This window comes from Mesorhizobium sp. M7A.F.Ca.US.006.01.1.1, assembly GCF_003997935.1.
Classification (GTDB): Bacteria; Pseudomonadota; Alphaproteobacteria; order Rhizobiales; family Rhizobiaceae; genus Mesorhizobium.
The window spans coordinates 56579-103065 of record NZ_RZQL01000001.1; the positions used below are offsets into that span (position 1 = coordinate 56579).

The following is a 46487-nucleotide window of genomic DNA, read 5'->3' on the forward strand; positions in this document are numbered from 1 at the left end:
CAAAGGCTATCAATTCCGATCAGCCCTCACCCGGAGGAAGACCACATGCGTTTGCCGTCATTCAGGACCATCGCCCTTTCCGCGCTCGTCGCCGGCGTGGCGATTGCCGCGCCCGCCTATGCCAAGAACCCGAATGTCGGCGGCGCGCCGATGTACACAACCAAGAACATCGTTGAGAACGCCGTCAACTCGAAGGACCACACGACGCTGGTCGCCGCGGTCAAGGCCGCCGGCCTGGTCGACACGCTGCAGGGCTCTGGCCCGTTCACCGTCTTTGCGCCGACCAACGCAGCGTTTGCGAAATTGCCCAAGGGCGCCGTCGACACGCTGCTGAAGCCGGAGAACAAGGGCAAGCTCACCAAGGTGCTGACCGCGCATGTCGTGGCCGGCAAGATTTCGGGCGCCGAGATGATGAAGAAGGCCAAGGCGATGGGCGGCAAGTACGAGATGAAGACCGTCTCCGGTGACACGCTGACCGCCGAAGTCAAGAAGGGCAAGCTCTACATCATGGATGAGTCAGGCGGCGAGGCGCGAGTGACGATCGCCGACGTCAACCAGTCGAACGGCGTCATCCACGTCGTCAACAAGGTGTTGTTGCCGAAGTAACGGCTTTCGGCAAAGGGGATCAAGGCAGGTCCGTTGGGGCTTTCTCGGGCCTGCCGCCCCGCCTCACATGAGGTGCCATGTTTCCTGGGAAGTCGTATCGGCATCGGCCGGGGTCCTGTAGTCCCTCACAGGGCCCCGGTTTCTTTTTGGCTGTTGCCTGTGCAGCCAGATGAGCTTCGAGCGTCGTCACTCCATGACGGCGCTGTGGTCGATCTTGGCCGGCGTCGCCGGCTTGCGCAGCAACAGAACCAGCGGAATGGCGGCAAGCGACAGGATCATCATCAGCTTGAAGTCGTTCATGTAGCTGATGATCGTCGCCTGCAGCGTCACCACGCCGTCGAGCGCGGCGCGGCCCGCCGCGCTGTAAGGGTCCATTGCCTGGAAGATCGCCGGATTGCTGAACGCCTGGTTGTAGGGCGTCACATAGGTGGCGATGTTGGCGTGGTTGATCTGCACGTTCTGCGTCAACAGCGCGGTGACCACCGATATGCCGACGCTGGAGCCGATGTTTCGCGACAGATTGTAAAGGCCTGTACCTTCCGCGCGCCGCTCCGGCGCCAGCGTGGCGAAGGTGATGGTGGTCAGCGGCACGAACAGGAAGCCCAGGCCCGCGCCCTGGATGAAGCCGGTGCTGATGATCGTCCATTGCGAGACATCAGGGGTCCAGCCGGTCATGTCGTACATAGCCCAGGCGGTGACCAGCAGGCCGGCTAGAAGCAGCCAGCGTGTGTCCACCTTGCCGATCAGCCTGCCGACCAGGAACATGCAGGCCATGGTCCCAAGTCCACGCGGCCCCATGACGATGCCGGCCGTTACCACCGGATAGCCCATCAGCGTCTGCAGATAGGGCGTCATCAGGGCCAGCGAGGCCAGATAGGTGATGCCGATGATGAAGATGAAGATCATGCCGACGGCGAAGTTGCGGTCGAGGAACAGCCGCGGGTTCACGAAGGTGTTTTTGGCGGTGAAGGTGTGGACGAGGAAGATGTAGAAGGCCGACGCGCAGATCAGCGCCTCGACGATGATCTCGGACGACGAGAACCAGTTGAGCTGCTCGCCGCGATCGAGGAACATCTGCAGCGATGCGATGGTGACGCTGAGCATGCCGAAGCCCAGCCAGTCCAGCCTCGCCTTGAGGTCCGTCTTGGTTTCCTGGACGAACATCGAGACGCCGGCGAAGGCCAGGGCCCCGATCGGGACGTTGATGTAAAACACCCAGCGCCAGCTGACATTCTCGGTCAGCCAGCCGCCGATGACCGGCCCGAGCACCGGCCCGACCATCACCGAAACGCCGAACAGCGCCATCGCCGAGCCGCGCTCCTCGACGCTGTAGATGTCGAGCAGGATGCTCTGCGCCAGCGGCACCAAGGCCGCGCCGAACAGGCCTTGCAGCAGGCGGAAGCCGACGATCTGCGGCAGCGACTGCGCGAAGCCGCACAGCACCGAGGCGACGACGAAGCCGGTGATGGAGATCAAAAGGATGCGCTTGCGGCCGAAACGATTGGCAAGGTAGCCCGAAGGCGGCGTCATGACGGCCGCCGCTACGATGTAGGACGTCAGCACCCAGTTTATCTGGTCGGCGCTCGCCGAAACGCTGCCCTGGATATAGGGCAGCGCCACATTGGCGATGGTCGTGTCCAGTGCCTGCATGATCACGGCCAGGATCACGCAGGCGGTGATGGCGCCGCGATTGGCGATCACGCCACCTGTCGCGGACGCGCCGGTCATGACTTTTGTCCGAACCGGCCGAGGAGGTCCGTCACGAAGTCCGGCAGGCCGCGCGCATGGCCGGTATCGATGCCGACCACGACGCTCATCCCGCCACGCAACGGCGGCTTGCCCTGGAGGTCGTCCAACGTCACGCGCATCGGAATGCGTTGCACGACCTTGACCCAGTTGCCGGTGGTGTTCTGCGCCGGAAGCAAGGAGAAGCTCGACGACGACGCCGGGCTGATCGAGGCGACCGTGCCGTGCCAGACGGCACCGGGGTAGCTGTCGACGCTGATCGTCGCCGTCTGTCCCGGCCGCACATAGGTCAGTTCGGTTTCCTTCGGCTCCGCCGCGATCCACAGATCGGTCGCCGAAATCAGGCTGAACGCCGGCTGCGAAGCTGGCAGGTACTTGCCGACCTGAAGCGCGTCGACATTGGTGACAATGCCGTCGAACGGCGCCTTGACGATGGAATCGGCAAGGTTGCGCTGGGCGTCGTCCACAGCCGACTGGGCCTGGAGATAGAAGGGGTTCTTCTCCACCGGCTGGCTGGCGTCGCCGCCGAGCTGGGCAAGCGTCGCCTGTGCCTGCGCCTGGGCAACGGACACTTTCTGGCGGGCGGCGATGAGGTCGTGCTGGGCGCTGTCGAAGGTCGCCTTGGAGGAGGTGGAGGTCTTGAGCAGATCCTGCTGGCGCTGGAAAGCGGCCTCGTAATAGGGGATGTCGGCCTGCGCCTGCTCGATCAGCGCCTGCGACTGCTGATAACTCGCCTGCAGGGTCAGCACCTGGTTGCGCACCGTGCCGAGCTGCGCCTGGGCGGCGGCAAGAGCGGTTTCGAAAGAGGCCGGCCGCAGCCGGAAAAGCACCTGGTCCTTCTTCACCGCCTGGTTCTCGTGCACGTCGATCTCGGACACAGTGCCGGAGACATCGGTGGAAACGCCGAGCGACTGCGCCTGGATGTAGGCATTGTCGGTCGTCATGACCTGGCCGCCGATGACGTAGTAATAGCCGCCGACGACCAGCGCGACCGGAAGCAGGGCAAAAAGGATCGGCCGTGCTCGGCCGCGCTTGGGCTTGACCGGCGCCGGAGGCGCCACCGCAACCCCGGCCTGGCGTGGCTCCTTGGACGGAGCCTCGAGCGCCGCCGGCTCCAGGGCGACCGGTGCTTCGAGCTCGTCATTGTCGATGACGGTGCTGGCTCGCCTTTGCTCGCGTTCGCTGTCCAGTCGGATGACCTGGTCGCGCGCCCAGTCGGCGGCGGATCCTTCTTCTTCGACAGGCTTCTTTGGTGAGGTTGATTCAGCCATGTGTTTTCTCCCGGTCGGCGGCAGGCTGGGCGCAAGCCGCGAGCAGATTGGATTTGATGAGGGATAGGGTTTGCAGCAGATGCAGTTGCGCATCCGCGGAAAGGCCGACAAAGGCCTCGTCACGCGTCTTCTGCCCATTGCCGCGCATGATCTCGATGAGCGGATGGGCTTGCGGCGTCAGGTAAAGCAGCCATGCCCGGCGGTCGGTGGGATTGGGCCGGCGCTCGATGAAGCCGCTTGCTTCCATCTTGTCGAGCAGCCGGGCGAGCGTGATCGGCGTGATCTCGATAAGGTCCGCCAATTTGTTCTGGTGGATGCCTTCATGCAGGCTGAGATAGGCCAGCACCTGCCATTGGGCGCGGGTCAGCCCCGATGCCCGCGACCTCTGCTCGAACCGCTTTCGAAGCAGGCGCGCGACATCGTGCAGCACGAAGCTGATGTTGGGTGACGATGGCATGGGAGGTACTGAGGTTCTACGGCGCGACTTTTAGTGAGCATGCTTATTATCATCATGCACATAATCCCGCTGGACGCGGTGCGCAAGACGGACTAAGCCCGCCTGGAAAAAATGACGCATGGGCTGTGACCCACAAAAAGGCTCAGGTGGCAGGCCGTTGCCGGGCGAGGATACGACGATGAATTGGCTGAAGATTGCGACCGTGGCGGCCATTGCGGGATGGCCCGGCATTGCGCTCGCAAAGGACGCCGTCAGCTGCGGCGGCGCCGCCATGCTGGGTGGCGCGCAATTGAACTGCAGCCACGTCGAACCCCAGGCGCCGCCTCAGTTTTGCACCTATAGCTGGGCTCTCCACATACCGGCCGGCGACCAGAAAATCGTCGAAGGAACCTTTATGCTGCCGCCCGGTGCTGCGAATGTTACCGTCTATCAGGGCAGCGGTTTCGACAGTGCGCTGTCCGATCCGATCGTGATTTGCCGCGGCAGCAAATGAGCAAGGCCGTCAAGGAAAGCTCGCTCGTCGCCCGATTGGTGCTATAGGGCGGATCACGCTATTTTGAACGAGCGCATTCGAGTTTCGGATGCACCTGACGGCCATTTCTCTGACGGATTTCGACATGGACGGACCCAACCCAGACATCAAGCACCCGATCCCGATGCATACCCGCGTCGGCTTCCTCAAGGGGCTGGTGAACGCGCTGAACATCGAGATCGGCGACTTCACCTACTATGACGACCCGGACGGGCCGGACAAATTCGCCGAAAAATGCGTCCTGCATCATTATCCGTTCATAGGCGACAAGCTGATCATCGGCAGGTTCTGCGCCATCGCCGAGGGCGCGCGCTTCATCATGAACGGCGCCAACCACGCCATGTCCGGCTTTTCGACCTATCCGTTCAATATTTTCGGCCATGGCTGGGAAAAGGGCTTTGACCCGGCGACCTGGTCCAGGGAAGTGCGCGGCGACACGGTGGTCGGCAACGACGTCTGGATCGGCATGGAGGCGGTGATCCTGCCCGGGGTGGAAATCGGCCATGGCGCCATCATTGCCGCGAAGTCGGTGGTGACGCACGACGTGCCACCCTATGCAATCGTCGCCGGCAACGCGGCCAAGGTGGTGAAGATGCGTTTCGACGACCGGACAATCAGGCGGCTGCTGGCGGTGGCGTGGTGGGACTGGCCGGTGGACAAGGTCAGCCGCAACCTCGATGCTATCCGGGGTGCCAATATCTCTCTTCTGGAGGCAGCAGCTTGAACGCTCTGAACAGCAGCATAATCGGCACCGAACTGTTTACGCGAGGGTGGATCTTCATCCGCGGCGTGCCGGCCATGAAGTTCCTGCCGCCTGAAGGGCCGCCGGAAATCGCCTTTGCCGGCCGCTCGAATGTCGGCAAGTCGTCGCTGATCAACGCGCTGGTCAACCAGAAGGGGCTGGCGCGCACCTCCAACACGCCGGGGCGCACGCAGGAGCTCAACTATTTCGTGCCGGACGGATTTTCGGGTGAGGGCGCCGACCTGCCGCCCTTGGCGCTGGTCGACATGCCCGGCTATGGCTATGCCACCGCGCCGAAGGAAAAGGTCGACGAGTGGACCAAGCTGGTCTTCGACTATCTCAAGGGCCGCGTCACGCTGAAGCGCGTCTATGTGCTGATCGACGCCCGTCATGGCATCAAGGCCAAGGACGACGAAGTGCTGTCGCTGCTCGACAAGGCGGCGGTGTCCTACCAGATCGTGCTGACCAAGACCGACAAGATCAAGACTGCCGGTGTGCCGAGGCTGATCGAGGAGACGCTGGCAAAGATCAAGAAGCGGCCGGCGGCGTTCCCGTTCGTGCTGGCCACCTCTTCTGAAAAGGCCGAGGGCCTTCAGGAATTGCAGGCAGCCATCGTGCTTGCCGCCAATGGCGGCTAATGCATCTACCGCTTAGGGCGTGGCCTAGGGCTTGGCCTCGATAGCAATCGTCTGATGGCCTTCTTCCGCCACAAGCCTTTCGGTGCCGTAAGCCTTCAGGAACATGCTGACGCCTGACCTGACGATGCGGTCGATCTCGTCCTGGGTCGGGGCTTTGGTACGGTAGGCGAAGATGCACTGGCGGAACAGACCAGCCAGGCACAGTTCAGTGAACTGATAGGCGGCAAGATCGACATCGTCGATGCGCAGCAAGTCGCGCTCGATGGCGGCATTGAGAAAGGCCGCGACCTTGTCGTGGCCACGCTTGGGGCCGCGCTCGTAAAAACGCGCGCCCATATCGGGTATCCGGTCTGATGCCCCGATCACCGTGCGCTGCGCCTGGATGACCTTGGCCGACGTGATCTTGAGGGCCAGCACCTTGCCGAACTTCACCAGCGTCTCGCGCAGGTTGTCGGCGTTGTCCAGCACGTCATACATGTTCTTGAAGATGGTGCCGCGCTCTTCCTCGATCAGCGCCTCGAACAACTCTTCCTTGTTGGCGAAGTAGACGTAGATCGTACCCTTGGAGACACCGGCCTCGCGGGTGATGTCGTTCATCGAGGCGGCTTCGAAGCCCTTGTCGATGAAGACACGGCGGGCGCCGTCGATGATCTGGCTGCGCTTGACCGGATCCTGCCCCGCGGCCGGGCGGCCACGGCGCAAGCTTTCCAACAGGTCGTCGCACGACTCGTTTTCGACATTGGACGGGGTCTCGGCCATGAAAGTCACACCTCGAAAATAATTCGAACCAAGCGGTTCGATTGCCCTTGATATGGTCCTCTTTACGCGCTATGTCAACGGCCGGATCGAACCGAACGGTTCAGTATCATATTATAACTTTAGAGAGATGTCATGTCCTCGAACGCGCCGACCACTGCCGAAGTCCGTCCCTTCCCCAACGCCAAGGTTGCGCCGGCGACGGAAGCCCCGGAAGTGCCTGTCCAGCCTGTCTCGTCGCCACCGGCAGAGGCACCGGCCAAGAAGAAGCGTTCGGTGCGTTCCTTCCTGCTGCCGGTCATCGGCGTCGCCTTGCTGGGCGCCGGCGCTTGGTACGGTTACGACTACTGGACAACGGGCCGCTTCATGATCTCGACGGACGATGCCTATGTCCAGGCGGACATGGCGTTCATCTCGCCCAAGATTTCCGGCTATGTCGATCAGGTCAAGGTCAGCGAGAACCAGCTGGTCAAAGCCGGCGATCCGCTGCTCGTCGTCGATGACGGCGATTACAAGATTGCCGTCGCCCAGGCCGAGGCGCAGATCGCCACCTTGAGCAAGACGCTCGACCGTATCGACGCCCAGACCGACGCGGCCCGCGCCTCGCTGCAGCAGGCGAAGGCGCAGAAGGTCGCCGACCAGGCCGCGGCCGACAACGCAGCCAAGGTCGCGGCGCGCGCCTCGCAGCTGCTCAAGACCCATGTCGGCACGCAGGCGCAGCTGGACGACGCCCAGACCGCGGTCCAGCAGGCCGATGCCGCCCTTGTCGGCGCCGACGCACAGATCGCCGCCGCGCAAGCCAATATCGGCGTGCTGCAGGCGCAACGCGCGGAATCGGCGAGCACGCTGGCGTCCCTGCAGCTCAGCCATGACAAGGCGCTGCGCGATCTTTCCTTCACCGTGCTCAAGGCGCCTTATGACGGCATCGTCGGCAACCGCTCGGTCGAACAGGGCGACCTTGTCAGTCCCGGCCAGAAGCTCGCCGTCATCGTGCCGATGGACAAGCTCTACATCGTCGCCAACTTCAAGGAGACGCAGCTTGCCCGGCTGGTTCCTGGCGAGAAGGTCAAGATCTCGGTCGATGCGACCGACGGCCAGGACTTCGAGGGAACCGTCTCGTCGCTGGCGCCGGCTTCGGGTGCTGTGTTCTCGCTGCTGCCGCCCGAAAACGCCACCGGCAACTTCACCAAGGTCGTGCAGCGCGTTCCGGTCCGCATCGATGTGCCGGCAGATGTCCTGAAGAGCGGCAAACTGCGCGCCGGCCTGAGCGTCATCGTCGCCGTCGACAGCCGCACCGCCCCATCCGGGTCGGGCCCAGTGGCCGCGAACTGAGCGGCGGCCGGGGAGCAATGCCATGGCAACCGCAACCCTGACAGCAGGAGCACCGCCGGCGGGGCCGGCTGTGCCTGACACCATCTCGACGCGGCGCGTCATCGCCTTCCTGGCGATGGTGTTCGGCATGTTCATGGCCATCCTCGACATCCAGATCGTCTCCGCCTCCCTGTCGGAGATCCAGGCCGGCCTGAGCGCCAGCTCCGACGAAATCCCGTGGGTGCAGACCGCCTATCTGATCGCCGAAGTGGTGATGATCCCGCTGTCGGGCTTCCTCAGCCGGATGCTGTCGACACGCGTGCTGTTCACCATCTCGGCGGCGGGCTTCACCGCAGCCAGTGCGCTGGCGGCGACCGCCACCAACATCGACCAGATGATCGTCTACCGCGCCGTGCAGGGCTTCATCGGCGGCGGCATGATCCCGAGCGTCTTCGCCGCCGCCTTTACCATCTTCCCGCCCTCCCGCCGCGCCGTCGTCTCGCCGATGATCGGCCTCGTGGCGACGCTGGCGCCGACCATCGGCCCGACCGTCGGCGGCTATATCAGTCATGCCATGTCCTGGCATTGGCTGTTCCTGGTCAATGTCGTGCCCGGCATCCTGGTGACGACGGCGGCCTGGACGCTGATCGACTTCGACAAGCCCAACCTCAAGCTGTTCAGCAAGTTCGACTGGTGGGGTCTCGCCGGCATGGCGGCGTTCCTGGGCTGCATGGAATATGTGCTCGAGGAAGGCCCCAACAATGACTGGCTGCAGGACCAGGGCGTTTTCATCTGCGCCATCGTCATGACCATCGGCGCGGTGCTGTTCTTCTGGCGCGTGTTCACCGCCGAGGAGCCGATCGTCGATCTGAAGGCCTTCACCAACATCAACTTCGCCTTCGGTTCGCTGTTTTCCTTCGTCATCGGCATCGGCCTCTACGGCCTGACCTATCTCTATCCGGTGTTCCTCGGGCGCATCCGCGGCTACGATTCGATGATGATCGGCGAGGCTCTGTTCGTCAGCGGCCTGGCGATGTTCTTCACCGCGCCGATCTCGGGCATCCTGTCGAACAAGATGGACCCGCGCCTGATGATGATGGTCGGCTTCTTCGGCTTCGCCACCGGCACCTGGTGGATGACGCATCTGACCGCCGACTGGGATTTCTATGAGCTGCTCATCCCGCAGATCCTGCGCGGCTGTTCGATGATGCTGTGCATGGTGCCGATCAACAACATCGCGCTCGGCACGCTGCCGCCCGAGCGGCTGAAGAATGCGTCGGGCCTGTTCAACCTCACCCGCAACCTTGGCGGTGCTGTTGGCCTTGCCCTGATCAACACCGTGCTGATCGACCGCAACGCCTTCCACTACGCAAGGCTCTCCGAGCATGTGCAATGGGGCAGTGAAGCAGCACAGACCAAGCTGCAGAACATGACGCTCAATTTCGAGCAGACCCCTGGCCTCGACGCGACAAGTGCCGCGATCTCCAAGCTGTCGGGCATGGTCCAGCAGCAGGCGGCGCTGCTGTCCTTCATGGACGTGTTCTTCATGCTGACGGTGCTGTTTGCGACGCTTGGCCTGTTCACCATGCTGATCCGCAAGCCGGCCGCAGCGGGTGGAGGAGGTGGTGGCGGCCACTGATACCGGAGCAATTCCAGGAAAAGCGCGTAGCGCTTTCCCTTGGAGGTTGCGACAAAACAAAGATACGTGGGCAGCCGTTTCGGGAAGCTCCTCCAGTCCACGCCCGAAGCTCTGACCGCGCAAAAAACTCCGGGCCGCAAGCCCGGGGTTTTTTGCATTCCAGTTTATGGTCTCAGGCCGTGGCGGGCTTGAAGGTCAGCGCGACACCGTTGATGCAGTGGCGCAGGCCGGTCGGCGCCGGGCCGTCGTCGAAGACGTGGCCGAGATGGCCGCCGCAGCGGCGGCAATGCGCCTCGGTACGCGTCATGCCGAGCGAGCGGTCCACGGTCGTGCCGATCGCCTTGGGTATCTCTTGCCAGAAGCTCGGCCAGCCGGTGCCGGAATCGAATTTCGTCTCCGACGAATAGACCGGCAGGTCGCAGCCGGCACAAGCGAAAATGCCCTTGCGGTGTTCGTTGAGCAGGGGGCTGGTGCCGGGGTACTCCGTGCCTTCCTTGCGCAGCACGTCGAAGGCGGCCGGCGACAGGATGGCTTTCCACTCGGCGTCGGTCTTGGTGATCTCGAACGTCTCGGCCGCTTGCGCTGCCTGCGGATCGCTCATGCGAAGCATCGTTGCCGCGGCCCCGATCACGCCGATGGCGGCGGCACCGCTCAAAAGAAAGTCGCGACGGTTCATGACCAGTTCCTCCTGTTGTCTCTTTGCCAAACTATACCGCCGCGCGGAAATCAAAAGCCGGTGACGGCGGCCCTCGAACGAACACTCCGCGCCGTCCCACGTCTGCACGTGGACGACGCGGAGTGCGCGGGTCAATTGCGGATCACGGGAGCGGGATCGTGCAATCGACGGAGGGCCCTTGCTGCCAGTTCGACGGCAGCAAGCCCCTTGTTACATCTTCGGCAAAAGAACCTTGTCGATGACGTGGATGACGCCATTGGACTGTTCGACATCGGCGATCGTCACATTGGCGACATTGCCGTTCTCGTCGGTGACCGTGACCTTGCCGCCGTCGGCCTTGAGCGACAGCTCGCAGCCGCCGACCGTCTTGACCTTGTGGGTGCCGCCGTCAGCCTTGGCCATCGCGGCGACATCCGCCCCCATCGCCTTGGCGCCGATGACATGGCAGGTCAGGATCTTGGTGAGCTTGTCCTTGTTTTCGGGCTTGAGCAGCGTCTCGACCGTGCCGGCCGGAAGGGCTGCGAAGGCTTCGTTGGTCGGCGCGAACACGGTGAACGGACCGGCGCCCTGCAGTGTCTCGACGAGGCCGGCGGCCTTCACGGCGGCGACCAGCGTGGTGTGGTCCTTCGAGTTCACGGCGTTCTCGACGATGTTTTTGTTGGCATACATCGCGGCGCCGCCAACCATCGGGTTTTCGGCATGGGCGGCGGTGGCAAGGGCCGAAACGGCGATCGTACCGGCGAGCAAAAGGGTGGCGTATCTACGCATGATGTCAAACTCCTCGGGTTTTTCTCTTCCCACTTTTGGGGACGCGAGGAGATACGGAACAAAATCGCCCGAGTTTCAGAAATATCGTGATTTTTGATTTTATCTCCGGCGCCAGAGGGATTTTCTCGAGCAATCGGTCACCGGCCGACATGCTGTCTATGAGCATGGTCAGTGAAGGATAGACTTATGATAGTCTGTTGTGATTTTTCAGGCGCGTAGAGCCGGTCAGATGCTCTTCAGATCGCCGGCGGCGACCACCGGTCCGGTCGGCTGTCCGGTCGGCGAACCGCCTGACGGCTCGAGGCTGACGGCAAGCACCGCGCCCTGGGCAAGTTTCTGCTGGGCCGCCGGCGAGACGACGATGTGCGCCGTTGCACCTGCCGGAATGACGCCCATCGAGACCGGCGGGCTCTTGCCCTCGATCATCCACAGCTCGAAGTCCTTGCCGGAAGCACGCTCACCGGAGACATGCGACAGGCCGACTTCGTGATGCGCGGCGTCGTAGACCGCAAGATATCTGACGTCGCTGCCTTCGGCGGCCAGCGAAGCGACGAGGCGCGCCTGCGGCTGCTCGACCGGCGGGTTGAGGACTGGCACGGCGATGTAAATCGCCAGTGCCGCAACCGCGGCCGCGGCAAGACCGCGCCAGAAGGCGAGGCTGGACCACAGGCCGCCACGCGATTCGGCGGGCGTGGTCACGGCGGCAGCGTTCGCGAACAGGCGGCGGTCGACTGCGGTCTTCACCGAAACCGGCGGCTCGACTTCCCGATAGGCGGCGGCAAGCGGTGAGAGACTGACCTCCCAGCCCTCGACAAGACGAGCGAAAACCGTATCCGCATCGATGCGGCGGGAGACGATCTGGCGTTCGTCGGCATCGAGCACGCCGAGAACGTATTCGGCGGCGAGCAGGTCGTCGCCTCCACGTTCCGGTCCTGTGTCTTCTGCTAGCGTCATCTTTCCAGACATTCTCTGAGTTTCAACAGGCTGCGGCGCAGCCATGTACGCATCGTGTTCAGCGGCACGCCATGGCGCTCCGCCAGTTCGGCATAGCTCTCGCCCTTGAGATAGGCGCCCCGGACGGCGGCTGCCCGGTCCTTCTCCAACTCATCGAGACAATGGTGGATACGTTCGGATTCGTCGCCCGCCACCGCCATCGCTTCAGGCCCCGGCGCCGGATCGGCCACGTCGAGCGCGGCATCGATGTCTGCGGCAGGCTTGCGCCGCGCCCTGATGCGATCGATCGCATGGTTGCGCGCTATCGCCACCAGCCAGGAGATCGGGCTTAGATCGGAGACCGCAAAACGATCCGCCTTCGTCCATATCTTGACGAAGACTTCCTGTAGCGCTTCTTCCGCATCTCCCCGGTCGTTCAATACACGAAGACAGACGCCAAAAAGTTTCGCGCTGGTCTGCCGGTAAAGCAGATCGAACGCGGCCCGATCCTTCATCGAAGTCCGGACGATCAGCTTGGTGATGTCCTGCGGCGTCATCTGCGGCAAGTTAGGCGATTGCAATGTATTTGCAACGGCGGAAATAACCTTGTGCACGCCCAAGCCTTGCGTGTCGCCAACCCGGATCTATCCCTCGATTGCCAATGAAGTCGCCACTGGCTAGCTTGCTGGCGGTGATGGGGGCGGGCATGTCGGTTGAACATACACTGTGGGCGCAAGACGCGACCGGTCTCGCCGATCTGGTCCACAAGGGCGAGGTTTCGGCCGTCGAGCTGACCGACGCCGCGATTGCCCGCGCCGAGGCCACCCGTCCCGACATCAATGCCACGGCCGAACCGCTCTACGATGCCGCGCGGGCCCGCGCCAAGACCGTCGACCCTTCGCTGCCGCTGGCCGGTGTTCCCTTCGCCATCAAGGATCTCGGCATCGCCATCAGGGGCGTGCCGACGCATGGCGGCAGCCGCATTCCGGCATGGCTGGCCGATGTCAATTCGGTGCTGACCGACCGCTACATCGCTGCCGGACTTATCCCGATCGTCACCTCGACATCGCCGGAGCACGGGCTTCGATTGATGACCGAATCCAGGGCCTTCGGCATCACCCGCAATCCGTGGAACACCGGTCACACCAGCGGCGGCTCGTCGGGTGGTGCGGCTGCACTGGTCGCAGCCGGCGTAGTGCCGGTGGCACATGCCTCCGATGGCGGCGGCTCGATCCGCGTGCCTGCCGCCTGCACCGGGCTTGTCGGCCTGAAGACGTCGCGCGGCCGCACACCGCTGACGCCGCTGGTGAGCGAAAGCTGGTACGGCATGGTCGTCGACCATGCGCTCACCCGTTCGGTGCGTGATTGCGCGCTGCTGCTCGACCTCACCCATGGGTCCGATCCTCTGTCGCCCTATGCCGCGCCGCCGCCGAAGGGCACGTTCGCGGCCGCTGCCGCGCGCGATCCCGGCAAGCTCAGCCTGGCCGTGTACCGCAAATCCCCGCTTGGCCTGCCGATCTCGGACGAGACGCTCAAGGCGCTCGACACGGCGATGGCGCTTGCCCGCGAGGGCGGCCACACGGTCGAGGAGATCGACCTGCCCTTTATCGGCCGCGATTTCTTCGCCGATTTCTGCAGGACGGTTGCCTCCGCCGTCGCCGGCACGATGCGCGCGGAAGCGCTGCGCGTCGGCCGTTCCGTTACGGGTGACATCGAGCGGGCGACGCGGGTGCTCGCCCGCTTCGGCGAAATAGTGTCGGCCGGCGAGACCTATGCCGACCTGCAGCGGCTGCATGCCGCCTCGCGGCAGCTGATTTCGGAGACCGCGCAGTATGATGCCGTGCTGATGCCGGTCATTGCCCACCCGCCGCTCGCCTGCGGCGCCATGGATCCGAAAGGCGCCGACGAGCTCATCGAGAACCTGCTCGACAAGCTTCACCTGACACCCTTGCTGAAGCTGAAGCCGTTCTTCGGCCAGCTGATGGACAAGAGCCTCTGGTTCACCCATTGGCCGGCGATCCAGAATGTCAGCGGCCAGCCGTCGATCGCGCTGCCGGTCCATGTCACCGACGCCGGCCTGCCGATCGGCATCCAGGCGGCCGGCCGTCCGGGCGACGAGGAGACGCTTTTGTCGCTCGCCGCGCAGATGGAGAAGATCTCGGGTTGGCTGGACCGCAGGGCGCCGCTGATGGTGCCGACACGATGACGAGGTCGTGAAGCGCTTGAATATGACAGCAAAGCCATTTGCGGGCGGCGCCAATTCCCGCTAAGACGCCGCCGTCCTTACCTGATGCATGTCGCCCAAAAGGGTCCAGGGGTTTTGGGACAACGACGTGCTTAAAATAAAAAGCCGGGAACCAAGCCGATGACGGAAATAACCGCCACCGCCGAAATGCAGGCAGCCCTGTTGTCGCGGGCGCTGCCCTACATGCAGCGCTACGAGCACAAGACGGTCGTGGTGAAATATGGCGGCCATGCCATGGGCGACATCGAGCTCGGCAAGGCCTTCGCGCGCGACATCGCGCTGCTCAAGCAGTCCGGCGTCAACCCGATCGTCGTCCATGGCGGCGGCCCGCAGATCGGCGCCATGCTGGCCAAGATGGGCATCGAATCGAAGTTCGAGGGCGGCCTGCGCGTCACCGACCAGAAGACGGTCGAGATCGTCGAAATGGTGCTGGCCGGTTCGATCAACAAGGAGATCGTCGCGCTGATCAACGCCGAGGGCGAATGGGCGATCGGTCTCTGCGGCAAGGACGGCAACATGGTTTTCGCCGAAAAGGCTCGCAAGACCATGATCGACCCGGACTCCAACATCGAGCGCGTGCTCGATCTCGGCTTCGTCGGCGAGCCGGTCGAGGTCGACCGCACCTTGCTCGATCTTCTGGCACGCTCCGAAATGATTCCGGTGCTGGCGCCGGTGGCGCCAGGCCGCGACGGCCACACCTACAACATCAATGCCGACACCTTCGCCGGCGCCATTGCCGGCGCCTGCCAGGCGACGCGCCTGCTGTTCCTCACCGACGTGCCGGGTGTGCTCGACAAGAACAAGAAGCTGATCGACGAACTGACCGTGGCCGAGGCCAAGGCGCTGATCAAGGACGGCACGGTCTCGGGCGGCATGATCCCCAAGGTCGAGACCTGCATCGAAGCGATCGAACGCGGTGTCGAAGGCGTCGTCATCCTCAACGGCAAGACGCCGCATGCCGTGCTGTTGGAACTGTTCACCGAGCACGGTGCCGGCACGCTGATCGTGCCTTGATGGGCTCGTCAGCCGGCTAACTTTTTCGCCTCGGAATCTTCAATATTGCCGATGATGGGAATGGCGGGCTTTCTGGCGGGGCGTCGAACGGACATCGATTCCTCCTCGGCGTCCTGCGGCGCGCCCCAGAATTCGGCCAGCGTCGGGCCGTCCTTCACCCTGATGTCGCGGACCAGAAAGCCCCAGACCTCGCGGAACCAGACCCGGCGGCCCATCTGCGTGTACCAGCGCATCGAATGGCGCTGCTCGGGATCCTTGTGGAACAGGATGCGGGCCAGCGCCTTCGGCCGTGATTGCACCGCCAGCTCGATCAGTTTGACGCTGAAGAACAGCATCCAGGGTTTTAGCCGGGTCATTTGCAGCACCTGGTGCTTGTAGTCCCACAGGCGCGCATCCTGCTGGATCACCTTGCGATCCCGCGCGATGCGGAAGAACGGCGTCCAGCGATGCGGCGTCACATAAAGCGCCTGGATCTGGTCCGGGTCGTAGGCGATGAGCTGGCGAAAGCCGCGCCACAGGTCGCGAAACCCTTCGTCCTCGAAGCCGGCCACCCAGGTCGCCATCGACAGGATGCCGTTGAGGCGCAGCAGCCTTATCGCCTCGCGGTCGGATGAGATGCTGCCGCCCTTGCGGATCAATTGCAGCGTCTGCTCGTCGGTGTTTTCCATGCCGAGCAGCCAGCGGATGACACCGGCCTTGCGGTAGAGATGCAGGATGTCGGCATCGCGCACGATGTCGTCGGCACGGGTCGAACCGACGATCAGCACCGGCACGTTCTCGGCGATAAGGGCGTCGAGGAAGGCACGCCAGGCCTTCTTCGAGACCGTCGGATTCTCGTCGGCGAGATTGATCAGCTCGATGCCGTGCTCGCGGTGCAGCCAGGCGATCTCCCTGGCGAATTTCACCGGATCGCGATGCCGCCAGCGGGTCCAGAAGCCGCGCTGGCCGCAATAGTTGCACAGATGCGGGCAGCCGCGCGAAAACTGCATGACCACGGCGCGCTTGCCGCCCCAGTAGCTGTAACTGGTATGGTCGATCAGCTCCCAGCCGACGCGGTAGGCGTCGAGCTCGGCAATGGTCATGGCCGCCTGTGTGGCGACGGGACGGCTGAGATCGTCGCGATAGGCAATGCCGGCCACGCTCGCCGGCGGCTGGCGCATTTCCACCGCCTCGACCAGCGCCACGACGGTCGCTTCTCCCTCGCCGCGCACGATGAAGTCGAAGGCATCGGTGGCGGCCAGGATGTCGCGCCAATGATAGGTCGGGAAAACGCCGCCATAGACGATGATGGTCGCCGGCTCCCGCTGCTTGATCTGCTCAGCGATCAGCAAGGCGGTCGGGTGCGCCGAGGTCGAGCCGGAATGGCCGATCAGGACGAAGTCGGGGTGGTCCTCCAGTGCGTTGCGTACGACGTCATCGAGCGGCATCGGCCCAAACTCGGCGTCGACGAGCCGCACCTGATGGCCGGCATCGATCAGCGGTCCGCCGATCGCCAGCAGACCGAGCGGCGGCAGGTGATCGTCGGGCACGCGGCTGCCGATGGCGGTGTGCGGCGGATTGATCAGGACGATTTTCATGGCGGACCTCTGGGCGGTTGGTCCGCGCAAGCTGGCCGGCGATGTGGACACGCGCTTGGCCCGTTTCAGCAGTTTGCGTGCAGCTTTTCCCCAAGGAGTGCGAAGAGAGGCATTGTCATCGCCTGAGATGCCCGAGCGGCACATGGCCCGGCCCCTTGATGTTCTGCAGCACCAACTGCGTGTGGACGTCGCGCACGCCGTCGAGCCGCATCAGCCGGTGCATGACGAAGGCGTTGAGTTCGTCGACCGACGGCACCATGACATGCAGCAGAAAGTCATGGTCGCCAGTCATCGTCCAGCACGAGGACACCTCGTCCATGCGCTGCACGGCGGCGATGAAGCTTTCGGGCGAGCCGTCGCTGTGGCTGACCAGGCGCACCTGGATGAACACCTCGACCATCAGGCCGACCGCGCGGCGGCTGATCACCGCGGCAAATCCCTTGATGATGCCGGCCTCCTGCAGCGCCTCGAAGCGCCGCGCGCACGGCGTCGTCGACAGGCCGATCTCTTGCGCCAGTTCGGAAACCGGCTTGCGCCCGTCGCGCTGCAGGACTTCGAGCATCTTGATCTCGAAATCGTCGAATTGAGGCATTTTCACTCCGATAGAGGGTTTTGTGAGTGGATGTTATCCCAAATATTCCGTTCGAGCCATCATCAAAACCGATTTGCCTCGGCAAATCCGGTTAGCCTTTCGGCACGTCAGCCATTCATGATTTGCGAGGAGGAAAACCATGACGACGATGAGCGTTGCCGAATATGCCCGCGACTGCGCGGCGCAAGGATTGCGCGGTGACTATTCGGTCTGCCGCGCCGATTTCACCGTGTCCCAGGGTTACGATTACAGCGAAGAAGAGCAGGCGGTGTGGCGCACGCTGTGCGACCGCCAGACCAAATTGACGCGCAGGCTCGCCCACCATTCCTATCTCGACGGCGTCGAAAAACTTGGCCTGCTCGACCGTATTCCCGATTTCGACGAGGTCAGCGCCAAGCTGCGCAAATTGACCGGCTGGGAGATCGTCGCGGTGCCCGGTCTCATTCCCGCGGCCCCGTTTTTCGATCATCTCGCCGATCGCCGCTTCCCGGTCACCAACTGGCTGCGGACGAGGCAGGAGCTCGACTACATTGTCGAGCCCGACATGTTCCATGACTTCTTCGGCCACGTGCCGGCGCTGTCGCAACCGGTGTTCGCCGATTTCATGCAGATGTATGGCGAGAAGGCCGGCGACATCATCGCGCTGGGCGGCGACGAGATGATTTCCCGGCTCTACTGGTACACGGCCGAATACGGCCTGATGCAGGAGGCCGGCCAGCCGCTAAAGGCCTTTGGCGCCGGCCTGATGTCGTCGTTTACCGAGCTGCAGTTCGCGGTCGAAGGCAATGACGCCCACCACGTGCCCTTCGACCTGGAAACGGTGATGCGCACCGGCTACGAGATCGACAAGTTCCAGCGCGCCTATTTCGTGCTGCCGTCCTTCGACGCCTTGCGCGATGCCTTCCAGAGCGCCGATTTCGCGGCAATCGTCGCCCGCCGCAAGGACCAGCCGGCCCTCGATCCGGCGACGCTCTAGGCAGCAGTTGCCCTGCAGCCGTCAGGCGGTGACCACCTTGCTCAGATGGTCGCCCAGCCGGCAGGCCAGCGCGGTGATCGTCGTCGTCGGGTTGCATTGGCCCGACGTGCAGAACACCGAGGAGCCGCCGACATAGAGATTGTCCATGCCGTGCACCTTGCAGTTGGCGTCGACCACGCTCTTGCTGACGTCGGTGCCCATGCGCGTGCCGCCCATGTGATGATGGCCCGCCGTCTCGTCGTTGGTCGGATAATCCTGACCATTGCTGATCCAGTCGGCAATACGCACGCGGCCGAGATTCTTCTCGATCAGCGTCTTGCCGAACAGTCTGAGCCCTTCGAGCAGGGTGCGGCGCTCCATTTCCGATTTCTTCCAGTGCAATTCGATGCGTGGCACGCCGGCATGGTCGACATCGGTCTTCGACAACTCGATCTGGTTGGAGGCCAGCGGCGCCTGTTCCCAGGCGACGTAGAGCTGGGCGGCGCAGCGCAGTCTCTGACTGAGCTTGGAGGACATCCACTCGGCCATGTCGGGTGCCGTGCAGGCGAGGTCGGCGATAAGGCTCTTGACGCCGGGATACGGCGTCTCGATCAGCCGGATGCCGAAATTCATGATCTGCAGCCGCTCCATGGCGGCAAGGGTCGGCGAGAAGAAGGCCTCATTGACGGCGTCGATCTCGAACGCGTTGTAGTCGGCCAGGATCGCGTTGCCGCCCTCGAAGGTCGGATGCTCCATCCAGTAGCGGCCAAGCGCCGTCGCATTCGGCACGACGCCGCCTTTCGAACGCTGGTTCGACCACAGAAGCAGCCGCGAATTCTCCAGCCCGCCGGTGCAGACGATGAAATAGTCGGCACTGAAGGAGCCGGCATCCTGCCCGTTCGACCACAGTCTGGCGCCCGTCACACGTTTGCCGTCGCCGGAAAGTTCGGTGGCACAAGTGTTGAGCACCACCGCGATGTTCTTGGCCTTGTCGAGTTCATCGCCGAACTTCTCGGCGAAGCGCACGGCCGGGCTCTTGATCAGCTGCACCCAGTGAATGTCGTCCGAGATCGGCACATCTGGCCGGAGGGCCGGAAGGTCGAGAATGTCGCGCACTTCCGGCAGATAGGGTTCGATGTCGGTGCGGCGGATCGGCCAGCCCGTATCGGGTACCCAGGCCTTCGGCTCGAAATCCTGCTTGTCGAGCACGCGGCACCAGCCGGCCCAGTGGTTGGAACTGCCGCCCATCAACCGCAGCCGGGTTATGTCGAGATCGAAATAAAAATCCCCGACCGTGCTGCCACGGTAAAAGTCCTGCGACTCGTCGCTGAATTCGCGCGGACCGGCCTCCATCACCACCACCGGAATGCCGGCCGCGCCAAGCTTGCGGGCAATGGTCGTGCCGGCCGGACCGGAGCCTAGGATGCACACTTTTGGGGTGAAGTTCGCGGCGCGATACGCCTCGTAGCTGTCGAAGATCATGCCAGGTCGCCCCGCCTCAGAATCCAGCCATTGACCTCCACGATCTCGTTCGGGTCGGGCTCTGGACCGGCGGCATCGGCATCAGGCAGCTTGCGGAACAAAGACAGGGCAGGCAGTGCGATCAACGCCTGCACGAGCGCTCGGCGTGACATTTTCTTGATGAGGAAACTCATGGCTGGTCTCTCGGCTGGGCTTCGGCACTGCATGGCGTTCCCAGAACGGCAATTCCCGGAACGACACATGCATCACCGCGGAAGCCAGTATCGTGCCAAGTCTGGCCGCAAAGCAGTGAAAACCCGGCTAAGCGGTACAACCGAGTGCAAACAGCGTTAGAATTTCGTTAACGAGTTGGTTGTGGCGGATCGGATCACGCCGCCTCGGAAATGCCGGTGTCGATGATCGTCAGGTTACGGCCCTGGTGCTTGGCCTGGTAGAGGCGCCGGTCGGCGGCGCGCATCAGCTCCGACACACTGGCTTCCTCGCCGCAGATGGTGCCGCCGATGCTGACCGTGAGCGGGATGGTCCGCTCGTCGACGGGCCGGAAGCGGATCAGCTCCACTTCGCGGCGAATGCGCTCGGCGACACGCTTGGCCTCCTGCTCGGTGGCGCCAACCAAAAAGGCGCCGAACTCCTCGCCGCCGATGCGGCCGAGCACATCGCCGCTGCGCACGCCGCGCTGGATCGCGCTGGCGATCAAAAGCAGCGCGTCATCGCCTGTCAGGTGGCCAAAATTATCGTTGATGGTCTTGAAGTGATCGGCATCGATGATCAGCAGCGCGCCGCGATCGGACTTGCGGCGCGAACCGTCGAGCGCGGCAAAGAAGCTTTCCCGGTTGAGCATGCCGGTCATGTCGTCGCGGCTCGCCTTTTCCGCCAGGCGGCGATGCGCGGCGGCGAGCTGGGCATGGGCTCGGGCGAGATCGCGATGCGCGTTTTTCAGCCTGTCGCTTTGCCAGAAAGTGCTTGCGCTAGCGGCCCACGCCAGCACCAGCGGACAGAGGGTGGAGGTCAGCCAGATCGTGCGGTTGACCGGAAATCCCATGGCCGGAACGATGATCAGGGTCAGCAGGAGAGAGGCCGCGACTGAGGCGAAAGCAACGGCGGCGGATCTCAGAATTATGCTGTTCATCGCTTGCTCCCACAGGACTGCCTCTCTGCCAGCAAGCCCTGAAGGCCACCTTTCCCAGATGCCTAAAATTTGAATCGTGAGGCGATTTACGCAACCTCAACGAGCAGAAGTTGTGGATAAAGTCGCTTTCGGAATGCGCGTTTCATGCCATAAGGAGCCCATGACCACGCTCCCTGACCCCGCCCGCTTCGCCCATGTCACCGACTGGATCTTCGATCTCGACAACACGCTCTATCCGCATCATTCGAATCTGTTCTCGCAGATCGATGTCAAGATGACCGCCTATGTCGGCGAACTGCTGGCATTGCCGCGCGACGAAGCGCGCAAGTTGCAGAAGGAGCTCTACCGCGAATATGGCACGACGCTGAACGGGCTGATGACACGTCACGGCATCGACCCCGACGATTTCCTCGAGAAGGTCCACGACATCGACTATTCATGGCTGGTGCCCGATCCGGTTCTCGGCACCGCCATCCGCCAGCTGCCGGGCCGCAAGTTCATCTTCACCAATGGCGACCGCAGGCACGCCGAGCGCACCGCGCGCCAACTCGGCATCCTCGACCATTTCGACGACATCTTCGACATCGTCGCTGCGGGGCTCAATCCCAAGCCGGCGCGCCAGACCTACGAGAAGTTCGCCGAACTCCACGCCGTCACCGGCCACAATGCGGTGATGTTCGAAGACCTTGCCCGTAACCTTTCGGTGCCGAAGTCGCTCGGCATGACCACGGTGCTTATCGTGCCGCGCAATTTCGAGCCGACCTTTTCCGAGATCTGGGAGCGCGACCCGGCCAATGAGGACGATGTCGATTTCGTCACCGACGATCTGGCGGGGTTTCTGACGGCGATTGTGGAGGGGGATGGAAGAGGGGAATTGAAGAATTGAAGAATGAAGGACGGTCTCTACGGATCAATTCCCCCAGTCCCCCAGTTCTTCAATTCGTCACTTTCCTACTCCCCTAGCTTGTAGAACCGGCTGATGATCCCCCAGGCTTCATCGGCGGTGTCGACGAAGTCGATGATGTCCTGGTCGCCGGGGCTGATCGTGCCCTGCTCGGCGAGGAAATCGAGATCGATCGCCCGCTTCCAGAAGGATTTGCCGAACAGGATCACCGGCACGCGCTCCATGCGCCCTGTCTGGATCAGGGTCAGCGTCTCGAAGAATTCGTCCATCGTGCCGAAGCCGCCCGGAAACACCGCGACCGCCTTGGCGCGCATGACGAAATGCATCTTGCGGATAGCGAAATAATGGAAGTTGAAGCAGAGCTCCGGCGTCACATAGATGTTCGGCGCCTGCTCGTGCGGCAGGACAATGTTGAGGCCGATCGACGGCGCGCCGACATCGTCGGCACCGCGGTTTCCCGCTTCCATCACGCCGGGCCCGCCGCCGGTCACCACGACATATTCGCGGTAATAGGAGGTAGCCGACTGCTGCGAGCAGAGGCGGGCGAATTTGCGCGCTTCCTCGTAGTATTTGCTGTTCTCCTCGAGGTTCTTCTTCTGCGTCTCGTTCTTGGCCGCCCAGGCCTCGCCGCCGGGTTCCGGCAGCCGCGCGCCGCCGAACAGGATCACCGTCGAGCGGATGCCGCGTTCGGCCAGGATCATTTCCGGTTTCAGGAGTTCGAGCTGCAGCCTGACCGCGCGCAACTCGCGCCGCGTCATGAAGTCGGGATCGTTCCAGGCGAGCCGGTAGGTTTCGGCACGCGTCTGCGGCGTGTCCGGCACGCTCTTCGACCGCTCCAGATCCTCGTCCGAATGCGGCAGCGGAGTCCACCCCGCCTTTTCCATAGGAGTCATAACTACCCGTCCAATTCCCTTAACTGCGCCGTCCCGTGACGCACACGCGATTGACCCCCATTAAGCCTTAACATAGGGTCCGCGCGACTTTCAAAACAGGTTAAGGCGCAGCCCCTTAACAGCTTGGTAATGGAGCGAATTCATGTCGAAGCCCGATCTGGCGAGCCTCGAAAAGACCATCGAGAAGGCCTTCGAGGAACGCGACGCGATTTCGACTGCGACGCGCGGCGAAACGCGCGATGCCATCCAGTCGGCGCTCGACCTGCTTGACCGCGGCGCCGTCCGCGTCGCCGAGCGGCAGGCCGACGGCAAGTGGCATGTCAACCAGTGGCTGAAGAAGGCCGTGCTGTTGTCCTTCCGGCTCAACCCGATGGAGATCATCAAGGGTGGTCCCGGCGAAGCGATGTGGTGGGACAAGGTGCCGTCGAAGTTCGATGGCTGGGGCGCTGTCGACTTCGAAAAGGCGGGCTTTCGTGCCGTGCCGGGGTCGATCGTGCGTCGCTCGGCCTATATCGCGCCGGGCGCCGTGCTGATGCCGTCCTTCGTCAATGTCGGCGCCTATGTCGATACAGGCACCATGATCGACACCTGGGTCGGGGTAGGCTCCTGTGCCCAGATCGGCAAGAACGTGCATCTTTCCGGCGGCGTCGGCATCGGCGGCGTGCTGGAGCCGATGCAGGCCGGCCCGACCATCATAGAGGACAATTGCTTCATCGGCGCGCGCTCAGAAGTGGTCGAGGGCTGCATCGTGCGCGAAGGCTCGGTGCTCGGCATGGGCGTCTTCATCGGCCAGTCTACCAAGATCGTCGACCGCGCCACCGGCGAGATTTTCTATGGCGAAGTGCCGCCGAATTCCGTCGTCGTCGCCGGAACGATGCCGGGCAAGCCCTTTCCGAACGGCGAGCCGGGTCCGAGCCTCTACTGCGCCGTCATCGTCAAGCGCGTCGATGCCAAGACGCGCTCCAAGACCTCGATCAACGAATTGCTGCGCGATTGATCTTTGCGCGAAGCGAGCGCACCTTCCGCCGGCGCGACAATCGGTCGCGCTGGTTCAATATGGAGGGGTGACATGGACTGGAAGTATCTGCTCACAAGCTTTGATGGTCGCATCAATCGGGGCAAGTTCTGGGCCGCGATCGGCGTTTTCATCGTCATTGGCATCGTTGCCTTCATTCTCGATGCGATCCTCGGTACACGCATCACCACCGCCAGTGGCGCCCAGATCGGCATCATCGGCATTCTCATCGCTCTTGCCTCGATCTATTTCGCACTCGCAGTCTACGCCAAGCGCTGGCATGATCGCGGCAAGTCGGGTTGGTGGAGCCTGATCATGCTGGTGCCATTGATTGGCCCGATCTGGTTTCTGGTGGAATGCGGCATTCTCGAAGGCGCCAGGGGCGCCAATCAATATGGACCGGACCCGCTTGCCTGACAGATCAGATCTCACCTGGCTTTTCTTCAAAACCTCGGGCCGCGTCAGTCGCGCGGCCTATTTTCTTGGCGGGTTGCTCGTCGCCATCATCCAGGCCTTCCCGCTCTACCGCTTCACGCTGGTGCCGGAAGGTTCGGCCGAGAGCAACATGTGGTCGTTCATCTTCTTCGTCGCCTTCATCGCCTCGCTGTGGTCGAACATCGCCCTGGCGGTGAAGCGGCTGCACGATTTGGACAAGCCGGGCATTGCGGCGCTGATCCTGTTCGTGCCGGTGGTCTCGATCGTCGCCTTCCTTGTGTTGTGCCTGTTTCCGGGGCAGCCTGGACCCAACCGCTATGGCCGGCGCACCAACGAGCCGGCACAACCCTGAGGTTCGATCGGACATGCGCTACCGTACGCTTGATCCGAAGCTGATCATCGAGACCGCGGAACGGCTGGAGACGCGCGTTGCGGAGCGCTTCCCCGATGCCGGGCTGCGCGGCGTTGCCGCCGAACTGGTCTCGCTGTCGCGCGATCTGGCACAGGGCGCCAAGGCCCTGGAAGCGCCGATCTGGTGGCTGCGTAGCCTCATCGTCGCCGCTGTCGTTGCCGGCGCGTTGATGTTCATCTTCGTCGGCACCGTCCTGCCATTCGACCGCATTTCCAAACCCGGTGATGCCGTCCAGTCGGTGCAAGGCATCGAAGCTTCGCTCAACATGTTCATCCTCGCCATTGTCGGATTTCTCGCCTTGATCCGCTCCGAGGAGCGCATCAAGCGCAAGCAGGTCTTTCGCCAGCTGCATAGCCTGCGCTCGCTGATCCACGTCATCGACATGCACCAGCTGACCAAGGATCCAGCGGCGCTGTCGGCCGATTTCAAGCCGACGTCGCATTCGCCCGCCCGCATCACCAATGCCGCCGACCTGGCGCGTTACCTCGACTATTGCTCCGAAATGCTGTCGATCACCGGCAAGATCGCCGCATTGTTCGCGCAGTCGGTCAATGACGACGTGGTCATCGACGGCGTCAACGACATCGAGAACCTGGCGTCCAACCTGTCGCGGAAAATCTGGCAGAAGATCACGTTGATCGACGGCCGGCCGGTGCAACAATCTGCTCCGGCGCCAGGCCCGGCGAGCCAAGCCGCTCCGCTTCCGCCGCACGCACCAAGGCGGTGATCCGCTGAACTGTGGGCACCGGCGTGCCGGCTTTTTCCGCCAGCCGCAGGACGGCGCCCTGCAAATCATCGATCTCCGTCGGCCGGCCGCGCTGCAAATCGTCCCACATCGACGAGCGCGCCTGCGGGTCGATCGCCAGCATGCGCCGTGCCAGCAGCTTGAACAGCCAGTCCGGCAGCCTGAGCACTTTCGGCAGCAGCGCCGGCCGCAGGCCGGCGATCCGCGCCGGCTCGATGCCGGACCCTTTCATCGCCGTCAGCGCCTCGTCGATCTGGCTGGCCAGGATCAGCCGCCAGCGCCGATCGGCCAGTTCGGTCGCCAGCGGCAGGCCGGAAAGCGCCACCAGCGCGTTGTTCAAATTCATCAGCAGCTTGCCCCACAGCACGGCTTTCATGTCGCCATGGGCTTCGACCGCAAACCCTTCGACGCCAAGCAGGCCGACCAGGCCGGCGGCGCCATCCTCGACCATTACCGTGCCGTCGCTGGCGCGGCGCACGCGCAGCGGCAGCTCGCCATCCGGGGACTGCACCACATTGAACGGCACCATGCCGGCCAGCACCGTACGTCCGGAAAGTCCAGCGCGCAGCCTGTCGGCATTATCGACACCGTTCTGCAGGCTGATCACCATGGCGTCGGGCCGGGCATGGGCTTTGATAAGATCCGCCATGTCCTGCGTCGCGCCGCTCTTGACCGTGACCAGGATCACGTCCGCCAGCGGCAAAGCGGCGGCCGGATCGGCGGTGACGGAAAGCGCCTCCGGCCTGATCGAGCGATCGCGGCCCTCGAGGTCGCTGACCCGCAATCCGTCCTGCCGCAACGCTGCCTCGATGCGCGGCCGCGCCAGCAGAATGACCTCTCGGCCGGCCAGCGCCAGGCAGCCGCCGGCGTAGCAGCCGATGCTGCCGGCACCGGCTATGACGATCCGTTTGTCCTTGTCTGCCATCCTGTCGCCCGCGCCGGGTCGCAACTATACGACATGAAAACCATAATATCGGCGGTATCGCCAGCCATGAGGCTGGCCTCTATGTCTGGCCGTGACAGGCCCTGCGCTTTCGACTATCGCTTTTGCCATGACGCTGCCGACCGATCCCGTTGAAAACCTTGCCGCCCTTATCCGTTGCGCTTCGGTGACGCCTGCTGAGGGCGGTGCGCTGACCGCGCTGGAGACGATGCTCAAACCGCTCGGCTTCCTGGTCGATCGGCCGGTGTTTTCCGAAGACGGCACGCCAGATATCGAAAACCTCTATGCAAGGCGTTCCGGCAATGGTCCGCATCTGATGTTCGCCGGCCACACCGACGTGGTGCCGGTCGGCGACGAAGCCGCCTGGACGCATCCGCCCTTCGCCGCCGAGATCGCCAATGGCGAGATGTATGGCCGCGGCGCCGTCGACATGAAGGGCGGCATTGCCTGTTTCATCGCCGCCGTGGCGCGCCATGTCGAGGCCAATGGCGGTCCGAAAGGCTCGGTCTCGCTGCTGATCACCGGCGACGAGGAAGGCCCCGCGATCAACGGCACGGTCAAGCTGCTCGAATGGGCGGCTTCCAGGGGCGAGAAATGGGATGCATCTGTCGTCGGCGAGCCGACCAATCCGGATGCGCTGGGCGACATGATCAAGATCGGCCGCCGCGGCTCGATGTCCGGCGCCGTCACCGTCAATGGCCGCCAGGGCCATGTCGCCTATCCCTTGCTTGCCGACAATCCGGTGCGCGGGCTGATGAGCCTGGTCGATGCCTTGCTGCATCCTGTTTTCGACAAGGGAACCAGGGATTTCCAGCCGACCAATCTGGAGATCACCTCCATCGATGTCGGCAACCCGGCCACCAATGTCATCCCGGCCAAAGCGACCGCGACCTTCAACATCCGCTTCAACGACACCTGGACGGACGAGACCCTGCAGGCCGAAATCCACAACCGGCTCGACCAGGCAGCCAGGCGCAAGAAGTACCGGCAGGGCAAGAAGGCGCCGGTCGACTACGAGCTCGTCTGGCGTGACCGGCCGAGCCATGTCTTCCTGACCCGTGACGACAGGCTGATCGAAACGCTGCGCGGCTCGATCAAGTCGGCGGTCGGCAAGGAGCCGACGCTGTCGACTTCCGGTGGAACGTCCGACGCGCGTTTCATCAAGGACTATTGTCCGGTGGTCGAGTTCGGGCTGGTCGGCAAGACCATGCACATGGTCGACGAGCGCGTCACCATTGCCGACCTCGAGACGCTGACTCAAATCTACCAGCGCTTCATAGAAGACTGGTTCGGACAGGGCTGAACAGCATGCTTTCGGCGGACGAAACCCAAGCTTCGCTGACGGGCGCCTGGCGATTGATGCTCGGCAAGGCCGACGGCCTGCGCCTGCTCGACCTGTCGGCCGACGGCTTCTGGAATTCCTTTTTCGCCATTGTCGTTGCAGCACCGGCGCTGATCGTCGGCTGGGTCGGCATCGCCAACGAAATCGGCGATCCCGACGCCTTCGCGGGGCGCTTCAGCATGCTGGTGCGCTTGGCGATGGTCGACATCGGCTCCTGGGTGCTGCCGCTGGTTGCGCTCGCTTTGATCGCGCCGCGCGCCGGCATAGGCGGCCGCTTCGTCCACTACGTCGTTGCCAGCAATTGGGCTTCGGCCATCACCGCCTGGCTGATGCTGCCCTCGGCGCTGATCCGGCTTTTCCTGTCGTCCGCAAGCCAGGTTTCGAGCCTTGTGTCGCTGTTCCTGTTTGCCCTTTCTATGGTGCTGACCTGGCGCATGACAAATGCCACCATAGGCAAGGGCGCAGCAGTAGGCTCCGCCGTTTTCGTCGGCATGTTCATCGCGTCGCTGCTGGTGCTGTTCGGCCTGCAGACGCTGCTCGGCATCACGGTGCCGGACGATGTCGGAGTTCAGAGCCTTTCCGGGCTCGTCTCGACTGGATAATCGACACCAGTGAGAAACAGCCCGTCGGGCGGCGCCACCTGGCCGCAGGCGGCTCGGTCATGCGCCTCGAGTGCTGTTTTCAGGTCGGCCGCGCTCCAGCCGCCGTCGCCGACCCGCTTGAGCGAGCCAACCATCGAACGCACCTGGTTGTGCAGGAACGAGCGCGCCGAAGCCCTGACCTCGATCATGTCGCCTTGTCGGCTCACATCGAGCCGTTCCAGCGTCCTGATCGGGCTGTTGGCCTGGCACTGGGTCGAGCGGAAGGTGGTGAAGTCGTGCCGTCCGAGCAGGACCTTCGCCGCTTCATGCATGGCGCCGGCGTCGAGCCGTTTCGGCACCCACCACACCTTGCCCTTGTCTAGCGCGGCCGGCGCACGGCGGTTGAGGATGCGGTAGAGATAGTGGCGGCCGATGGCCGAGAAGCGGGCGTCGAAGCTGTCGGAGACGACCGTCGCTTTTAAGATGGCGATGCGCGCGCCTGCCGCCTGCAGATGGGCATTGATGGCATCGCGCACCTTGTCGTCAGGCCACGCCTTGGCGAGGTCGGCATGCGCCACCTGCGCGGTCGCATGCACGCCGGCATCGGTGCGGCCGGCGGCGCGCAGCCTGATCGCTTCGCCGCAGAAGTTTTCGATCGCCTGCTCGATCGTCTGCTGCACCGAAGGCTGGTCCGCCTGGTGCTGCCAGCCGGCAAACAGGCTGCCGTCATACTCGATGTCGAGGCGAAAACGCGGCATTTGCGACCAGAGCTCTCGCCTCGGGCAATCCAGGAAAAGTGTGAAACGGTTTTCCGTTCGGAATTGCGTTAAAACAAAGAGGTAGAGCAGTTCGCCGTTTCCGTGAAACGGTGGACTGTTCTACGCGGCGAGAGCGGTGAAGGCGGAGGCATAGACCAGCGTGCCCGCCTCTGGGGCGTCACCCCAGGCCAGCGCTTGCAGCGCTTCGCCCTGGTACTCGCTTTCGAAGTTCTCGGCACGCGTGTGGCTATAGCCGAAACGCCCGTAATAGGTGGGGTCGCCCAGCACCACGGCCAGCGTCTCACCACCATCCTTGAGGCGGATATGCGCCTCTCGGATCAGCGCGCCGCCGATGCCGCTGCCATGGAACGAGGGCTCCACCGCCAGCGGCGCGAGCGCCACGGCCGCGAAGGTCTTGCCGCCATTCTGGACGAACAGCCGCGAAAACAGGATGTGGCCGACCACCTGGCCATCTTCTTCCGCCACCAGTTCTGCAACCGCGTCGCCGCCGGTCACCAGCGCGTCGACCAGACCGGCCTCCGCCTGCTGGCCGAAAGCGTGTTCCTCGACGAGGCGGATGGCCTCGCGATCCCGCGGCGTTGCCGCGCGTATCGACATCATGCTCATGAGAATTTCAGTCCTTTTTCGATCTTGGCCCCGCGCAGGAATTCCGACGCGGCAGCGGGCTTTCCGCCCGCCCGTTGAACTTCGACCAGCCTGATCGCGCCCGCCCCGCAGGCGACCGTCAGCCGGTCATCGAGAATTCCTCCCGACTCGCCCAACTCTTCCGAAGGCGACAGGCCTTGCGACAGCGTCGAGCGAAGCAGTTTCAGCCGCTCCTGACGGCCGCCAATTCCTATCTCCGACCAGGCGCCGGGAAAGGGCGACAGGCCGCGAATATGATTGTGGACCTCACTTGCCGAGCGAGTCCAGTCCACGCGAGTCTCGGATTTATCGATTTTCTTGGCGTAGGTCACCCCATCCACAGCTTGTGTGGTGAATGTCAGCGTGTTCCCTTCCAACCGCGCCAGCGCTTCCACCATCAAGGCAGCACCGACACTCATCAACCGACCATGCAGATCGCCGGCTGTCATATCGGGATCGATGGCGCATTTTTCAACCATTCCGACCGGACCGGTGTCCAGGCCCTCTTCCATGCGCATCACCATCATGCCGCTTTCCAGGTCACCGGCCATGATGGCGCGCTGGATCGGCGCGGCACCGCGCCAGCGCGGCAGAAGCGATGCATGGCCGTTGATGCAACCGAGCCGGGTCGCTTCCAGAACCGCCTTCGGCAACAGCAGTCCATAAGCGACGACCACCGCCACATCGGCCTGCAAGGCGCTAAAAGCGGCCTGTTCGGCCTCGCCTTTGAGCGAAACCGGCGTCCGCACCTCGATGCCCAGTCGCTCCGCCTCGCGCTGCACCGGCGAAGGCGTCAGCTCCAGCCCGCGTCGTCCTGCGGCGCGCGGCGGCTGGGTATAGACGGCTGATATCTCATGGCCAGCCTCGGCGATCGCGCGCAAAGTCGGGACAGAAAACTCCGGCGTACCCATGAAGATGACGCGAAGGGGCATTTTTCTTCCGAGACCTTCTCTCTACCTGCGCCGGGAAGTCAGCTCAGGCTTCAAACGGGTTTACCAGCTTCAGGTCAAGTCCGTCGAAGTCTCGAACGTTGAGGGTGGCAAGCGTGGCGTCGTGCGCCTGGCAGATCGCGGCTATCATCGCGTCCTTGGTTTCGACTGGTCTGCCAGCGAGTCGTCTTGCCGCGGCAATGCGGCCATACTGTTCTGCGGGCAGATCCCCAAAAACCAGGATCCGACCTGAAAATTCGCCCCGGATCCTCGAAATGCTTTGGAGAAGACCATCCCGCCGGATGGCCTCCTGGACAAGGTAGGCTCCGAAATAAAGCTCTGCAAAAACAATGGTGGAGAGAAAAAGGGTCGCAGGCTCTTGGCCGTTCAACCAGTTGAGAACGTTTGGGCTCCGTTGCCGCGATAGCACGTCCGATATGACGTTGGTGTCCAGTATGATCATTCCGGTCAACGGAAATCAGGCGGCCCACGATCGGCCTCACTTCGCGACCTCGCTATTTCCTGAATCTCGTCGTTTGTGAAACGATCATCGCCGACGAGCGAATAGAGGCGATCGCCGGCCTTTTCGGCGCTGGCAAATTGTGTTGCAAAACCCTTCTGCATCAAGACGACTGCCTCCTCCGAAAGGCTGCGCTTGTTCAGCCGCGCACTTTCCTCGAGACGCCGTTTCAATTCCGGATTAATCCCACGGATCAGCATGTCACCCATAGACACCTCCTGTGTGATATCGCTGATATCACAACAAGCCGCTATTTTCAATCGAAGGTTCGTCAAGCTGAGCTGCCGAGGCTGATGGGGAGGGGCCGTGCCCGACAGAGCAATGCCTATCCCGCCAGCTTGCCCGGCGCCTTGTCCCTGGCGAGTTTCTTGAATTTCTTCACCACCATGTCGCGCTTCAGCTTCGAGATGTGGTCGATGAACAGGACGCCATTGAGGTGGTCGATCTCATGCTGCAGGCAGGTGGCCATCAGGCCCTCGGCCTCCAATTCCTGCAGCTTGCCGTCACGGTCGAGATATTTGACCCGCACGGAGGCCGGGCGCTCGACCTCGGCGTAATAGTCCGGGATCGACAGGCAGCCTTCCTCATAGACGGAGCGCGCATCGGCGCTCTCCAGGATTTCCGGATTGATGAAGACCTGCGGCGCCGGCGTCTCGTCTTCCTTGGCCAGATCGATCACTAGCAAGCGCAGCGGCTCGCCGATCTGGATCGCCGCCAGCCCGATGCCTGGCGCGTCGTACATCGTCGCCAGCATGTCGTCGGCTAATTTGCGCAAAGGTGCGTCGACGCGCTCCACCGGCTTGGAAACCTGGCGCAGGATGGGGTCGGGAAGGATGATAAGCGGCTTGATCGACATGGCGTTCCACCTAAGACCTCCAGAGAAAAGCGTCAACCGGTAGGCTGGAGGCTCGTTCACGTTTTGATCTGTGCCGGCAGCGCGAATCGTTTATGCTGTCCACATGAATGATTTGAGCACCATCCTTTCCGAACCTGTAGCCCGGCTTGGCGCAACCACGATCACACTCGGCCATGCGCTGGCCTTCGGCGCCTTGCTGTTTCTTGGCCTGTTCGTGGCGCTTGTCATCGCGCTGTGGCGGTCGGCGAAGGCGCGCGCCGTGGCGGCTGCGGAAGCCGCCGATCATGCCCGTGATGCCGAGGCGCGGATGGCCGGCATTCTGCAAAGCCAGGCCGAAATGCAGGGTCGTATGGGCGCCATCGCCGAAGTGTTCGGCGCACGGCAGGCGGAGCTGACGCAATCGATCGGCCAGCGCCTCGACGCCATGACCGGCCGGCTCGGCCAGACCATGACCGAGCAGACCAAATCCACGCATGAGAGCCTGGCCAAATTGCAGGAGCGGCTGGCCATCATTGATGTCGCGCAGGGCAACATCCAGTCGCTCGCCGGCCAGGTCGTGCAGCTGCAGGCGATCCTCTCCAACAAGCAGACGCGCGGTGCTTTCGGCCAGTCGCGCATGGAGGCAATCGTTGCCGATGGCCTGCCGCATGGCGCCTATGAATTCCAGGCGACGCTGTCGAACGGCAGCCGTCCTGACTGCCTGGTGAAGATGCCGAACGGCGCACCGTCGCTGGCCATCGACGCCAAGTTTCCGCTCGAAGCCTGGAATGCCATCCGCGCCGCCGACGGCGCCGACCTGCAGAAGGCCGCTTCGCAGGCCTTCCGCCGCGACATCGAGATCCATGTTCGCGATATCTCGGAAAAATACCTGATCCAGGGCGAGACGCAGGACACTGCCTTCATGTTCGTGCCCTCGGAATCGGTGTTCGCCGAGATTCACGAGAATTTCGAGGCGATCGTGCACAAGGCGCACCGGGCCCGAATCGTCATCGTCTCGCCGTCGCTGCTGATGCTGTCGATCCAGGTCATCCAAGCGATCCTCAAGGATGCCCGCATGCGCGAACAGGCGCACCTGATCCAGGGCGAGGTCATCCGGCTGATGGAGGATGTCGCGCGCGTCGACGAGCGGGTGCGCAAGCTGCAGGTGCATTTCGGTCAGTCGGCCAAGGACATCGACGACATCCTGGTTTCGACGTCGAAGGTCACCAAGCGCGGCCAGAAGATCGAGGCGCTGGAATTCGGCGCGCAGCCCGATGGCGATGCCGCCGCGGACGCCGCGTCACGGGCTCCCGCCGCGAAGGTCGATACCGGCGCGCGCGTTGCCGATTCGAAAACCGGGCAGCTCAGACTGAGGGTCGTCGAAGGCGACGATTGAGGCGCGGTGCCGGACCGCGCTACTGCTCCTCCAACGTGGTCATGCCCTGAAATTCAGGCAGCCAGTGCAGCGCCGAGCGATGCCATTTCTGCTGTGTCGGGATCAAATCCTGGCGCTGCCGCGCGGTCCCCACGCGAATTCCATAGACCCTCGGACCATCTCCGACAGACGTGGCGTAAAGATGCGAGCCGCAGTCCGCGCAAAAGGCCTGGACACGCTTGGCGCCGCTCGCCACGATCTTGATGTAGATTTTCGGCGTGCCCTTGGTGATGCGATAGTTGCTTTCCGGCGCCGGAACCGTCAGGCGAAAAGCCGTGCCGGTCAGTTGCTGGCAATCCGTGCAATGGCAAATTCCGGTATTTGTCGGGTCGACCTCCGCCTCATAGGTTATCGCGCCGCAGTGGCAGCCGCCGTCGATCTTCATCTTCGTTCCTCCTGAATTCCGGTAATCTAGCGGGTCAAGGCAGCCAGGCAATGGCGCGGCGCTAGTCCAGGGTAGGATCGGATGCGGTGTCGATCAGCCTGCGCCGCTGTTCCCAGGTGCCTGTCGTCTGTGGCTTGACGAACAGTCGCGTGATCTCCGGCATTTCCTTCTTCAGCTGCGCCTCCAGGCGCTCGACGCAAGCTTCGATCTCGGGCGCCGTCAAATGGTCCTCGAACTCAATGCTGAGCCCGGCGACGATCTCTGTCGGCCCCATATGGACGGTCAGGACGCCGTTCGCCCGCTGCACCGCCGGATCCTGCTGGGCGATCGCCAGCACCTGTCTCTGGACCTCGAGCGAGGCCGGCTCGCCGATCAGAAGGCCCTTGCTTTCGCGGGCCAGGAAGATCGCCGTCGCGCCAAGGATCAGCCCAATGCCGATCGAGGCGGCGCCGTCGAGTTCCGGCATTTCCAGAACTTCCGCCGCCAGGATGCCGGCGAACGCGACGATCAGGCCGAGAAGTGCCGCACTGTCCTCGAACAGCACGGTGTAGACGCTCGGATCCTTGCTCGACTGCACCGCCCGCAGCCAGCCCTGCTTGCCCTTCTGCTGGCGGAACTCCTTCAGTGCCACCCACCACGAACTGCCTTCGAACAGGAAGGAGAGACCCAGAACAATATAGTTTACCTTGGCGTTGGCGACCGGCTCCGGCGCCATGATATGGATCACGCCTTCGTAGAACGACACGCCGGCGCCCAGCGCGAAGACGAGAAGCGCGACGATGAAGCTCCAGAAGTAGAGTTCGCGGCCGTGACCGAGCGGATGCGTGCGGTCGGCCGGGCGGGCGGCGCGGTGCATGCCGTAGAGCAGCAGGCCGCCATTGCCGGTATCGACCAGCGAATGCACGCCCTCCGACAGCATCGCCGAACTGCCGGTGAAGAGGGCGGCGGCGAACTTGGTCACCGCGATGGCGAGATTGCCGGCGAGCGCCGCGTAGATGACTTTCTTCGAGCCGCCGTGCCCGGCCATGGCATTTGTCCCCGTTCAAGGCGCAGTCTAGCGGCCAGGCCGCTAAAGCTCCACAGGCATCACACCCCACGAATGTCGGGTCGTCCGAGGCAGCAGCCATGAGGGATCGGCCTATGGAAGACGGCGACTACTCGACGATCTCGCTGGTCCACACCTTGAAGCCGGCAAGCGTTCCCGGGCCGAATATATGGGTCAGCGGCACGTCGGCGGCGTCGCGGCCGGAGGCGATCAGGATGCGGCCGATGCGCGGTGCATTGTTGCGCGGGTCGAAGACATGCCAGCGGCCGCCGAGATAGACCTCCATCCAGGCGCAGAAATCCATGCTCGCCCACGGTTTCGGCATGCCGATGTCGCTGATGTAGCCGGTACAATAGCGCGTCGGGATGTTGAGCGCCCGGCAGAAGGTGACGGCGAGATGCGCGTAGTCCCGGCACACGCCGCTCTGTTCGCGATAGGCTTCCGCCGCGGTACGCGTCGGCCGTGCATTGCCGTAGTTGAAGACGATGTGGTTGTGGACGAAGTCGCAAACCGCCTGTACGCGTGGAATGCCAAGCGGTGTGTTGCCGAACAGCCGCCACGCTTCGTCAGCTAGAAGGTCGCTCTCGCAAAACCGGCTGGGCAGCAGAAATAGCAGTGTGTCCGCCGGCAGGTCGCGCACCTCGTGCTGCCAGGCCATCAGGTCGCCCATCTCGAAGGTGCCGGGATCGCGGATCACCGCGTCGGTGCCGAAGGTGAAACGCCCAGGCGGCGCGACGAACCGGTTGCACCAGTTGCCGAAACTGTCGCGATAGCTTTCGATCGGCACAGGCGGGTTGGAGATCAGGAAATCCGGCCGCTCGAGATCGGAGGCACGCGAATAGTGGACATTCAGCATCGCGATGAGCGGCGTTTCCTGAGGAAAGTCGAAGCTCATCTCGCAGCCGATGTGGATTCGCATTGTCGTCCTGACGGCCTGCCTGACGATCACCCGGCGAAGCTCGGGTCGATGCTGCAGTGCGAAAATGACCATCGCACGGACCGCCATGGTTTGCGAGCAAATTAGAGCAATTCCAGGAAAAGTGTGAAGCGGTTTTCCGTCCGGAATTGCGTCAAAACAAAGAGTTAGAGCAATTCACTGTTTCCGCGAACGGTGAGTTGCTCTAGAAACCGGTTGAAAGCGATACGCTGACGGCGGCAGCAGTCGCTAACCCCTTGCAGTCGGGCGTTTCTCTTGTTTCACTTGGCTTCCACATCAGGAGGAACGAATCATGGCTAAAGGTGCGATGAAGGCAGGCAAGGAAGCACGCAAGCCGAAGAAGGACGCCAAGAAGCCCGCTCCGGCTCCCGCGCTGAAGGCGCCGCCGGTCAAGGCGATGAAGCTCAAGGACAAGTAGGTCCGGCGACCCACTTCGCAATAAGATTACGGCCGGCGACACTGTTGCCGGCCGCTGTTGATCGAGCGCCCGAAAATCCTATATTGGCGTGGCGGGGACGACCTCGCGCTTCCCCAAAATCCGGACGGGACGACCCGCCATTGTTTGACTGATCATCGGACGCCGAAATCATTTTTCGGTCCGATGCTCTGATGGAGCGTTGTCGATGTCGTGGATTCTTCTCTTTTTTGCCGGCCTGTTCGAGATCGGCTGGGCAATCGGCCTTAAATACACCGATGGCTTCTCGAAGCTGGTGCCGACCGTGCTGACCGTTGCCTCGATGGTCGTCAGCCTCACTCTGCTCGGCCTGGCGCTGAAGGCGCTGCCGGTCGGTACTGCCTATGCGGTGTGGACCGGCATCGGCACCGTCGGTACGGCACTGCTCGGCATCTGGCTGCTCGGCGAACCGGCCACCGTGATCAGGCTGGCCTGCATCGCGCTCATCGTCTGCGGCATCATGGGGCTGAAGTTCGCTGCCTGACCAGAACCGTTCTTGTTTTTATGCATGTCGTCCTCCCAAACCGGGACCACTTTTGGGCGACATGCATTGGACAAACACGTTCAGGGCCGCTGTGAGGCGACCCTGATTCTCGAAGCAGATTGCTTCGTAGCCTGGAGGCTAGCGGGCGGAGAAGCCCGGAGGCGTCCTGCCGGTGCGCTGCTTGCGTGCCGCATAACGTGCGTCGCGCTTGGCCTTGCGTTCGGCTTCGTCGGCCAGAAAACGGGCAATGCGCTCGTTCTCTTCGGATTCCCGAATCTTGGCCTCAGCCTGTGCAGCTTCCTCGGCGGCGATACGTGCCGCTTCGGCTGCTGCCTCGCGCTCGGCCTTCTCGACCGCTTCGCGTGCCAGCTTCTCCTGCTTCAGCCGGGCCTTTTCGGCCTCGCGGATTTCGCGAGCCGCAAGGATCGCCTTGCGTTCAGCCTGCCGCGCCAGCACTGCGGGATCATCCGCCGCCGGCTTTGCCTTGAAGCGCTCGAGAAGCGCCTTCTTTGCCTCGTTTGCGGCATTGCGCCGCTCGAAAACGTCTTTTTCCCTGTAGATAGCCAAGTCCACTTCCCTGAAGTCAATTCGCGACGCTTACATACGCGCGAAAACCGAGAGTTCAAGCGCCAAAACGGCATGGCAGCCATGAAATTGTCGGCTGTTGCAGCCGGGAGACGCCTTTAGAGCAGTTCCAGGATAAGTGTGAGCGGTTTTCCTGGGAAAAGCGCGCAGCGCTTTCCCTTGGGAATTGCGACGAAGAGATAGAGCCGAAAACGACATGCACTGTTCACCGTCGCGCCTCTGGCGGCGAGGTTGGCGGATGGCTACGTCTAGCGGCAAATTCCAACATCAGGATGACATTAGATGGAACTCGGTCTCTACACCTTCGCCGACGTCAGCCCGCAGCCGGGTCCCGGCGCCATTGGCCCGCATGAGCGGCTGCGCAACCTGATCGAGGAGGTCGAGCTGGCCGATCAGGTCGGCCTCGATGTCTTCGGCCTCGGCGAGCATCACCGGCCCGACTATGCCGCCTCCGCCCCGGTCGTGGCCCTGGCTGCGGCGGCCGAGCGTTCGAAGCGCATCAAGCTGACCAGCGCGGTCACCGTTCTGTCCTCCGATGATCCGGTGCGCGTTTTCCAGCAATTCGCCACGCTCGATCTTCTGTCTGGCGGCCGCGCCGAGATCATGGCCGGGCGCGGCTCGTTCATCGAATCCTTCCCGCTGTTCGGTTTCAACCTCGAGGACTATGACGAGCTGTTCGCCGAAAAGCTCGATCTGCTGCTTGCCATCCGCGACAGCGTGAAGGTCACCTGGTCGGGCAATCTGCGCGCGCCGATCAACGATCGCGGCGTTTATCCCCGGCCCTTCCAGGACAGGCTACCGGTCTGGATCGCCATTGGCGGCACGCCGCAATCTGCCGCCCGCGCCGGCGCGCTCGGCCTGCCGCTGGCGCTCGCCATCATTGGCGGCGAGCCGGCGCGTTTCGCGCCGCTGTTCGATCTCTACCGCGAAGCGGCCAAGCGCGCCGGCAGTGATCCCGCGGGCCTCGCCACCAGCATCAACGTGCATGGTTTCATCGCCGAGACGACCGAGCAGGCGGCCGACGACTTCTACGGCCCGCAAGCGGAAGTGATGAACCGCATCGGCCGCGAGCGCGGCTGGGGACCGACATCCCGGGTGCATTTCGACCAATCGCGTGGTCCCGATGGCGCCTTGTTCGTCGGCAGTCCTGAGCAGGTGGCCGAGAAGATCGTCGCCCAGCACAAGATCTTCAAAAACGACCGCTTCCTGCTGCAGATGGCGATCGGCACCATGCCGCACGCCAAGATCATGAAGGCGATCGAACTCTACGGCACCAGGGTGGCGCCGATCGTGCGCAAGGAAACAGCCAAGACTGAGCCGGCAGCGGCAGCGCCGGTCGCCTGACCCGGAGTCCAGCGCGAGCGGCCTCAATCCCGAAGCCGGCTCATGGAACCCTCGCCCGTAACTCCGCGTTTCTTGGAGGCGGTTGCCGTGCGAAGGGGCGCCGGCTTAGGGGTGACTATGAAAACCGAACCCACTGCCTGGGGTCAGCAGATTTCCGATGAACCGGAATCGCGTGCCGCGGCGCGCGCCGACACGCGTCTGATGCGTTCGCTCCTCATCGGCATCTTCCTTTTCATGGCTATCTATGCGCTCTACTTCGCTCGCGCCTTCTTCATGCCGGTCATTCTGGCTTTCCTGCTGGCGCTGACGCTGACGCCGATCGTCCGGCTCCTGCGCAAGCACGGCATCCCCGAAGTGATCTCGGCAACCCTCCTGGTGGTGTTGTCCATCTGTGTGTTCGCCACCGCCGGCTATCTGCTCAGCAGCCCGATCATCGACCTTATCAACAACACCTCGTCGATCGGCCAGAAACTCACCGAGCGGTTGGCGCAATTGCGCCAGCCGCTCGAGAAGATCATGCAGATTTCGCACCAGATCGAACAGCTGACCGAGACCTCGCAGGAGTCGGGTATTCAGAAGGTGGCAGTGGCGCAGTCCGGCATCCTTTCGGCGGCCGCCAGCAACATCCTGTCGGCGGGAACAGGTCTCACCATCATCTTCGTGCTGTCGCTGTTCCTGCTCGCCTCCGGCACGATGTTTTATGAAAAGATCATCCAGTCCTTCGCCAGCCTCAGCGAAAAGAAGCGGGCGTTGCGCGTCGTCTATGATGTCGAACGGGAGATCTCGCACTATCTGCTCACCGTCACCATCATCAATGCCGGCCTCGGCACGGTCATCGCTCTTGGTCTGTGGGCGCTCGGCATGCCAAATCCGCTGGTCTGGGGCGTCGCTGCCGCCCTGCTCAACTTCCTGCCCTATGTCGGAGCGCTGATCACCATCATGCTGGTCACGGTCATGGCGTTGATCAGCTTCGATACCATCTTCTACGCGCTTCTGGCGCCGGCCTTCGTGATCTTGTGCGACATCGTCGAAGGCCAGTTCGTCACGCCGATGGTGGTCGGCAGGCGCCTGGAGATCAACGCCGTGGCGATCTTTATCGCCATCGCTTTCTGGTCATGGTTGTGGGGTTTCGTCGGTGCCCTGATGGCGGTGCCGCTGCTGGTCGTCATCAAGGTGTTCTGCGATCATTTCGATGGGCTCAGCCATGTCGGTAATTTTCTCGCCGCGCAGCACACGGCCGTCCTCGAGGAGGACGACATCGAAGCTGTCAAAGGCTGATCAATATTTTTGAATTTGCGGCGTCGCCGGGCGCTTCCTACATGCGGTCCTGACACAGGATACCGTTCCATGACCGACCTTTCCGTTCTCGACCTGTCGCCGATCGTCGAAGGCAGCGATGCCTCGCAGTCGCTGGCCAACTCGCTCGATCTTGCCCGCCATGCCGAGCGCCTTGGCTACAAGCGCTACTGGCTGGCCGAGCATCACAACATGCCGGGGATCGCCAGCGCGGCAACCGCGGTCGTCATCGCCCATGTCGCCGGCGGGACCAAGACCATTCGTGTCGGTGCCGGCGGCATCATGCTGCCCAACCATGCGCCGCTGGTGATCGCCGAGCAGTTCGGCACGCTGGCCGCCTTGCATCCGGGCCGCATCGATCTCGGCATCGGCCGGGCGCCCGGCACCGACATGGGCACCGCGCGGGCGCTGCGCCGTAATCTTGAAGCTGGCGTCGACAATTTCCCGCAGGATGTCGTGGAGCTGATGGGCTATTTCCAGCCGGCCGAGGAAGGCCAGCGCATCCGCGCCGTGCCCGGCGAAGGCCAGGACGTGCCGGTTTGGATTCTTGGCTCCAGCCTCTACGGCGCGCAGCTCGCCGCCATGCTCGGCCTGCCCTACGCCTTCGCCTCGCATTTCGCGCCGGCGGAGCTGGATCACGCGCTGGATGTTTACCGCTCGCGCTTCCAGCCGTCCGAGCAGCTCGACAAGCCGCATGTCATGCTTGGCCTCAATGTCTTCGCCGCACCCACTGATGCGGAGGCCCGTTTGTTGTTCACCTCGCTGCAGCAGGCTTTCGTCAATCTGCGCACCGGCCGTGCCGGCCGGCTGCCGCCGCCTGTCGAGAACTATGACCGCGATCTCGATCCGATGGCAAAGACAATGCTCGACCAGGCATTGTCCTGCGCCGTCGTCGGCTCCCCGGAAACGGTGCGGCAAGGCATCGATGCCTTCGTGCGCCGCACCGGCGCCGACGAACTGATGGTCACCGCGCAGATGTTTGATCATGCGGCGCGGGTGCGGTCGTTCGAGATCCTGGCCGAAGCGCACAAATCCCTGTCGCAAGCGGCCTGACAGCTAATCTCCCCCCAAGTGGGGGAGATGTCCGGCAGGACAGAGGGGGGCGCTGTCCCGCTAGCCTCTCCAAGGTTCCATCCGAAAAACTATGCGCTCACGCTCTGCGCCATCGCTCCCAGCGGGCGGCATGAATTGCGGATCATCAGCCGGCCCTTGAGAACCAGTTTGCGCGGCGGCGCGTCCCTGTTGCCGGCGAGACGGTCGAGAAGCAGGTTGGCCGCCTGTTCGCCGATCGCCTGCACCGGCTGGGCGACCGTGGTCAGCTGCGGCTGGAACACGTCGGACCATGGAAAGTCGTCGAAGCAGGCGACCGAAATGTCTTCCGGGCACGACAGGCCGATGTCGCGGATCGCCTTCATGGTGCCGATCACCATCGGGTTGTTGGCCGAGAAGATCGCACTTGGCCTATCATGCGAGGAAAGCATCTGCATGGTGGCGTTGTAGCCGTCGATCTCGTGGAAATTGCCGAAGCGGATCAGCTCCTCCGCGATCGGCAGGCCGGCGGCGTGAATTGCCTCGCGATATCCCGCCATGCGGTCATGCATCGGCGAAATATCCGACGTGCCGGTGATGTAGCCGATGCGCCGGTGGCCGAGATTGACCAGATAGGTGATGGCGTCGAACACCGCGCGCTGGTTGTCCAGCACCACGGCATCGGTGTCGACGTCTTTGCAGATACGATCGAGCAGCACGACCGGCACGTTGGCGTCGTCGACGATCCGCTTGAGGATCGCGCCGTCGCCGACGCGCGCCACGATCAGCCCGTCGACCATGCGGTCGAGGAGCAGCTTGATCTGATCGTCCTGGGTGTTCAAATCCTCGTCCGTGCAGCACAGCATGACGGCATAGCCGGCCCGGTCGAAAGCCTGCTGGATGACCGAGACGACATCGGTGAAGAATGGGTTGGTGATGTGCGGCACGGTCAGCCCGATGGTGCGGGTCGTGCCCATCTTCAGGCTGCGGGCGATCGCGTTGCGCTTGTAGCCGATATCGCGGATCGCCTGTTCTATGCGCTGGCTAAGCTCCGGGCTGACCGTCGCCGTGCCATTGATCAGCGCCGAAACGGTCGCGACAGAAACACGCGCCGCTTCAGCCACATGAAGCATGGTGGGGGCGGTGGATTTCCGGTGTTTTTTTTGCCCTGATGCTGTCATTTCGAAACGTTTCGCCACCCTTGCCGGCCAATACGTACGGAATCCTGTCCTTTTAAGCAAGAATCGAAATGCATCAAGCTTCCTGCACCCCTATATCGGCTTGACATGATCGAAACGTTTAGATTAGCGTTTGCGGGAAGTTGACGACGACGGAAGGGAGGCCGCCATTGTCATGCAAGAGAGCAGTTCCCTTTCCCCGCAGCACGGCGCTGCCGATCGGTCGGACACCGTTCTGAGCGCCGAGCGCATCTCCAAGAGCTTCGGCGGCATCGCCGCCCTGGTCGATGTCGGCTTCGAGCTGCGGCGAGGCGAGGTTCATGCCTTGATGGGCGAGAACGGCGCCGGCAAGTCGACGCTGATGAAGATCCTCTCCGGCGTCTACAGCGGCTATGAAGGTACGGTCAGCGTCGATGGCCGTCCTGTCAGCTTCGCCGGCGTGCGCGACGCCGAGGATGCCGGCATTGCCATCATCCACCAGGAGCTCAACCTGGTGCCCGAACTCAGCGTCGCCGACAACATCTTCCTTGGCCGCGAGAAGCTGATCGCCGGGCTGATCGTCGACCGCAAGGCGAGCAGCCGCGCGGCGGGTGCTTTGTTGCAGCGGCTCGGCATCGACCTTGATCCGCAAGCCCGCGTCGGTGCCCTGCGTGTCGGCGAGCAGCAACTGGTCGAGATCGCCAAGGCATTGTCGATGTCGGCACGCATCCTGATCATGGACGAGCCGACCTCGGCGCTGTCGCCGGCCGAATGCCAGCGGCTGTTCCGCATCATCCGCCAGCTTGCCGAGAGCGGTGTCGCCATCGTCTACATCTCGCACCGCATCGACGAGGTCATGCATCTGGCCGGCCGCGTCACCGTGTTTCGCGACGGCCGCCATGTGCTGACCGAGCCGATGGCCAGGCTCGACGAAGATGCGATCATTTCGGCGATGGTCGGCCGAAACCTGCTCGCTTCCTCCCAGGAAGAGCGCAACACCAGCGGCGAGATCGTGCTTTCGGTCGAAAACCTGTCGCTGTCGAAGCCCGATGCGCATGGCTGGCGCACGGTGATCGACGGCGTCGGCTTCGATCTCGCCGCCGGAGAAATCCTCGGCATTGGCGGGCTGCTGGGGTCGGGCCGCACCGAGATCCTGGAAGCGATCTTCGGCTCGAGCGACGGCCGTACCGGCGGCGAAATCCAGGTCGACGGCCGGCCCGTGGATATCCGTTCGCCCCGTGACGCAAGGCGCCTGGGTATCGCGCTGGTGACCGAGGACCGCAAGACGCAAGGCCTGCATCTGCAGGCCTCGATCACGGACAATGTGGCGCTGCCGCTGGTCGGCTCGCTGGCGCGCTTCGGCATCCGCTCGCTGGCCGGCGAGCAGGGGCTGGCGCGGCAGGCAGTCAAGGCGCTTGGCATCCGCTGCCGGGACATCGATCAGCCTGCCGGCACGCTGTCGGGCGGCAACCAGCAGAAGGTCGTCATCGGCAAGTGGCTGGCGACCAGGCCAAGGGTGCTGCTGCTGGACGAGCCGACGCGCGGCATCGATGTCGGCGCCAAGCGCGAGATCTACGACCTGATCTTCAGGCTGGCGCGCGACGGACTCGCCATCGCCGTCATCAGCTCCGAACTGCCGGAGCTTTTGCATCTCTCCGACCGCATCCTGGTGATGGCCGATGGCCGCCAGACAGGCATTCTTTCCCGCGATGCGGCCAGCGAGGAGGCCATCATGCGTCTCGCCGCCCCGCGCCGGACCATATCGAGACCAGCCGCATGACTGCCCTGAAACTCCTGTCCCGGACCAAGCTCTATTGGGGCCTGATCGCCATCTTCCTGATCGGCGTGCTCGGCTCTCCGATGAGTTCGAAGGGCAACAACATCTTCCTCTCCTACGGCAATCTGCTCGACGTGCTGCGCCAGGTGTCGACCACCGGCCTGATCGCCACCGGCATGACGGCTGTCATCATCACCGGCGGTATCGATCTCTCCGTCGGCTCGCTGATGGCCATCTGCTCGGTGGTCTGCGCCATGCTGCTGACGGTCCCAGGCGTGACGCCGGGCGTCGTGCTGGGCGTGCCGACCGTCGCGCTGGTGGCGCTCTGCCTCGGCTTCGTCGTCACCCGCTTCATTTTCCAGAACCTGGCAAAGTCCCGTGCCGGCGCCGATCTCGTCCGCGAGATCAGGCTTGACGGTCTTCGCGGCATCGTCACGCCTGCTGTCGTCGGCGTGGTCCTGTGCTGCCTGTCGCTGTGGTTTCTGCTGCCGCAGATCGAGCCGAAATTCGGCGTGCTCGGTGTGCTGCTGGTCGCGCCATGCGTCGGCTTGCTGTTCGGCGCACTCAACGGCTTCATCATCGTTGCCGGGCGGCTGCAGCCCTTCATCGTCACCCTGGCGATGATGGTGACGGCGCTTGGCATCGCCCGGCTGACCGCTGGCCAGAACAATGCGGTACTGCCGGTCTATACGGGCTCCAACGCTACCGCCGATTTCGAGATACTGCGCTCGCTGGTGTTCGGCATCATCCCGATGCCGGGCCTGTTCTTCCTCGGCGCCATCGTGATCTATGGCGCGGTGCTGCGCTTCACGCCGTTCGGCCGCTATGTCTATGCCATCGGCGGCAACGAGGAGGCGGCGCGCCTCTCCGGCATCGCTGCCGGCCGCGTCAAGATCGCCACCTATGCCGTCTCCGGGCTGCTCGCAGGCATCGCCGCCGTGCTCTATGTCGCACAGTACCGGCAAGGCAAGCCGGATGCCGGCGCCGGGCTGGAGCTCGATGCCATCGCCGCCGTCGTCATCGGCGGCACCAGCCTGATGGGCGGGCGCGGCAGCCTCATAGGCACATTCTGCGGCGTGCTGATCTTCGGTCTGCTCTCCAACATCCTGCAGCTCCACAACATCAATTCGAACCTTCAGCTGGTGCTGAAGGGGATGATCATCATTGGCACCGTGCTCGTGCAGGAGCGCAATGCCGGTGATCTCCTGGCCTATCTGCGCCTGCCCGGCGGGCAAGCGGCGCACAAGGAAACGGCCGCGGCAAAGCGGCCGTCGCAAGAGACCCCGTCTCTCAATCTCGGAGGAAACAAAAAATGAAACGACGTGACATGCTGAAGCTTGCCGCCGTGACCGCGGCACTGCTGACCACCACCGCGCTTCTGACCACCGGCAATGCCTTCGCCCAGGACAAGAAGTGGAAGATCGGCTTCTCGCAGGTGACGACCATCGAGCCCTGGCGCGCGCAGTTCAACAAGGACATCCTGGCCGAAGCCGCCAAGCATCCCGAGGTCGAACTGATCATCACCGACGGTGAGGACAAGACCGAAAAGCAGGTCGCCGATGTCGAGAACCTGATCCGTCAGGAGGTCGATGCGCTGTTGGTGTCACCGAAGGAATCGGCCGGCCTGACCGGCGTGGTGCAGCAGGCGATCGACGCCAAGATCCCGGTCTTCGTGCTCGACCGCAATGTCGACACCAAGGACTACACCCAATTCGTCGGTGGCGACAACGCGCTGATCGGCCGTGCGGCCGGCGAATATGCCGTCGAACTGCTTGGCGGCAAGGGCAAGGCTGCAGGCAACGTCGTCGAGATCTGGGGCGGCATGGGCACCCAGCCGGCGCATGACCGCCATGACGGCTTCCACGAATTCACCGACAAGGAGCCGGGCATCAAATATCTGCTCGACCAGCAGTCGGGCGACTGGAAGCAGGACCAGGCCTACAATCTAATGGCCAACGCGCTGAAGAGCAACGAGAAGATCGATCTCGTTTACGGCCACAACGACCCGATGGCCTATGGCGCCTATCTCGCAGCCAAGGATGTCGGCCGCGAGAAGGACATCAAGTTCATTGGCATCGACGGCCTGCCCAATGAAGGCGTGCAGATGGTCAACAAGGGCGAGCTGACGGCGACCTTCACCTATGTCACTCCCGGTGCCGAAGGCCTGCGCCAGGCGATCAAGTTCCTCAACGGCGAGAAGGTCGAAAAGACCATCACTCTGCCGACCGAGAAGATCACCAAGGAAAACGCCGCCCAGGTGCTGAAGGACAACGGCCTCTGAGTTTTCGCCGGGGATAAGTGCCAGCCGAAGGTCCAGGTTCTTCGTCCCAGGGACAGCTTGGCACCCTTCCTCTCCCCCGTCGATCGGGGGAGAGGTGTCGAGCGAAGCTCGACGGAGTTGGGGGTCGACCTTTGGCGCGGTGCGGGAAGATTCTTGCGCCCTGGTCCCCTTTCAATATTCGTTGGCGGCGGTTGCCAGGTGGTTCCCCCACTCCGTCGCTGCTCCGCAGCGCCACCTCTCCCTCCTCCGGAG

The 46487-nt window shown here is 63.2% G+C and carries 51 protein-coding genes; 25 read left to right on the forward strand and 26 right to left on the reverse strand.

What is annotated here, in order from left to right:
• Positions 1-45 precede the first annotated feature (45 nt).
• Positions 46-606, forward strand: a complete 561-nt coding sequence (locus tag EN943_RS00300) for a fasciclin domain-containing protein (RefSeq protein ID WP_127411032.1) — start codon at positions 46-48, stop codon at positions 604-606.
• A 186-nt stretch (positions 607-792) separates the two neighbouring features.
• On the opposite strand, the gene EN943_RS00305 is transcribed toward EN943_RS00300, so the two are convergent.
• From EN943_RS00305 to EN943_RS00315, 3 genes are read right to left on the reverse strand one after another with little or no spacing between them, the layout of a single operon-like run.
• Entirely contained in the window at positions 793-2334 is a 1542-nt protein-coding gene (locus EN943_RS00305) for a DHA2 family efflux MFS transporter permease subunit (protein ID WP_127411033.1), read from the reverse strand.
• Positions 2331-3623, reverse strand: coding sequence for an HlyD family secretion protein (locus tag EN943_RS00310; RefSeq protein ID WP_127411034.1), 1293 nt, complete (start codon positions 3621-3623; stop codon positions 2331-2333). Before EN943_RS00310 ends, EN943_RS00305 begins: the two co-directional genes overlap by 4 nt.
• Positions 3616-4080: a MarR family transcriptional regulator gene (locus EN943_RS00315; protein ID WP_127411035.1), complete on the reverse strand. Its 465-nt coding sequence runs from the start codon at positions 4078-4080 to the stop codon at positions 3616-3618. Before EN943_RS00315 ends, EN943_RS00310 begins: the two co-directional genes overlap by 8 nt.
• 178 nt (positions 4081-4258) lie before the next feature.
• Here EN943_RS00315 and EN943_RS00320 point away from each other — a divergent pair, with 178 nt between their 5' ends.
• The 3 genes from EN943_RS00320 (at position 4259) to yihA (ending at position 5992) form a co-directional block, all read left to right on the forward strand.
• Positions 4259-4573 (forward strand): hypothetical protein, encoded by a 315-nt coding sequence (locus tag EN943_RS00320; RefSeq protein ID WP_127411036.1) that lies wholly within the window; start codon positions 4259-4261, stop codon positions 4571-4573.
• 124 nt (positions 4574-4697) lie between these two features.
• Positions 4698-5336 carry a CatB-related O-acetyltransferase gene (locus EN943_RS00325; RefSeq protein ID WP_164778013.1) on the forward strand — a complete coding sequence of 213 codons (639 nt, stop codon included), beginning with the start codon at positions 4698-4700 and terminating at the stop codon, positions 5334-5336.
• The gene (gene yihA / locus EN943_RS00330) at positions 5333-5992 is read left to right on the forward strand and encodes a ribosome biogenesis GTP-binding protein YihA/YsxC (protein WP_024502094.1); all 660 of its coding nucleotides are present in this window, start codon (positions 5333-5335) and stop codon (positions 5990-5992) included. Before EN943_RS00325 ends, yihA begins: the two co-directional genes overlap by 4 nt.
• A 24-nt stretch (positions 5993-6016) precedes the next feature.
• Here yihA and EN943_RS00335 read toward each other — a convergent pair whose 3' ends face one another.
• The gene (locus EN943_RS00335) at positions 6017-6751 is read right to left on the reverse strand and encodes a TetR/AcrR family transcriptional regulator (protein ID WP_127411038.1); all 735 of its coding nucleotides are present in this window, start codon (positions 6749-6751) and stop codon (positions 6017-6019) included.
• Positions 6752-6883: 132 nt separating this feature from the next.
• On the opposite strand from EN943_RS00335, the gene EN943_RS00340 reads away from it, so the two are divergent.
• Positions 6884-8080, forward strand: a complete 1197-nt coding sequence (locus EN943_RS00340) for an HlyD family secretion protein (RefSeq protein ID WP_127411039.1) — start codon at positions 6884-6886, stop codon at positions 8078-8080.
• 22 nt (positions 8081-8102) lie between these two features.
• Positions 8103-9698, forward strand: a complete 1596-nt coding sequence (locus EN943_RS00345) for a DHA2 family efflux MFS transporter permease subunit (RefSeq protein ID WP_127411040.1) — start codon at positions 8103-8105, stop codon at positions 9696-9698.
• Between the two features lie 172 nt (positions 9699-9870).
• On the opposite strand, the gene msrB is transcribed toward EN943_RS00345, so the two are convergent.
• From msrB to EN943_RS00365, 4 genes are all read right to left on the reverse strand, one after another.
• On the reverse strand, positions 9871-10374 hold the full coding sequence (gene msrB / locus EN943_RS00350) for a peptide-methionine (R)-S-oxide reductase MsrB (RefSeq protein WP_127411041.1): 504 nt from the start codon (positions 10372-10374) through the stop codon (positions 9871-9873).
• Positions 10375-10584: 210 nt separating this feature from the next.
• Positions 10585-11142 carry a fasciclin domain-containing protein gene (locus EN943_RS00355; protein ID WP_127411042.1) on the reverse strand — a complete coding sequence of 186 codons (558 nt, stop codon included), beginning with the start codon at positions 11140-11142 and terminating at the stop codon, positions 10585-10587.
• A gap of 225 nt (positions 11143-11367) precedes the next feature.
• The gene (locus EN943_RS00360) at positions 11368-12096 is read right to left on the reverse strand and encodes an anti-sigma factor (protein ID WP_127411043.1); all 729 of its coding nucleotides are present in this window, start codon (positions 12094-12096) and stop codon (positions 11368-11370) included.
• The gene (locus tag EN943_RS00365) at positions 12093-12632 is read right to left on the reverse strand and encodes a sigma-70 family RNA polymerase sigma factor (protein ID WP_013528490.1); all 540 of its coding nucleotides are present in this window, start codon (positions 12630-12632) and stop codon (positions 12093-12095) included. Before EN943_RS00365 ends, EN943_RS00360 begins: the two co-directional genes overlap by 4 nt.
• Before the next feature lie 149 nt (positions 12633-12781).
• On the opposite strand from EN943_RS00365, the gene EN943_RS00370 reads away from it, so the two are divergent.
• A complete protein-coding gene (locus tag EN943_RS00370; protein ID WP_127411044.1) occupies positions 12782-14281 on the forward strand; it encodes an amidase in 1500 nt (499 codons plus the stop codon).
• Positions 14282-14440: 159 nt separating this feature from the next.
• Positions 14441-15334, forward strand: a complete 894-nt coding sequence (gene argB / locus EN943_RS00375) for an acetylglutamate kinase (RefSeq protein WP_013528489.1) — start codon at positions 14441-14443, stop codon at positions 15332-15334.
• Between the two features lie 8 nt (positions 15335-15342).
• Here argB and bchE read toward each other — a convergent pair whose 3' ends face one another.
• Together bchE and EN943_RS00385 are read right to left on the reverse strand one after the other, a co-directional pair.
• Complete coding sequence (bchE, locus tag EN943_RS00380) at positions 15343-16911, reverse strand: magnesium-protoporphyrin IX monomethyl ester anaerobic oxidative cyclase (protein WP_127411045.1); 1569 nt, start codon at positions 16909-16911, stop codon at positions 15343-15345.
• A gap of 115 nt (positions 16912-17026) precedes the next feature.
• The gene (locus tag EN943_RS00385; RefSeq protein WP_127411046.1) at positions 17027-17503 is read right to left on the reverse strand and encodes an Lrp/AsnC family transcriptional regulator; all 477 of its coding nucleotides are present in this window, start codon (positions 17501-17503) and stop codon (positions 17027-17029) included.
• A gap of 139 nt (positions 17504-17642) precedes the next feature.
• On the opposite strand from EN943_RS00385, the gene phhA reads away from it, so the two are divergent.
• Positions 17643-18479, forward strand: coding sequence for a phenylalanine 4-monooxygenase (phhA, locus tag EN943_RS00390; protein ID WP_127411047.1), 837 nt, complete (start codon positions 17643-17645; stop codon positions 18477-18479).
• Between the two features lie 21 nt (positions 18480-18500).
• Here phhA and EN943_RS00395 read toward each other — a convergent pair whose 3' ends face one another.
• The 3 genes from EN943_RS00395 to EN943_RS00405 all read right to left on the reverse strand — a co-directional run bounded on the left by EN943_RS00395 (position 18501) and on the right by EN943_RS00405 (position 21069).
• The gene (locus EN943_RS00395; RefSeq protein WP_127411048.1) at positions 18501-19940 is read right to left on the reverse strand and encodes a GMC family oxidoreductase; all 1440 of its coding nucleotides are present in this window, start codon (positions 19938-19940) and stop codon (positions 18501-18503) included.
• Positions 19937-20113 (reverse strand): hypothetical protein, encoded by a 177-nt coding sequence (locus EN943_RS00400; RefSeq protein ID WP_127411049.1) that lies wholly within the window; start codon positions 20111-20113, stop codon positions 19937-19939. The genes EN943_RS00395 and EN943_RS00400 overlap by 4 nt, the downstream gene beginning before the upstream one ends.
• Before the next feature lie 194 nt (positions 20114-20307).
• Positions 20308-21069 carry a GGDEF domain-containing protein gene (locus EN943_RS00405; protein WP_127411050.1) on the reverse strand — a complete coding sequence of 254 codons (762 nt, stop codon included), beginning with the start codon at positions 21067-21069 and terminating at the stop codon, positions 20308-20310.
• 160 nt (positions 21070-21229) lie between these two features.
• Here EN943_RS00405 and EN943_RS00410 point away from each other — a divergent pair, with 160 nt between their 5' ends.
• Positions 21230-21955 (forward strand): pyrimidine 5'-nucleotidase, encoded by a 726-nt coding sequence (locus EN943_RS00410; RefSeq protein WP_127411051.1) that lies wholly within the window; start codon positions 21230-21232, stop codon positions 21953-21955.
• Between the two features lie 65 nt (positions 21956-22020).
• Here EN943_RS00410 and EN943_RS00415 read toward each other — a convergent pair whose 3' ends face one another.
• The gene (locus EN943_RS00415; protein ID WP_013528481.1) at positions 22021-22866 is read right to left on the reverse strand and encodes an LOG family protein; all 846 of its coding nucleotides are present in this window, start codon (positions 22864-22866) and stop codon (positions 22021-22023) included.
• A 142-nt stretch (positions 22867-23008) separates the two neighbouring features.
• On the opposite strand from EN943_RS00415, the gene dapD reads away from it, so the two are divergent.
• From dapD to EN943_RS00435, 4 genes are all read left to right on the forward strand, one after another.
• Positions 23009-23863: a 2,3,4,5-tetrahydropyridine-2,6-dicarboxylate N-succinyltransferase gene (gene dapD, locus EN943_RS00420; protein ID WP_127411052.1), complete on the forward strand. Its 855-nt coding sequence runs from the start codon at positions 23009-23011 to the stop codon at positions 23861-23863.
• A 72-nt stretch (positions 23864-23935) separates the two neighbouring features.
• The gene (locus EN943_RS00425; protein ID WP_013528479.1) at positions 23936-24298 is read left to right on the forward strand and encodes a DUF805 domain-containing protein; all 363 of its coding nucleotides are present in this window, start codon (positions 23936-23938) and stop codon (positions 24296-24298) included.
• Positions 24291-24668, forward strand: a complete 378-nt coding sequence (locus EN943_RS00430) for a DUF805 domain-containing protein (protein WP_024502086.1) — start codon at positions 24291-24293, stop codon at positions 24666-24668. The genes EN943_RS00425 and EN943_RS00430 overlap by 8 nt, the downstream gene beginning before the upstream one ends.
• A gap of 13 nt (positions 24669-24681) precedes the next feature.
• Entirely contained in the window at positions 24682-25455 is a 774-nt protein-coding gene (locus EN943_RS00435; protein ID WP_127411053.1) for a hypothetical protein, read from the forward strand.
• Here EN943_RS00435 and EN943_RS00440 read toward each other — a convergent pair.
• Positions 25358-26398 (reverse strand): 2-dehydropantoate 2-reductase, encoded by a 1041-nt coding sequence (locus EN943_RS00440; RefSeq protein WP_127411054.1) that lies wholly within the window; start codon positions 26396-26398, stop codon positions 25358-25360. The genes EN943_RS00435 and EN943_RS00440 overlap by 98 nt on opposite strands.
• A gap of 127 nt (positions 26399-26525) precedes the next feature.
• On the opposite strand from EN943_RS00440, the gene dapE reads away from it, so the two are divergent.
• Together dapE and EN943_RS00450 are read left to right on the forward strand one after the other, a co-directional pair.
• A complete protein-coding gene (gene dapE / locus EN943_RS00445) occupies positions 26526-27719 on the forward strand; it encodes a succinyl-diaminopimelate desuccinylase (protein WP_127411055.1) in 1194 nt (397 codons plus the stop codon).
• 5 nt (positions 27720-27724) lie between these two features.
• Positions 27725-28360 (forward strand): transporter, encoded by a 636-nt coding sequence (locus EN943_RS00450; protein WP_127411056.1) that lies wholly within the window; start codon positions 27725-27727, stop codon positions 28358-28360.
• Here the strand turns inward: EN943_RS00450 and truA are convergent.
• The 6 genes from truA to def form a co-directional block, all read right to left on the reverse strand.
• On the reverse strand, positions 28327-29097 hold the full coding sequence (truA, locus tag EN943_RS00455) for a tRNA pseudouridine(38-40) synthase TruA (protein WP_127411057.1): 771 nt from the start codon (positions 29095-29097) through the stop codon (positions 28327-28329). The two genes, EN943_RS00450 and truA, sit on opposite strands and share 34 nt — an antisense overlap.
• 120 nt (positions 29098-29217) lie before the next feature.
• Positions 29218-29724: an N-acetyltransferase gene (locus EN943_RS00460; protein ID WP_027040099.1), complete on the reverse strand. Its 507-nt coding sequence runs from the start codon at positions 29722-29724 to the stop codon at positions 29218-29220.
• A complete protein-coding gene (fmt, locus tag EN943_RS00465) occupies positions 29721-30674 on the reverse strand; it encodes a methionyl-tRNA formyltransferase (RefSeq protein ID WP_127411058.1) in 954 nt (317 codons plus the stop codon). Before fmt ends, EN943_RS00460 begins: the two co-directional genes overlap by 4 nt.
• A 43-nt stretch (positions 30675-30717) precedes the next feature.
• The gene (locus EN943_RS00470) at positions 30718-31134 is read right to left on the reverse strand and encodes a type II toxin-antitoxin system VapC family toxin (protein WP_127411073.1); all 417 of its coding nucleotides are present in this window, start codon (positions 31132-31134) and stop codon (positions 30718-30720) included.
• Between the two features lie 5 nt (positions 31135-31139).
• Entirely contained in the window at positions 31140-31400 is a 261-nt protein-coding gene (locus EN943_RS00475) for a plasmid stabilization protein (protein WP_127411059.1), read from the reverse strand.
• Between the two features lie 116 nt (positions 31401-31516).
• Positions 31517-32047, reverse strand: coding sequence for a peptide deformylase (def, locus tag EN943_RS00480; RefSeq protein ID WP_127411060.1), 531 nt, complete (start codon positions 32045-32047; stop codon positions 31517-31519).
• A 103-nt stretch (positions 32048-32150) separates the two neighbouring features.
• On the opposite strand from def, the gene EN943_RS00485 reads away from it, so the two are divergent.
• Complete coding sequence (locus tag EN943_RS00485; RefSeq protein WP_127411061.1) at positions 32151-33422, forward strand: DNA recombination protein RmuC; 1272 nt, start codon at positions 32151-32153, stop codon at positions 33420-33422.
• 19 nt (positions 33423-33441) lie between these two features.
• Here EN943_RS00485 and EN943_RS00490 read toward each other — a convergent pair whose 3' ends face one another.
• The 3 genes from EN943_RS00490 to EN943_RS00500 all read right to left on the reverse strand — a co-directional run bounded on the left by EN943_RS00490 (position 33442) and on the right by EN943_RS00500 (position 35810).
• Positions 33442-33846: a GFA family protein gene (locus EN943_RS00490; RefSeq protein ID WP_127411062.1), complete on the reverse strand. Its 405-nt coding sequence runs from the start codon at positions 33844-33846 to the stop codon at positions 33442-33444.
• Between the two features lie 61 nt (positions 33847-33907).
• Positions 33908-34873, reverse strand: coding sequence for a cation diffusion facilitator family transporter (locus EN943_RS00495; RefSeq protein ID WP_127411063.1), 966 nt, complete (start codon positions 34871-34873; stop codon positions 33908-33910).
• A 127-nt stretch (positions 34874-35000) separates the two neighbouring features.
• The gene (locus tag EN943_RS00500; RefSeq protein ID WP_027040094.1) at positions 35001-35810 is read right to left on the reverse strand and encodes a transglutaminase family protein; all 810 of its coding nucleotides are present in this window, start codon (positions 35808-35810) and stop codon (positions 35001-35003) included.
• Positions 35811-36120: 310 nt separating this feature from the next.
• Between EN943_RS00500 and EN943_RS38765 the strand changes: the two genes are divergently transcribed.
• Both EN943_RS38765 and sugE read left to right on the forward strand, forming a co-directional pair.
• Entirely contained in the window at positions 36121-36246 is a 126-nt protein-coding gene (locus EN943_RS38765; protein WP_013528464.1) for a hypothetical protein, read from the forward strand.
• A gap of 205 nt (positions 36247-36451) precedes the next feature.
• Positions 36452-36766, forward strand: a complete 315-nt coding sequence (gene sugE, locus EN943_RS00510; RefSeq protein WP_127411064.1) for a quaternary ammonium compound efflux SMR transporter SugE — start codon at positions 36452-36454, stop codon at positions 36764-36766.
• Positions 36767-36904: 138 nt separating this feature from the next.
• Here the strand turns inward: sugE and EN943_RS00515 are convergent, their stop codons facing one another.
• The gene (locus EN943_RS00515; RefSeq protein ID WP_023761392.1) at positions 36905-37333 is read right to left on the reverse strand and encodes a DUF6481 family protein; all 429 of its coding nucleotides are present in this window, start codon (positions 37331-37333) and stop codon (positions 36905-36907) included.
• A 300-nt stretch (positions 37334-37633) separates the two neighbouring features.
• On the opposite strand from EN943_RS00515, the gene EN943_RS00520 reads away from it, so the two are divergent.
• The 3 genes from EN943_RS00520 (at position 37634) to EN943_RS00530 (ending at position 41044) form a co-directional block, all read left to right on the forward strand.
• Complete coding sequence (locus EN943_RS00520; RefSeq protein WP_127411065.1) at positions 37634-38695, forward strand: LLM class flavin-dependent oxidoreductase; 1062 nt, start codon at positions 37634-37636, stop codon at positions 38693-38695.
• 117 nt (positions 38696-38812) lie between these two features.
• The gene (locus EN943_RS00525) at positions 38813-39973 is read left to right on the forward strand and encodes an AI-2E family transporter (protein WP_127411066.1); all 1161 of its coding nucleotides are present in this window, start codon (positions 38813-38815) and stop codon (positions 39971-39973) included.
• A gap of 69 nt (positions 39974-40042) precedes the next feature.
• Positions 40043-41044: an LLM class flavin-dependent oxidoreductase gene (locus EN943_RS00530; protein ID WP_127411067.1), complete on the forward strand. Its 1002-nt coding sequence runs from the start codon at positions 40043-40045 to the stop codon at positions 41042-41044.
• Positions 41045-41133: 89 nt separating this feature from the next.
• Here EN943_RS00530 and EN943_RS00535 read toward each other — a convergent pair whose 3' ends face one another.
• Entirely contained in the window at positions 41134-42153 is a 1020-nt protein-coding gene (locus tag EN943_RS00535) for a LacI family DNA-binding transcriptional regulator (protein WP_127411068.1), read from the reverse strand.
• Between the two features lie 220 nt (positions 42154-42373).
• Here EN943_RS00535 and EN943_RS00540 point away from each other — a divergent pair, with 220 nt between their 5' ends.
• Genes EN943_RS00540 through EN943_RS00550 form a run of 3 tightly spaced genes read left to right on the forward strand, consistent with a single transcriptional unit; the run spans position 42374 to position 46235 of the window.
• Positions 42374-43957: a sugar ABC transporter ATP-binding protein gene (locus tag EN943_RS00540; protein ID WP_127411069.1), complete on the forward strand. Its 1584-nt coding sequence runs from the start codon at positions 42374-42376 to the stop codon at positions 43955-43957.
• Positions 43954-45270 carry an ABC transporter permease gene (locus tag EN943_RS00545; protein ID WP_127411070.1) on the forward strand — a complete coding sequence of 439 codons (1317 nt, stop codon included), beginning with the start codon at positions 43954-43956 and terminating at the stop codon, positions 45268-45270. The genes EN943_RS00540 and EN943_RS00545 overlap by 4 nt, the downstream gene beginning before the upstream one ends.
• A complete protein-coding gene (locus tag EN943_RS00550; RefSeq protein WP_127411071.1) occupies positions 45267-46235 on the forward strand; it encodes a substrate-binding domain-containing protein in 969 nt (322 codons plus the stop codon). Before EN943_RS00545 ends, EN943_RS00550 begins: the two co-directional genes overlap by 4 nt.
• The last annotated feature ends 252 nt before the right edge of the window (positions 46236-46487 follow it).

Excerpts from the sequence above, each read along its gene's own strand:
- EN943_RS00300 (WP_127411032.1), top strand. The coding sequence starts at position 46 with ATGCGTTTGCCGTCATTCAGGACCATCGCCCTTTCCGCGCTCGTCGCC.
- EN943_RS00305 (WP_127411033.1), bottom strand. The coding sequence starts at position 2,334 with ATGACCGGCGCGTCCGCGACAGGTGGCGTGATCGCCAATCGCGGCGCC.
- EN943_RS00310 (WP_127411034.1), bottom strand. The coding sequence starts at position 3,623 with ATGGCTGAATCAACCTCACCAAAGAAGCCTGTCGAAGAAGAAGGATCC.
- EN943_RS00315 (WP_127411035.1), bottom strand. The coding sequence starts at position 4,080 with ATGCCATCGTCACCCAACATCAGCTTCGTGCTGCACGATGTCGCGCGC.
- EN943_RS00320 (WP_127411036.1), top strand. The coding sequence starts at position 4,259 with ATGAATTGGCTGAAGATTGCGACCGTGGCGGCCATTGCGGGATGGCCC.
- EN943_RS00325 (WP_164778013.1), top strand. The coding sequence starts at position 4,698 with ATGGACGGACCCAACCCAGACATCAAGCACCCGATCCCGATGCATACC.
- EN943_RS00335 (WP_127411038.1), bottom strand. The coding sequence starts at position 6,751 with ATGGCCGAGACCCCGTCCAATGTCGAAAACGAGTCGTGCGACGACCTG.
- EN943_RS00340 (WP_127411039.1), top strand. The coding sequence starts at position 6,884 with ATGTCCTCGAACGCGCCGACCACTGCCGAAGTCCGTCCCTTCCCCAAC.
- EN943_RS00345 (WP_127411040.1), top strand. The coding sequence starts at position 8,103 with ATGGCAACCGCAACCCTGACAGCAGGAGCACCGCCGGCGGGGCCGGCT.
- msrB (WP_127411041.1), bottom strand. The coding sequence starts at position 10,374 with ATGAACCGTCGCGACTTTCTTTTGAGCGGTGCCGCCGCCATCGGCGTG.
- EN943_RS00355 (WP_127411042.1), bottom strand. The coding sequence starts at position 11,142 with ATGCGTAGATACGCCACCCTTTTGCTCGCCGGTACGATCGCCGTTTCG.
- EN943_RS00360 (WP_127411043.1), bottom strand. The coding sequence starts at position 12,096 with ATGACGCTAGCAGAAGACACAGGACCGGAACGTGGAGGCGACGACCTG.
- EN943_RS00365 (WP_013528490.1), bottom strand. The coding sequence starts at position 12,632 with ATGACGCCGCAGGACATCACCAAGCTGATCGTCCGGACTTCGATGAAG.
- EN943_RS00370 (WP_127411044.1), top strand. The coding sequence starts at position 12,782 with ATGTCGGTTGAACATACACTGTGGGCGCAAGACGCGACCGGTCTCGCC.
- argB (WP_013528489.1), top strand. The coding sequence starts at position 14,441 with ATGACGGAAATAACCGCCACCGCCGAAATGCAGGCAGCCCTGTTGTCG.
- bchE (WP_127411045.1), bottom strand. The coding sequence starts at position 16,911 with ATGAAAATCGTCCTGATCAATCCGCCGCACACCGCCATCGGCAGCCGC.
- EN943_RS00385 (WP_127411046.1), bottom strand. The coding sequence starts at position 17,503 with ATGCCTCAATTCGACGATTTCGAGATCAAGATGCTCGAAGTCCTGCAG.
- phhA (WP_127411047.1), top strand. The coding sequence starts at position 17,643 with ATGACGACGATGAGCGTTGCCGAATATGCCCGCGACTGCGCGGCGCAA.
- EN943_RS00395 (WP_127411048.1), bottom strand. The coding sequence starts at position 19,940 with ATGATCTTCGACAGCTACGAGGCGTATCGCGCCGCGAACTTCACCCCA.
- EN943_RS00400 (WP_127411049.1), bottom strand. The coding sequence starts at position 20,113 with ATGAGTTTCCTCATCAAGAAAATGTCACGCCGAGCGCTCGTGCAGGCG.
- EN943_RS00405 (WP_127411050.1), bottom strand. The coding sequence starts at position 21,069 with ATGAACAGCATAATTCTGAGATCCGCCGCCGTTGCTTTCGCCTCAGTC.
- EN943_RS00410 (WP_127411051.1), top strand. The coding sequence starts at position 21,230 with ATGACCACGCTCCCTGACCCCGCCCGCTTCGCCCATGTCACCGACTGG.
- EN943_RS00415 (WP_013528481.1), bottom strand. The coding sequence starts at position 22,866 with ATGACTCCTATGGAAAAGGCGGGGTGGACTCCGCTGCCGCATTCGGAC.
- dapD (WP_127411052.1), top strand. The coding sequence starts at position 23,009 with ATGTCGAAGCCCGATCTGGCGAGCCTCGAAAAGACCATCGAGAAGGCC.
- EN943_RS00425 (WP_013528479.1), top strand. The coding sequence starts at position 23,936 with ATGGACTGGAAGTATCTGCTCACAAGCTTTGATGGTCGCATCAATCGG.
- EN943_RS00435 (WP_127411053.1), top strand. The coding sequence starts at position 24,682 with ATGCGCTACCGTACGCTTGATCCGAAGCTGATCATCGAGACCGCGGAA.
- EN943_RS00440 (WP_127411054.1), bottom strand. The coding sequence starts at position 26,398 with ATGGCAGACAAGGACAAACGGATCGTCATAGCCGGTGCCGGCAGCATC.
- dapE (WP_127411055.1), top strand. The coding sequence starts at position 26,526 with ATGACGCTGCCGACCGATCCCGTTGAAAACCTTGCCGCCCTTATCCGT.
- EN943_RS00450 (WP_127411056.1), top strand. The coding sequence starts at position 27,725 with ATGCTTTCGGCGGACGAAACCCAAGCTTCGCTGACGGGCGCCTGGCGA.
- truA (WP_127411057.1), bottom strand. The coding sequence starts at position 29,097 with ATGCCGCGTTTTCGCCTCGACATCGAGTATGACGGCAGCCTGTTTGCC.
- EN943_RS00460 (WP_027040099.1), bottom strand. The coding sequence starts at position 29,724 with ATGAGCATGATGTCGATACGCGCGGCAACGCCGCGGGATCGCGAGGCC.
- fmt (WP_127411058.1), bottom strand. The coding sequence starts at position 30,674 with ATGCCCCTTCGCGTCATCTTCATGGGTACGCCGGAGTTTTCTGTCCCG.
- EN943_RS00470 (WP_127411073.1), bottom strand. The coding sequence starts at position 31,134 with ATGATCATACTGGACACCAACGTCATATCGGACGTGCTATCGCGGCAA.
- EN943_RS00475 (WP_127411059.1), bottom strand. The coding sequence starts at position 31,400 with ATGGGTGACATGCTGATCCGTGGGATTAATCCGGAATTGAAACGGCGT.
- def (WP_127411060.1), bottom strand. The coding sequence starts at position 32,047 with ATGTCGATCAAGCCGCTTATCATCCTTCCCGACCCCATCCTGCGCCAG.
- EN943_RS00485 (WP_127411061.1), top strand. The coding sequence starts at position 32,151 with ATGAATGATTTGAGCACCATCCTTTCCGAACCTGTAGCCCGGCTTGGC.
- EN943_RS00490 (WP_127411062.1), bottom strand. The coding sequence starts at position 33,846 with ATGAAGATCGACGGCGGCTGCCACTGCGGCGCGATAACCTATGAGGCG.
- EN943_RS00495 (WP_127411063.1), bottom strand. The coding sequence starts at position 34,873 with ATGGCCGGGCACGGCGGCTCGAAGAAAGTCATCTACGCGGCGCTCGCC.
- EN943_RS00500 (WP_027040094.1), bottom strand. The coding sequence starts at position 35,810 with ATGCGAATCCACATCGGCTGCGAGATGAGCTTCGACTTTCCTCAGGAA.
- EN943_RS38765 (WP_013528464.1), top strand. The coding sequence starts at position 36,121 with ATGGCTAAAGGTGCGATGAAGGCAGGCAAGGAAGCACGCAAGCCGAAG.
- sugE (WP_127411064.1), top strand. The coding sequence starts at position 36,452 with ATGTCGTGGATTCTTCTCTTTTTTGCCGGCCTGTTCGAGATCGGCTGG.
- EN943_RS00520 (WP_127411065.1), top strand. The coding sequence starts at position 37,634 with ATGGAACTCGGTCTCTACACCTTCGCCGACGTCAGCCCGCAGCCGGGT.
- EN943_RS00525 (WP_127411066.1), top strand. The coding sequence starts at position 38,813 with ATGAAAACCGAACCCACTGCCTGGGGTCAGCAGATTTCCGATGAACCG.
- EN943_RS00530 (WP_127411067.1), top strand. The coding sequence starts at position 40,043 with ATGACCGACCTTTCCGTTCTCGACCTGTCGCCGATCGTCGAAGGCAGC.
- EN943_RS00535 (WP_127411068.1), bottom strand. The coding sequence starts at position 42,153 with ATGCTTCATGTGGCTGAAGCGGCGCGTGTTTCTGTCGCGACCGTTTCG.
- EN943_RS00540 (WP_127411069.1), top strand. The coding sequence starts at position 42,374 with ATGCAAGAGAGCAGTTCCCTTTCCCCGCAGCACGGCGCTGCCGATCGG.
- EN943_RS00545 (WP_127411070.1), top strand. The coding sequence starts at position 43,954 with ATGACTGCCCTGAAACTCCTGTCCCGGACCAAGCTCTATTGGGGCCTG.
- EN943_RS00550 (WP_127411071.1), top strand. The coding sequence starts at position 45,267 with ATGAAACGACGTGACATGCTGAAGCTTGCCGCCGTGACCGCGGCACTG.